At 50.8% G+C, this 57,671-nt stretch carries 50 protein-coding genes (1 of these 50 running past the window's edge); 23 read left to right on the top strand and 27 right to left on the bottom strand.

What is annotated here, in order from left to right; genetic code table 11:
• Positions 1–186: 186 nt before the first annotated feature.
• The gene (gene pruA / locus J2I47_RS24480) at positions 187–1,818 is read right to left on the bottom strand and encodes an L-glutamate gamma-semialdehyde dehydrogenase (RefSeq protein WP_207367258.1); all 1,632 of its coding nucleotides are present in this window, start codon (positions 1,816–1,818) and stop codon (positions 187–189) included.
• A gap of 143 nt (positions 1,819–1,961) precedes the next feature.
• Here pruA and thrC point away from each other — a divergent pair, with 143 nt between their 5' ends.
• On the top strand, positions 1,962–3,266 hold the full coding sequence (thrC, locus tag J2I47_RS24485) for a threonine synthase (protein WP_207367259.1): 1,305 nt from the start codon (positions 1,962–1,964) through the stop codon (positions 3,264–3,266).
• A gap of 86 nt (positions 3,267–3,352) precedes the next feature.
• On the opposite strand, the gene J2I47_RS24490 is transcribed toward thrC, so the two are convergent.
• From J2I47_RS24490 to J2I47_RS24515, 6 genes are all read right to left on the bottom strand, one after another.
• Entirely contained in the window at positions 3,353–5,179 is a 1,827-nt protein-coding gene (locus J2I47_RS24490) for a tetratricopeptide repeat protein (RefSeq protein ID WP_207367260.1), read from the bottom strand.
• A 605-nt stretch (positions 5,180–5,784) separates the two neighbouring features.
• Complete coding sequence (locus tag J2I47_RS24495; RefSeq protein WP_207367261.1) at positions 5,785–7,419, bottom strand: Ig-like domain-containing protein; 1,635 nt, start codon at positions 7,417–7,419, stop codon at positions 5,785–5,787.
• Complete coding sequence (locus tag J2I47_RS24500) at positions 7,416–8,300, bottom strand: class I SAM-dependent methyltransferase (protein ID WP_207367262.1); 885 nt, start codon at positions 8,298–8,300, stop codon at positions 7,416–7,418. The genes J2I47_RS24495 and J2I47_RS24500 overlap by 4 nt, the downstream gene beginning before the upstream one ends.
• 1 nt (position 8,301) lies before the next feature.
• Complete coding sequence (gene mnmG / locus J2I47_RS24505; RefSeq protein ID WP_207367263.1) at positions 8,302–10,176, bottom strand: tRNA uridine-5-carboxymethylaminomethyl(34) synthesis enzyme MnmG; 1,875 nt, start codon at positions 10,174–10,176, stop codon at positions 8,302–8,304.
• 62 nt (positions 10,177–10,238) lie between these two features.
• On the bottom strand, positions 10,239–13,574 hold the full coding sequence (locus J2I47_RS24510; RefSeq protein WP_207367264.1) for a DUF4175 family protein: 3,336 nt from the start codon (positions 13,572–13,574) through the stop codon (positions 10,239–10,241).
• Positions 13,575–13,579: 5 nt separating this feature from the next.
• Complete coding sequence (locus tag J2I47_RS24515; RefSeq protein WP_207367265.1) at positions 13,580–13,930, bottom strand: hypothetical protein; 351 nt, start codon at positions 13,928–13,930, stop codon at positions 13,580–13,582.
• A 290-nt stretch (positions 13,931–14,220) separates the two neighbouring features.
• Here J2I47_RS24515 and J2I47_RS24520 point away from each other — a divergent pair, with 290 nt between their 5' ends.
• Entirely contained in the window at positions 14,221–14,685 is a 465-nt protein-coding gene (locus J2I47_RS24520; RefSeq protein ID WP_229374925.1) for a ComF family protein, read from the top strand.
• 37 nt (positions 14,686–14,722) lie between these two features.
• Here J2I47_RS24520 and J2I47_RS24525 read toward each other — a convergent pair whose 3' ends face one another.
• The 7 genes from J2I47_RS24525 to J2I47_RS24555 all read right to left on the bottom strand — a co-directional run bounded on the left by J2I47_RS24525 (position 14,723) and on the right by J2I47_RS24555 (position 22,613).
• Positions 14,723–15,991, bottom strand: a complete 1,269-nt coding sequence (locus tag J2I47_RS24525; RefSeq protein ID WP_207367267.1) for an SUMF1/EgtB/PvdO family nonheme iron enzyme — start codon at positions 15,989–15,991, stop codon at positions 14,723–14,725.
• An 11-nt stretch (positions 15,992–16,002) separates the two neighbouring features.
• Positions 16,003–19,431 carry a transcription-repair coupling factor gene (gene mfd / locus J2I47_RS24530; protein ID WP_207367268.1) on the bottom strand — a complete coding sequence of 1,143 codons (3,429 nt, stop codon included), beginning with the start codon at positions 19,429–19,431 and terminating at the stop codon, positions 16,003–16,005.
• Between the two features lie 186 nt (positions 19,432–19,617).
• Positions 19,618–20,058 carry a barstar family protein gene (locus J2I47_RS24535; RefSeq protein ID WP_207367269.1) on the bottom strand — a complete coding sequence of 147 codons (441 nt, stop codon included), beginning with the start codon at positions 20,056–20,058 and terminating at the stop codon, positions 19,618–19,620.
• A gap of 106 nt (positions 20,059–20,164) precedes the next feature.
• Positions 20,165–20,665 carry a guanyl-specific ribonuclease gene (locus J2I47_RS24540; protein WP_207367270.1) on the bottom strand — a complete coding sequence of 167 codons (501 nt, stop codon included), beginning with the start codon at positions 20,663–20,665 and terminating at the stop codon, positions 20,165–20,167.
• A 26-nt stretch (positions 20,666–20,691) separates the two neighbouring features.
• Positions 20,692–20,985 carry a muconolactone Delta-isomerase family protein gene (locus tag J2I47_RS24545; RefSeq protein WP_207367271.1) on the bottom strand — a complete coding sequence of 98 codons (294 nt, stop codon included), beginning with the start codon at positions 20,983–20,985 and terminating at the stop codon, positions 20,692–20,694.
• Positions 20,986–21,012: 27 nt separating this feature from the next.
• On the bottom strand, positions 21,013–21,639 hold the full coding sequence (locus tag J2I47_RS24550; protein ID WP_207367272.1) for an alpha/beta hydrolase: 627 nt from the start codon (positions 21,637–21,639) through the stop codon (positions 21,013–21,015).
• Positions 21,640–21,674: 35 nt separating this feature from the next.
• Positions 21,675–22,613 carry a ring-cleaving dioxygenase gene (locus J2I47_RS24555; protein ID WP_207367273.1) on the bottom strand — a complete coding sequence of 313 codons (939 nt, stop codon included), beginning with the start codon at positions 22,611–22,613 and terminating at the stop codon, positions 21,675–21,677.
• Positions 22,614–22,808: 195 nt separating this feature from the next.
• Between J2I47_RS24555 and J2I47_RS24560 the strand changes: the two genes are divergently transcribed.
• The 5 genes from J2I47_RS24560 (at position 22,809) to J2I47_RS24580 (ending at position 27,923) form a co-directional block, all read left to right on the top strand.
• The gene (locus J2I47_RS24560; protein WP_229374926.1) at positions 22,809–23,609 is read left to right on the top strand and encodes an MlaE family ABC transporter permease; all 801 of its coding nucleotides are present in this window, start codon (positions 22,809–22,811) and stop codon (positions 23,607–23,609) included.
• An 11-nt stretch (positions 23,610–23,620) separates the two neighbouring features.
• Positions 23,621–24,397 carry an ABC transporter ATP-binding protein gene (locus tag J2I47_RS24565; RefSeq protein WP_207367274.1) on the top strand — a complete coding sequence of 259 codons (777 nt, stop codon included), beginning with the start codon at positions 23,621–23,623 and terminating at the stop codon, positions 24,395–24,397.
• Between the two features lie 100 nt (positions 24,398–24,497).
• Positions 24,498–25,517 (top strand): MlaD family protein, encoded by a 1,020-nt coding sequence (locus tag J2I47_RS24570; protein ID WP_207367275.1) that lies wholly within the window; start codon positions 24,498–24,500, stop codon positions 25,515–25,517.
• Positions 25,518–25,659: 142 nt separating this feature from the next.
• On the top strand, positions 25,660–26,682 hold the full coding sequence (locus tag J2I47_RS24575) for a zinc metalloprotease (RefSeq protein WP_207367276.1): 1,023 nt from the start codon (positions 25,660–25,662) through the stop codon (positions 26,680–26,682).
• Between the two features lie 218 nt (positions 26,683–26,900).
• Positions 26,901–27,923 (top strand): zinc metalloprotease, encoded by a 1,023-nt coding sequence (locus J2I47_RS24580; RefSeq protein WP_207367277.1) that lies wholly within the window; start codon positions 26,901–26,903, stop codon positions 27,921–27,923.
• 90 nt (positions 27,924–28,013) lie between these two features.
• On the opposite strand, the gene J2I47_RS24585 is transcribed toward J2I47_RS24580, so the two are convergent.
• Positions 28,014–29,555 carry a YifB family Mg chelatase-like AAA ATPase gene (locus J2I47_RS24585; RefSeq protein WP_207367278.1) on the bottom strand — a complete coding sequence of 514 codons (1,542 nt, stop codon included), beginning with the start codon at positions 29,553–29,555 and terminating at the stop codon, positions 28,014–28,016.
• 273 nt (positions 29,556–29,828) lie between these two features.
• Here J2I47_RS24585 and J2I47_RS24590 point away from each other — a divergent pair, with 273 nt between their 5' ends.
• Positions 29,829–30,779 (top strand): DUF8428 domain-containing protein, encoded by a 951-nt coding sequence (locus tag J2I47_RS24590; protein ID WP_207367279.1) that lies wholly within the window; start codon positions 29,829–29,831, stop codon positions 30,777–30,779.
• Positions 30,780–30,923: 144 nt separating this feature from the next.
• On the opposite strand, the gene J2I47_RS24595 is transcribed toward J2I47_RS24590, so the two are convergent.
• From J2I47_RS24595 to J2I47_RS24610, 4 genes are all read right to left on the bottom strand, one after another.
• Entirely contained in the window at positions 30,924–31,355 is a 432-nt protein-coding gene (locus J2I47_RS24595; RefSeq protein ID WP_207367280.1) for a hypothetical protein, read from the bottom strand.
• A 116-nt stretch (positions 31,356–31,471) separates the two neighbouring features.
• A complete protein-coding gene (locus tag J2I47_RS24600; protein WP_207367281.1) occupies positions 31,472–31,960 on the bottom strand; it encodes a hypothetical protein in 489 nt (162 codons plus the stop codon).
• An 88-nt stretch (positions 31,961–32,048) separates the two neighbouring features.
• Entirely contained in the window at positions 32,049–32,576 is a 528-nt protein-coding gene (locus J2I47_RS24605; protein ID WP_207367282.1) for a YdeI/OmpD-associated family protein, read from the bottom strand.
• Positions 32,573–33,613 carry a helix-turn-helix transcriptional regulator gene (locus tag J2I47_RS24610; RefSeq protein WP_207367283.1) on the bottom strand — a complete coding sequence of 347 codons (1,041 nt, stop codon included), beginning with the start codon at positions 33,611–33,613 and terminating at the stop codon, positions 32,573–32,575. Before J2I47_RS24610 ends, J2I47_RS24605 begins: the two co-directional genes overlap by 4 nt.
• Before the next feature lie 263 nt (positions 33,614–33,876).
• Here J2I47_RS24610 and J2I47_RS24615 point away from each other — a divergent pair, with 263 nt between their 5' ends.
• The 3 genes from J2I47_RS24615 to J2I47_RS24625 all read left to right on the top strand — a co-directional run bounded on the left by J2I47_RS24615 (position 33,877) and on the right by J2I47_RS24625 (position 35,199).
• The gene (locus J2I47_RS24615; protein WP_207367284.1) at positions 33,877–34,296 is read left to right on the top strand and encodes a pPIWI_RE_Z domain-containing protein; all 420 of its coding nucleotides are present in this window, start codon (positions 33,877–33,879) and stop codon (positions 34,294–34,296) included.
• Between the two features lie 34 nt (positions 34,297–34,330).
• Positions 34,331–34,792 (top strand): pPIWI_RE_Z domain-containing protein, encoded by a 462-nt coding sequence (locus J2I47_RS24620; protein WP_207367285.1) that lies wholly within the window; start codon positions 34,331–34,333, stop codon positions 34,790–34,792.
• A gap of 116 nt (positions 34,793–34,908) precedes the next feature.
• Complete coding sequence (locus tag J2I47_RS24625; protein WP_207367286.1) at positions 34,909–35,199, top strand: hypothetical protein; 291 nt, start codon at positions 34,909–34,911, stop codon at positions 35,197–35,199.
• A 66-nt stretch (positions 35,200–35,265) separates the two neighbouring features.
• Here the strand turns inward: J2I47_RS24625 and J2I47_RS24630 are convergent, their stop codons facing one another.
• From J2I47_RS24630 to J2I47_RS24640, 3 genes are all read right to left on the bottom strand, one after another.
• On the bottom strand, positions 35,266–37,092 hold the full coding sequence (locus J2I47_RS24630) for an SLC5 family protein (protein WP_207367287.1): 1,827 nt from the start codon (positions 37,090–37,092) through the stop codon (positions 35,266–35,268).
• The gene (locus tag J2I47_RS24635; protein WP_207367288.1) at positions 37,067–38,395 is read right to left on the bottom strand and encodes a glycosyltransferase family 87 protein; all 1,329 of its coding nucleotides are present in this window, start codon (positions 38,393–38,395) and stop codon (positions 37,067–37,069) included. Before J2I47_RS24635 ends, J2I47_RS24630 begins: the two co-directional genes overlap by 26 nt.
• 155 nt (positions 38,396–38,550) lie before the next feature.
• Complete coding sequence (locus J2I47_RS24640) at positions 38,551–39,555, bottom strand: formylglycine-generating enzyme family protein (RefSeq protein WP_207367289.1); 1,005 nt, start codon at positions 39,553–39,555, stop codon at positions 38,551–38,553.
• A gap of 171 nt (positions 39,556–39,726) precedes the next feature.
• On the opposite strand from J2I47_RS24640, the gene J2I47_RS24645 reads away from it, so the two are divergent.
• Positions 39,727–40,242, top strand: coding sequence for a D-glycero-alpha-D-manno-heptose-1,7-bisphosphate 7-phosphatase (locus J2I47_RS24645; protein ID WP_207367290.1), 516 nt, complete (start codon positions 39,727–39,729; stop codon positions 40,240–40,242).
• Between the two features lie 29 nt (positions 40,243–40,271).
• On the opposite strand, the gene J2I47_RS24650 is transcribed toward J2I47_RS24645, so the two are convergent.
• Positions 40,272–41,531: a peroxiredoxin family protein gene (locus J2I47_RS24650; RefSeq protein WP_207367291.1), complete on the bottom strand. Its 1,260-nt coding sequence runs from the start codon at positions 41,529–41,531 to the stop codon at positions 40,272–40,274.
• 148 nt (positions 41,532–41,679) lie between these two features.
• Between J2I47_RS24650 and J2I47_RS24655 the strand changes: the two genes are divergently transcribed.
• From J2I47_RS24655 to J2I47_RS24665, 3 genes are all read left to right on the top strand, one after another.
• A complete protein-coding gene (locus tag J2I47_RS24655) occupies positions 41,680–42,786 on the top strand; it encodes a bile acid:sodium symporter family protein (RefSeq protein WP_207367292.1) in 1,107 nt (368 codons plus the stop codon).
• Between the two features lie 17 nt (positions 42,787–42,803).
• On the top strand, positions 42,804–44,348 hold the full coding sequence (locus J2I47_RS24660) for a sulfatase family protein (RefSeq protein WP_207367293.1): 1,545 nt from the start codon (positions 42,804–42,806) through the stop codon (positions 44,346–44,348).
• 89 nt (positions 44,349–44,437) lie between these two features.
• Positions 44,438–45,001, top strand: coding sequence for a DUF308 domain-containing protein (locus J2I47_RS24665; RefSeq protein ID WP_207367294.1), 564 nt, complete (start codon positions 44,438–44,440; stop codon positions 44,999–45,001).
• On the opposite strand, the gene J2I47_RS24670 is transcribed toward J2I47_RS24665, so the two are convergent.
• A complete protein-coding gene (locus J2I47_RS24670) occupies positions 44,949–46,481 on the bottom strand; it encodes a TonB-dependent receptor (protein ID WP_229374927.1) in 1,533 nt (510 codons plus the stop codon). The two genes, J2I47_RS24665 and J2I47_RS24670, sit on opposite strands and share 53 nt — an antisense overlap.
• Before the next feature lie 271 nt (positions 46,482–46,752).
• On the opposite strand from J2I47_RS24670, the gene J2I47_RS24675 reads away from it, so the two are divergent.
• Positions 46,753–48,534, top strand: a complete 1,782-nt coding sequence (locus tag J2I47_RS24675) for a M3 family oligoendopeptidase (RefSeq protein ID WP_207367295.1) — start codon at positions 46,753–46,755, stop codon at positions 48,532–48,534.
• A gap of 199 nt (positions 48,535–48,733) precedes the next feature.
• On the opposite strand, the gene J2I47_RS24680 is transcribed toward J2I47_RS24675, so the two are convergent.
• The 3 genes from J2I47_RS24680 to J2I47_RS24690 all read right to left on the bottom strand — a co-directional run bounded on the left by J2I47_RS24680 (position 48,734) and on the right by J2I47_RS24690 (position 51,589).
• Positions 48,734–49,849, bottom strand: a complete 1,116-nt coding sequence (locus J2I47_RS24680; RefSeq protein WP_207367296.1) for a hypothetical protein — start codon at positions 49,847–49,849, stop codon at positions 48,734–48,736.
• Complete coding sequence (locus J2I47_RS24685; RefSeq protein WP_207367297.1) at positions 49,846–50,478, bottom strand: ABC transporter ATP-binding protein; 633 nt, start codon at positions 50,476–50,478, stop codon at positions 49,846–49,848. Before J2I47_RS24685 ends, J2I47_RS24680 begins: the two co-directional genes overlap by 4 nt.
• A 118-nt stretch (positions 50,479–50,596) precedes the next feature.
• The gene (locus J2I47_RS24690; RefSeq protein WP_310587743.1) at positions 50,597–51,589 is read right to left on the bottom strand and encodes an FAD:protein FMN transferase; all 993 of its coding nucleotides are present in this window, start codon (positions 51,587–51,589) and stop codon (positions 50,597–50,599) included.
• Positions 51,590–51,753: 164 nt separating this feature from the next.
• On the opposite strand from J2I47_RS24690, the gene J2I47_RS24695 reads away from it, so the two are divergent.
• From J2I47_RS24695 to J2I47_RS24720, 7 genes are all read left to right on the top strand, one after another.
• Positions 51,754–53,262, top strand: a complete 1,509-nt coding sequence (locus tag J2I47_RS24695) for a type III PLP-dependent enzyme domain-containing protein (RefSeq protein WP_207367298.1) — start codon at positions 51,754–51,756, stop codon at positions 53,260–53,262.
• 12 nt (positions 53,263–53,274) lie between these two features.
• Entirely contained in the window at positions 53,275–53,403 is a 129-nt protein-coding gene (locus tag J2I47_RS26825) for a hypothetical protein (RefSeq protein WP_262899047.1), read from the top strand.
• A gap of 217 nt (positions 53,404–53,620) precedes the next feature.
• The gene (locus J2I47_RS24700) at positions 53,621–54,091 is read left to right on the top strand and encodes a MarR family winged helix-turn-helix transcriptional regulator (protein WP_207367299.1); all 471 of its coding nucleotides are present in this window, start codon (positions 53,621–53,623) and stop codon (positions 54,089–54,091) included.
• A 139-nt stretch (positions 54,092–54,230) separates the two neighbouring features.
• Positions 54,231–54,815, top strand: coding sequence for a hypothetical protein (locus tag J2I47_RS24705; protein ID WP_207367300.1), 585 nt, complete (start codon positions 54,231–54,233; stop codon positions 54,813–54,815).
• Positions 54,816–54,935: 120 nt separating this feature from the next.
• A complete protein-coding gene (locus tag J2I47_RS24710) occupies positions 54,936–57,371 on the top strand; it encodes a 3-hydroxyacyl-CoA dehydrogenase/enoyl-CoA hydratase family protein (RefSeq protein WP_207367301.1) in 2,436 nt (811 codons plus the stop codon).
• A 15-nt stretch (positions 57,372–57,386) separates the two neighbouring features.
• A complete protein-coding gene (locus J2I47_RS24715) occupies positions 57,387–57,638 on the top strand; it encodes a hypothetical protein (RefSeq protein ID WP_207367361.1) in 252 nt (83 codons plus the stop codon).
• Positions 57,638–57,671 carry the beginning of a type II toxin-antitoxin system VapC family toxin gene (locus J2I47_RS24720; protein WP_207367302.1) on the top strand. It continues 428 nt past the right edge of the window, so the window shows 34 of its 462 coding nt (coding positions 1–34); its start codon is at positions 57,638–57,640; its stop codon lies off the right edge, out of view. Before J2I47_RS24715 ends, J2I47_RS24720 begins: the two co-directional genes overlap by 1 nt.

Here is a 57,671-nt window from a genome sequence, read left to right on the forward strand (position 1 = left end):
AATTGTGTAATCGATAAATCGACTACTGTGTTTTAGCACGAATTGTGCTTACTTTTTCTGCCAATACGCCAAAGAACTGATCCCTCTTCGAAAACTTTTGAACCGTTGTTCGTCTGTTTCTCTCGATTTGGGACTGCAAAGGTAAGGCGACTTTTAGGGCAGCGCAAGCCCTTGCTTGAAAAAAGTTTAAAAATCTTTTTCCATGAACGGGTAACTCACTGATTTTGGCGATGATAAAGTTTCTTTGATTGTCCGCATAGAAACCCAGCGCAGCAAATTCAACGACGAACCAGCCTTATCATTGGTTCCTGAGGCTCTTGCACCCCCAAACGGTTGCTGACCAACCACAGCCCCTGTCGGCTTGTCGTTGATATAAAAGTTACCTGCACTGTTTACCAGTCGTTTAGTTAAATAGTCAATAGTAGCCCTGTCTTTTGCCAGAATAGCGCCCGTCAATGCATAGGGTGATGTTTGATCTAGTATGGTTAACGTATCTTCTAATTGGTCGTCTTCGTATACGTATACTGTCAGTACAGGACCAAACAGTTCGTCACACATAGTTCGGTATTTAGGGTCGGCTACTTGTATGACAGTAGGTTCAATGAAATAGCCTGTCTCTTTGCTGTAGTTACCACCCGCTATGATGGTAGCCCCATCTTTAGTGGCCTGATCGATGTATCCCGTGATCTTATTAAAGGCGCGTTCGTCAATGACAGCGTTGAATAAACATTCGAACTCTTCTACACGGCCCATCTTCTGACTTTTGAGCGTTTCTTGTACACCAGCCCGAATGGCGGCCCATAAGCTGGTAGGAATGTAGGCTCGTGAGGCAGCCGAGCATTTTTGTCCCTGATACTCAAATGCTCCCCGCACCATAGCTACTACCGCTTCGTCTACATTAGCTGTGTTATGCACGAAAATGAAGTCCTTCCCTCCGGTCTCGCCTACAATCCTCGGATACGATTTGTATTTCGCAATGTTTTGGCCAATTGTTTGCCAAATAGTCTGAAACACACTTGTGCTGCCTGTAAAGTGAATGCCAGCAAAATCGGGATGGTTAAAAATAACCTCTCCTGCTTCAGGACCATCTACATAGATCAGGTTGATTACGCCATCGGGCAGGCCACTCTCCTGCAAGACCTCTACGATTACCTGTGCCGAGTAGGCTTGTGTATAAGCTGGTTTCCAAACAACTGTATTGCCCATTAACGCTGCTGATGTTGGCAGGTTGCCGGCAATAGCAGTAAAGTTGAATGGGGTCAAAGCAAAAACGAATCCTTCCAGTGGTCTGTATTCTACCCGATTCCATACTCCCGTTGGCGAGTAGGGTTGCTGTTTATATATTTCTGTTGCGTAATGAACATTAAAGCGCAGAAAATCAATGAGTTCACAAGCAGAATCAATTTCAGCCTGATACACATTTTTCGACTGCCCCAGCATAGTGGCTGCGTTGATTTTTGCCCGGTATGGTCCTGCTAATAGTTCAGCGGCTTTTAAGAAAATGCTCGCCCGGTGTTCCCAGGACATGGCTCCCCAAGCTGCTCTGGCACTCAGTGCAGCGTCAATTGCCTGCTGCACGTGCTCTTTGTCTCCTTCGTTAATGTACCCTAGTACATGAGCGTGCTCGTGAGGTGGGGTTACTTTTAACTTATTTTTTGTGAAGACTGATTGACCGTTTATCCACATGGGAAGCTCGCGGGTTTCAGCTTTGGCCGCCTGTAGGGCATTCCGTAGAGCGGTCCTTTCAACAGAGCCGACACGGTACTCTTTCACTGGCTCATTTGCAGGCTGAGGTACGCTCAGTAATCCATTGTTCATTGTGAAGTTTTTCTTTCAAAGTTAACGGTTTGCCTGTGTATGTTCGGCGTGACCTATTTGTGTAGTCTGTGGGCCTGAGTTTTGTCGTTCTGTTCCAGTGGGTTTACGTAACTTGCGAACTAGTTTTTCGCTCTTTTTTGCCCATGAAATTTTACAGCACGAACTCACCAAATCAGCTTGTTTCGTCACAGGAGGCACTTTTTCAAAGCCTTCCTGCCGATGGTGGTCTGTATATGCCCGAATCTATTCCCGTATTGCCCACCTCGTTTCTGAGTGATTTGTCGGGGCGGTCGTTGCCAGAGATAGCTTCTGTCCTGACTTCACTTTGGCTGGGCGATGAACTGACTGCATCTGATATTGATACGCTTGTTACACGTGCCTTTCCGTTTGATACACCTTTGGTTGAACTTGAAGCAGATCGACTCTATGCGCTTGAACTGTTTCATGGCCCTTCATTAGCTTTTAAAGACATAGGTGCCCGTTTTATGGCGGGTTTGATGTCACATTATGCTGACAGACTCTCGCGTGAGATACATATTCTGGTGGCTACTTCAGGAGACACTGGCGGAGCCGTTGCGATGGGCTTTCACAATGTTTCTGGCGTTCGGGTCTCTATTCTCTACCCAAAAGGGCGAGTGAGTTTGCTGCAAGAAAAACAATTGACTACCCTGGGGGGAAACATACAAGCGTATGAAGTAGACGGTTCGTTTGATGATTGCCAGACTATAGTCAAACGGGCTTTTCTAGATCCGGAGCTATCACAAGCTTATTCACTTTCCTCGGCTAACTCTATCAACATTTTCCGGCTTATTCCTCAAAGTTTCTATTACCTGAGGGCTATAGCTCAGTTAGCTAAAAATCATCTGCCAGTGGCTTTCTCTGTTCCTAGCGGCAACTTTGGTAATCTTAGCGCAGGAGTTTTGGCCTGGCGAATGGGCATGCCTGCACAGGCATTCATTGCATCGACTAACGTAAATAAAGTGGTGCCCAGTTACTTGCAGACAGGACAGTATGTTCCAATGGCTTCACTGGCTACGCTATCAAATGCGATGGATGTGGGAAACCCCAGCAACTTTGTCCGGCTCCAGCACCTTTTCAGCAATAACACTAGTGCGCTTTCTTCACAAGTGAAGGGGTATTTTTTCACTGATGATGAGACAGTTAGCGAAATGCTTCTATTACGTGATCGCTACAATTACCTGGCTTGTCCACACACGGCGGTGGGCTTGTTAGGCTTACAGAGTTATCAACAAAACAGTGTGGATAACTGCGGAATTGCGTTGGTAACTGCCCATCCTGCCAAGTTTAGCCCTGCTGTTGATGAAATATTGGGTCAGACAGTGGAGGTGCCGGATCGGCTGGCTATTCTCAGTGAACGCCAGAAGCAGGTAACGACTATACCTGCCACATTTGAGGCTTTCAAAGAAGTTTTGCTCCAAGTTGTCTAGCCTGATACAGCCACTTATCCACAACAAAGCCCCGGACCTGTTGGTAACCGGGGCTTTGTTTTACGGAAAATCTTTCCCCTGAACAATCAGTTCACAACGTCGCCGCGAAGTTGCCGAATGCGTTTACGCGACTCGGCGGCAAAAATGCTGCCTGGGTAACTAGTGAGCAGTTGCTCATATAACTTCAATGCGGTGGCACTGTCCTTTTTTCGTTCATCGACAATTTTAGCTTCTTCGTAGAGCGCGTCATCAGCCAGGATATCCATCGGATATTTCTCTACAATGGTTTTCAGGTTGAGCAAGGCTTCATCCACTTTGTTTTGCTTCAACTGCACTTTCGCCTGAAGCCACCGCAATTCATCAGCTAGTGTATGTTGCTCGTATTTCTTTAGCATCACATCAACTTGCGCGGATGCTTCATCCAGTTTGTTTTGAAATAGCAGTAGGTCAATCGCTGCGTAGTCTCGCATTGCGTTTTCGGTACTGTCCAGGCCTGTATTATCCAGAATCAGCATACTCAGTTGCTCAGCGTCATTGGCAATTTCGCGGGTAGTAGCCATTTTCAACACATCCAAAACAGATTTGGCTAATGTGAAATCACCTTTATAATAGTGGAGTTTAGCATTACGTAATTTGGCTTCGTAGCCTAGTAAATCGTCTTTCTGCGACTTTTCCACTTGTGAATATAGCAACGTTGATTCCCAAGGTTCGTTCTTCAACAGGTATACATCGCCTTTATCTAACTTGCACTTATCCACAAATTGCTGGTCACTCTTCCCCATCGTGATAGCCTGATCAAGCATGACGATAGCCGAGTCTTTTTCGTCAAGGTAGTTGGCATACAGGTTCGCCGAACTGCGAAGGGCGTCGAGTGTTTTAGGTGTCACACCCACTTCGGTCAACACACGCTGATAGGCTCGTATGAGTTGCCTTATCTCTGTCTTTTCGACGGGGTATGTGTTTTTCACCTGCTCTTCGCGTGCATTCACCAGCATACGTCGGGCATAGGGATAAAAGGCTCCCTGTGGATGATTAGCAATAATGTACTCGTAGGCATCTACAGCCGTCTTATATTCTTTGTTGGTCATGGCCAGGCCCGCCAATTCAAACACTTTCGCACCAGCCAGTTTCATCCGCTTGTCCATGGCCTTTTCCTGAAGCAGTGCCCGGCTAAACTTCTGCTTTTGGAGATAGTACCATGTAAGCATATCGTTCATAGCCATCGACTCAGGCGACTTCTGAACTTCAGCATAGAGTACTTTTTCCAACAGTGGCTCATCTTTAGTGTTGATAACTGTCTGAAAAGCGCCCTGTACCCGTTCACGTTGATCATTGCGTTCAGCTAACGGTAGTAATGTCTCTATCCAAGCAGTAAGGTTGTTTTTAGAGCGATAGAGCGTCGCTAACTCTTCAGCCATAACCGAACGGTCGTTCGTAACAGTTTGCGCTCGTTGTAGTGCCTGTATAGCCTGATCAGTTGCTCCAACGTCTACAAGTAACTCTCCAAGGCGGGCTACACGCACGGGATCATTCTTGCTGTATTCATATGCCTGTTCATAGAGCTTGTTGCTGGCCGTGGTATCGCTGCTGGTCTCACGGATGCGACTTGCCAACAACACTAAAGCCTGCGCCCGTACAGGACCGTTTACTTTAGCCCATTTTTTCAACTGCTTATCAGCCTCATCACTCCTTTTAGCTTTTGTCAAGCTAGTGATGTATCTATTCATCAACGGCCAGGCTATGCTTATTTCTTCATCTGCCCGGCGCATTCGTTTGCTGTATTCGGCAGCGGCCTTTTCAAACTCGCCCTTTTGAAAATACTCATCGGCCAATGCCTCTTCAGATTGGGCCTGCACCAACTTGGTCAGAAGCAGCAACCCAGCCAACACTAATCCACAAGCCCTATTTTTCATTTTATAAGAAGGTTTATTAAAACAAACTATTAGAGTTATTAGCGCTGTGCATAAGTGAACAACTCAGTTATCCACTTTGTACTGAAAACACTGTGAACAACTTTTGCTGGTTATCCACTGTATTAGTCAGGTTATTAACACTAAAACAGCCTATAAACAGCGATTTAGGCAGTTTTCCACATTTATCTAGACAAGCTGATGTGTATTTGTCGAAAACTTTTCTCAACAAAATTGTCCGATGATAAGCCATTGTGAACCTGTCTAAAACACGGCTGTTTTGCACACGTCCACCTGTTGATAACGTTGAATTGTGAAGAACTCAGTCTTAATCCACAAAATTCATGCTACCATCTTGACGATTTCCACAAGTTATGAACACTTATCCACGCCGTTTTGCACATGAAATCGGCGAAAAATATAGTTTAAATTGACCTTTTTTAAGATTGACCCGCTTCAACGGAGTAAGACCATTAGTGGCTGCGTTATCTATCCTTTGATCCTATTCTAGCTAACTCTGTAAGAGTTTTATAAAACCATCAATTGAAAATGGCCTGCCAAAACCCATATAGGTCTTAGCAGGCCGTTCAATACGTTCGACTATTCGCTTAGTATGTTATGTCGATATCGTCCAGTTCAAAATTCTGCTTGATAAGCAATTTGTCGGATAGGTAAATGATTGGTTCGGCGGGGATACGAAATTCATACCGGCCTGTGTCCCACTTATTATTATTGTTTGTGTCAATAATAAGCCGAAGTCGATACCGGCCTGGTTTGAGGTTTCGGAACGTGTACGTTGGTGTGTCCCGTAAGCGCCGAGCCACTGTTTTTTGCTCATCAATCAATTCCAGAATATAATGTGGTTCTTTCGTAATGACCTGTCCGCGTACCAGACCAAAGTTCTCTGGGTCAGCAATAGGGTAGGTAATTGTAGTGGTTGTGATGGTATCGCCCAGTACAGAGGTGAATGCATCCTTGCTGATTTTGAAACGAACGAACTTGCGGGCTTTTGTCGCGAACTGATTTGTTAATTCAGTCAAGGTTGTGTTGAATGTGCTCGACTTTGCCAATGTTAAATCACCTTTGGTTAGGCTATCAACGGATATCTGTATTCGCTTTGGGTCAACGTTTTTAACTGGCTTAGAGAATTTCAACACCCAATCAAAATCGGGCTCAACGGGCTCATTTGGCGCTGGAACAGGTTTAAAGCTAAACTCTTCAGGCTTTTCCCGTTTTGATTTTGGCCTAAAACTGATTGTGTGCCTCAAATTGGTTTCAGTGCCTAAAGAATCACGCACAGCAATACGCACACCAACGGTATCGGCCGTCTGAACCGTTCTGAAGAACTTAATCTGATTGGCCGAAAGCAACATTGACGCCATACTGTCGGCTGGATTTCTGAAGGCAACTGAGTAGGATTCAATGCCTTTACTCAGGTTGACAACGTAGCTGTCTGACCTTGATTCGTTTCTGCTAATACGTGGCGTGGTATTGTTTTGATTAAAGAGATAAACCTGGACATCAGAAATGTTTTGGTTTAGCTTGATCCGCTTCGACGCGAATCCAACAGTTTCTGACTGAGCGTTGAAAACAAAATTGTTATTCTGGTCTGTGAAAGCGATCACATCATACTCTCCACCCCGGATATTCTCAATCTGAAATCGACCCGACGTATCTGTTTTGCTGTAGTAAATTGGTTTATTCTTCACCGCATCGAGTGTATCGCGGGGGGCATACAAGCCTACCAGTGTGCCTGCCGGAGTAGTAGTACCGCTGACAATATCACTTACCTGGCCACTAATAGAGAGTGAATCCAGCAGGTTTCCTGTACTAAAAACCAGTTTCATATTCGTAGCTGGGTTCCGTTCTGTGGCGTCTTTAATAGCATCAGTAAAACTGATGGTGTAGGTGGTGCTGTCTTTCAGCGGTTCATTAAACGTCAGTACTACGCTTGTGGGTTTAACCTTGTAGTCGAACGTAATGCCACTACCGGGTGTAATGATTACTTTTTGTGGCAGGTTTTCAGCAGTGATGTACTCATTAAAAAAAAGTTCTACCTGCTTAGGCTTTACGTTTCGCGCCCTCATTTTTGGGTAGCTGTCGATCAGTTTTGGTGCCAGTGTGTCTTTTTTACCTCCTGGTGGCTGAGCAACCTGAGCGCAGTTACTGGCCACGTAAAGCACAATTGATAATAGTAGAACGCTCAGTAAAGATGGCGTTCGTATTGGTGGACGGTGGGTCATTTTACTTTCCTGAACAGATAAGTCAAACTCGAATAATTGCCGGTTTCGGCTGCTTCATGATTAGATGCCAACCCTGCTTTTAAACTATCCAGATACCGAATCCGACCATCGCGTGCCTTAGTGCTCATAAGTGAAATGTAATAGGCATCAAATTTCATTGGTACTTGTCTTTCGAGGACGAAGCCTTCACTTTCAACTAATCGCTTCATCACCTCGGGCATAAAATGATATAGGTGCCGTGGCACATCATATGCCGCCCAGTGTTCCTTAAACCGTCTGGCATCGTATGAGGCAGGATTTGGTACGGCTATAATCAAGCTCCCTCCTACCCTCAACGATTGGTTAAACAGTCTGGTCGTTGTTTTCAGATCTGCTACATGTTCTAATACGTGCCATAATGTAATAACGTCGAAAGGGCCGGAAGACTGGATAGTTTTAACATCGTTTATGATTGCCTTTCCTATTCTGTTAGTAGCTAGTTTTCGGGCGTCGGGATCAGGTTCGTAACCCTGTACAGTCCATCCTTTCTTCTGACAAGTTTCCAGAAACGCACCAGTTCCGCAACCATAGTCGAGCACACGTCCTATCTGTCTGATAGATTCACGAATCATTTTTTCCTTCTGCTGCAATGTGAACGACCGAACTGTACGGTAGGCAAAGTCCATTAAGCCATCACGTGTGTCATCGTGCGAAATGTATGCATCGGACTGGTAATAGTGGCCAATGGTTGTGGCGTCTGGTCGGGGGTTGGTTAGCAGCAAATTGCAGTTGATGCACTGCTGAATACAAAAGACACGCTGGCTAACCAGCGTGTCGGTGCATTTGATATACGGTATAAACTGGTTTCCGCCACAAAGCGGACATTCGGTGATTTCTTCCACGTTAACGACCCATATAAACCAACAAGATTGAAATGTCTGACGGGCTAACGCCACTAATGCGGGTTGCCTGCCCGATTGTTCTGGGACGCAGTTTTTTAAGCTTTTCCCGTCCTTCGAATGATAAAGCTTTCACATTATCGAAGTCAAAAATAGGAGCAATTTCCAGCGATTCCCAACGCGACAGCTTCTCAGCATTCTGTCGTTCACGGCTAAGATAGTCGTCATATTTCAGTTCGATTACTGCCTGCTCAACTGTTTCCTTCGCGTACGACTGCAGTTCATTTTCAGCTGCCGTACTCGCCATTTCCAGCAACGTTAGGGCATCTGCCGTCTCAATCTCTGGTCGTTTTAACAGACTATAAACAGTCGACTTTTCGCGTAGCGGTGCCGATTCTCGGTTCACGAGCCAATCGTTCACTTCCTCTGGACGCAATTTTGTTTCACGGAAAAGTTGCGTCAGTCGATCTATGCTTACCTGTTTTGCTTTTGTGTTCGCCCATCGCTCATCGCTGGCAAGGCCTAGTTTGTGGCCCATTTCCGTGAGGCGTAAGTCAGCATTATCCTGGCGCAGCAGTGTTCTGAACTCAGCCCGCGAGGTAAACATTCGATACGGCTCTTCGGTCCCTTTAGTGATCAGATCATCAATCAGTACACCAACATACCCCTCTGACCGCTTGACGGTAAAGGGTTCTTTCTCATGCACATTCTGATGCGCATTAATGCCTGCTATAAGTCCTTGGCACGCCGCCTCTTCATATCCTGTAGTGCCGTTTATCTGCCCTGCGAAGAATAGATTAGCCACTTTAATTGTCTCTAGCGTAGGTTTTAGCTGTGTTGGCGGAAAGAAATCATATTCCACAGCATAGCCTGGACGAAACATTTTTGCCTTTTCAAAGCCGGCAATCTTTTGCAAAGCCCGGTGTTGGACCTCTTCAGGAAGTGAAGTTGAAAATCCATTTACGTACACTTCCACTGTGTTCCACCCCTCTGGTTCAACAAAAATCTGATGCCTGTCTTTGTCGGCAAAACGGTTGATTTTGTCTTCAATGGATGGACAGTAGCGGGGGCCTAACCCCTTGATCCTACCGGTAAACATGGGTGATTTCTCAAACCCTTCTTTCAATACATTATGTACTGATTCATCCGTGTAAGTGATCCAACAAGATCGTTGCTTGGTCAAGGCAGCCGTGTCTGAGTAAGAAAATTTACCTGGATTTTCATCACCCATTTGTTCTTCCATTCGTGAAAAGTTGAGGCTCCGGCCATCTACGCGAGGTGGTGTTCCTGTCTTCATCCGGCCTGTTTCAAAGCCTAACGATACTAGCTGTTCTGTCAAGCCTGTTGCGGAACGTTCGCCAGTACGACCACCGCCAAACGTCTTCTCGCCGATAAACATCTGCCCGTTCAGGAATGTGCCGTTTGTGAGCACTACGCTCTTGCCTGAAATCGTAACCCCAAGACTAGTTTTCACACCCCGCACACGGTCGTCTTTCACAATAATCTCTGAAACCGTATCCTGCCAAAAGTCTACGTTCATTGTGCGTTCCAACGTATCCCGCCACTCCTGCGCAAACATAACGCGGTCACTCTGACACCTAGGACTCCACATTGCGGGGCCTTTCGACCGGTTCAGCATCCGAAACTGGATCATCGTCTTATCGCTTATGATCCCCGACTGACCACCCAAAGCGTCTATTTCACGTACAATTTGCCCTTTTGCAACGCCACCCATTGCTGGATTGCACGACATCTGTGCAATAGTGTGCATGTTCATTGTAATTAGTAATACGCTTGAGCCCATTGTTGCTGCTGCGGTTGCGGCTTCACAACCAGCATGGCCTGCTCCTACTACAATTACATCGTATGTACTATGCATCGGTATTTAAAATTGAAAAATGTTCCACGTGGAAACTTTTGATAACTCTGTGAAAATCGGCGCTACTTTGTCAATTTCTGTAGATACCGATTAGACTCACGCTTATAGTATAAGTTATAAGCGGGTGAAACGGTTCGTAGCACTTCTACCTGACGAGTGGTTGCCTGAGGAATTGTTGGAAGATATGTTGGCTGACTCTGTTTAAGTTGTTTGGCAGTTTCAGCCTTACGTTTGGGATCTTCTTCCTGCTGTTGAAGAGCCTTCTCCGATTCAAGCAGGCGTGTGAGAATATCTTTTTGCCGGTTGTTGACAGCTGGATTGACACGCTTATTAACTAAATCAGTTTCCGTTTCCTCCATTTTCTTTAACAAATCGTTCACTTGATCAGCTTGTTGCTTACCAACTTCTGTACCCTTGGCTTTATCCTGCATTTCTTTTAGCATATCGCGTAGAACAGCTTGTTCCGCTGCCAGGCGCGACAATTCTTCTGATAGCGCCCGACCTGACTGGCCGCCCTGCGACAGTTTCTGAATACGCTCATTCAATTTCTGTTGTTTGTCGCCCATGCCAGGAGACGGTTGTTCACCTTTACTTTTTCCCTTACTGTTCCCAGAACCTGGCATTGCCATAGCCTGCATGGCCGCCTGCATCTGCTTAAAAGCATCATTCAACATGAGCGACAAATTGTTGATTGTCGTCATAGCGAACTGCTGTTTAGAAGAGGCCATGTTCAGTTTACGCTCTTTTAAATAGCGTGAACTCTCGTCCATGTAGTACCGCATATTCGTTAGTTCACGCGTGACAAATGGCTGTATTTGTGGCTCACGTGACGCTAAAGAATTTAGGCTATCCTCAATCACTTTGGCATTGTCCTGAAGCCGAATTTGCTCTTGTGAGAGCTTCACAACGCGTGGATCCTGTAGATTCATGCTGCGGAAATCGCGCATAAGCCGTTCCTGTGAGAAAGACAATGTAATGAGGTTATCAAGCAAATTACGCAGGTCATCAAGATTCTCTGACATGCTTTTCATATCCATACCCTCCATCGATTCCTCCATCGATTTGGCCATGTTACGCATCGACTTAGACGTCTTTCTCTGTGATTCTGATGCCTTCTTTTTCTCTTTCTTGTCGAGCGAGCTTTTCGACTGTTCCATTTGTTTCTGGATCTCCTGTTGCTCTTTCTCCTGTGGGTCAGGTGCCGACATCTTTTCTTTTTCGGCCTCCTTCTGAAGTTTATCTAACAGCTCCTGCAGTTTTTTGAAGTCTTCCTCGGACTTTTTCTGTTCTTCTTTCTGTTTCTCAGTTTCGGCTTCCTCCTTCTTCGAATCTTTCTGCTCCTCCTTAGTCTTTTCCGCTAGTTCATCCTGCTTATCAGCCTGTTTTTTCAGATCGTCAATAGCGTTCTGAAATTTCTGGTTCTGCTGCATCTGCTTAAACATCTTCAACGCACGGTCAAGCTCTTTTTCCAGATTTCGCTCTTTACGATTCAACTGGTTGAGCAGTTCGGAAGCCTTTTCATCCTGCTTCTTTTCCATCATCTGCTTCAACTCATCGTACATCTTCTTCGACTCAGGATCCTGCATCTGATCAAAAAGCTTCTTCAACTGGTCCATCTTCTGCTTCAACGAATCCTGTTGTTGCTGACTCATTCGTTGCTGAGTTTCGTTCGTTTTATTGAACTGCTCCTGAAGTTTCTGAATCTCGTTCATCAATTCTTCACGCTTCTGAAGAATATCCTGCAACTGCTTTTTATCCTGGAAATCGGACGTCTTCTTGGTGCGCATGCGCTCCTCCAACGTAGAAAGCTCCTTTTTAAGCGCTTGAGCCTCTTTCAGAGCCTGATCTAACTGTTGCTCCGTTTTCTCTGCCGACTGTTCAACCTGCTTCTGTAATTGCTCCGTAGAAGGCACCGTAAACGTAATCAAGGACGAACGGGTAGCTTTTGGACCATGTACGCCGTCATTGTCAGCTACCTGCATATAATACTCAATTTTATCGCTAGGCTTAAGTTTCAGGCTATCTAGTGACCAGTTGTAAGCGTAGTTCTGCGATATGGTAGCTGTGTTGATTGGGATAGATTTCGAGAATGATTCTTTTTTAGGTGAGTTAGCCCGCACAACTGAACCAACTAGCTTGAGCGAGGAAAAACCGTAGTCATCCGTTACCTGACCATAAAGTCCAATGAAATTATAGGTGACTGAATCCCTCGTTTCCTGCAGACTAATCTGAGGGAAACGGTCAGGAATAACCTGTATGCTGTAAGTCAGATCAGCAGCGTTGTGCGCGTGCTGGTTGCGCAATTGCAATGAATATGTAGCTGATTGAGTTGCGCGTGTGGAGAGACTGAACGCATTATCTTCAATAGCTTCAGCCGATAAACGTCCCCCAGGCGTGAACCGAACAGCCAGTGAATCGGTATGGTCGGCCAAAAATTTCCAATTAATGCGCGTTCCCTCCGGTACAAGCAGATTACCCACATTGGCAAGTTGTTCAGCAGGTTTGTTAAGATAAGCGGGGTACGTCAAGGCCACATCGAAGGACAAAACGGCAGGCCGGTCCAGCAGATGGAGCGTATAAAGTGTGGAGGCAAACCCCGCTGCTTCTACTTGAAAATTAACGTCTCGCTGTACATTGTCAAACGTATAGGCATAAGCGTTCGGTCCGGTTTGTTCCAGTTTAAAGCGTGTATCATTCGATACCAGATACACTGTTTGTGGAATCGCCCGGCCTTCCAGATGAAGTTGAAACGTAAAATCTTCATTCCGAAACGTCTCCAGTCGTTTCGAATCAACCACAAACTTGAAAGGAGCTTCCTCGACAAACTGTTTGTCATACTGCACAATACGTGACGAACTGTTAGTGAAAAAGGCCGGATAAAATACTAGAACGCCCGCAATAATGGCGGCAGGCAAGGCGGCGTACTTCACAAAACGACGGTTTTTATGCAATTGGATTGCCGACGAGAAACGGGTGATTAGCAATTGCTTTGACCGCTGTTCCAAACTAGCCTTAAGTAGTTCGCTGTCACTTGCCGTTAACGACCGCAATTGCAATGTATTCAGCAGCTTATCGCCGATGTTCGGAAAAAATTGCCCAATCTGACGAGCCGCTTCTTCATCTGAGATAGGCTTTCTAAGACCATACAGACCCATAGCCGGTTTGATGAGGTAGAGGTATGCTCCGGTCAAAAACAGAGCTACGAAACTAAATAACATAGCGGCCCGGACACCTGAACTAAAATGGCCGAGGTATTCCAATGTATTCAGCAACAAGTAAGCCGCCAGCAAAAGGCCTAAAAACAGCAATGAGCCTTTAATAAGCTGGTTCTGGAAATACCGTCGTTTGTACTCGTCGATTTGGCTAAGCAGATCAGCGAATGAAGAAGTGGCTTGCATAAGAGCTATTCGGTTAAAAGCGCGGCGAAATAGTTGAGTGTATGCTTTTTTAATAAATCTTCCTGAGCAAAAACGTCGCCGAAAGGCAATGGCTTCAGTAAGGTAAACAAGGGCCAGTTATCTTTGTCGACCCCTGCCCGTTCATAATAGCCTGGTTCTACCAGCACGGTGCATACACCGACATGCAACAAATCCTGCTTCTGTTCCTTAGAAAACCGCTTCGGACCACGACCAAGCTCCTGCATCCCAATCAGGAAAAGCACCCCATTGAGGTCGGCGGGGCGCTTACCAACAAGCTCGGTAAGACGATCTAAAAGATCATCCCAGGTCTGTAACGTTGAAGAATTTTCTTGCATTAGGATACTGATTATGAATGACTAAAATTACACTATAGAAACGACCATTGCCGATGATTCCGTTCATGCGTTCTGTATTCGAAAATTTCGTCTACCTGTTTTTCCCTGTTCTTTGTAGCGGTTGCTATCGTATGATGTACGATGAGGAAAAAGGATTGTGCAGTACATGCCGGATACACTTGCCAATTATCACTACAGACGAAGAACAAGAGTTACTACGCCAGAAATTCAGTGGCCGTGTACTAGTCGATTACGTCTACTCATACGCTTATTTTACGAAGAAAAGCCGAATGCAACGGATCATACATCAGTTGAAATACCGGCATAAACCAGAACTAGGCTATCGACTCGGCTTGTGGCATGGCCAGGAATTACTGAACGCCTCAGCGAAACCACTTTGGGCCGATCTACTAGTACCGGTTCCGATTCACCCTACACGGCGGCGGCAACGGGGCTATAATCAAAGCGAATTAATTGCCCGGGGGTTATCTGAAGCGCTGCAATTAAACTACCGGGAAGACATAATGGAGCGTACTAAGTTTATGGCATCTCAGACGCGCAAAAACCGATTCGATCGGTGGCGAAACGTGGCCTTGGCGTTTCGTGTGAAAGACTCCGCTGCCGTTCGTGGCAAGCATGTGGCACTGGTTGATGACGTGTTGACTACAGGGGCCACCCTAGAAGCCTGTGTGGTGGCTCTGCGCGAAGCTGGCTGCCAAACCGTAGGCATACTAACAATTGCGGCCACCCGATAAGTCGAGTGGCCGCAGGGCACTATGTATGTGTGAATCTCTAGTGATTCCGTCCTACCCCGATCATAGCACAACGGAAGCCAATGGTAGCCGTAGCAGAATCCTGATCCAGGAACCGGCGTGTGCCCGGTGCTAGCCAGTAGGCAACGTCGCTCCACGAACCACCTTTATACACGCGAAGCTTGTCATCAATAATTGAATTGTTATTCTTCTTATCGTAGTTTTTAGCTTCGTCCAGATAACCATTCCGACGAATAGGGTTCAGGTCATTTTCAACCTGAAACGACAGCGGACGGTATACGTCATATACCCACTCGTTTACGTTGCCAGCCATGTTATAGAGGCCGAAATCGTTGGCAGGATAAGCATAAATCTGTTCGGTGATAATAGCTCCATCGTTCGACCGGCCAGCAATACCGGCGTAATCACCGCGGCCACGCTTGAAGTTCGAAAGCATCTGACCCTGTTTGCGGCCTTTCTTGGGGTTCCGCACTGAAGAACCATCCCACGGGTAGATCCGCTGATTCGATTGATTCTCGTCTACGTATTGAGTGCCAATCAAAGCTTTGGCGGCATACTCCCACTCTGCTTCTGTTGGCAGGCGATAGTCGGGCAACACCAGGCCACTTTCCAGGCTAGGCTTAGCTGCAGCAGCAGATGGAGTTTCAGCCGCAGCAACCGTTTCGGCGGCGGCTTGCTTTGATTTTTTCTTCAGCGAGAAACCACCTTTCTTTTTACCACTCGAATTGCCTTTAGCATACAGGTCAGCGTTTACTGCGCCAGTCCGCCAAGAAGCGTAGTCGTTGGCCTGTACCCACGATACACCCACCACCGGATAATACCGGAATGAAGGATAACGCAGGTACTGCGTCACGTAAGAGTCATTGAATGAAAGTGGGTTGGCCCACACGCTTGTATCAGGCAGCGCGCGGGTATACACCTCCTCTGAGGAGTCGCGGCGGATGGCGTCGAGGTATTCGAGGTAGTGAATATTAGCAATCTCCGTTTCATCCATATAGAACGATTGGATAGAGACTGTCCGCTCACGGTTATCGCGCGAATTCATCACGTCTTCTTCCAAGGCACCAAGCGTAAACCGTCCTCCTTCAATAAAGACAAGGTTTGGTCCCGCTTTGGCACCAGCAAATTTCTTTACCGCAAAGCCGTCCTTTTTGTTGTAGGCGATGCCTGTAGCCGTGCTTTCTTTGCCCGGCTTTACACTTGTTGGGTGTTTGGGCTTGCAGGCAGCCAGCGCGGCGGTGGCCAAAAGCACGTAAGCAGCGCGTTGCAGGTGATACTTCTGAATCATTTTGTGTGTACTTATTCAGTTAATTCGGCTAAAATACGGTTCAACTGGTCGACGCCATTCACGTGTTCATGCGTGAAAATGAGCCTGTTCTTGACCTCTTTCAACGAACACAGCTTAGGGTGTTTTTTGATGTAGTCAATTACCTTGCCAAAGCGGTCAGACGTGAAGAACGAGTCAGACTGACTGTCTTTCTCGGAAGAAACGAAGGTTCCTTTCACTATCGTATTTTTCAGCGTCAGTTTTTCAAGGTGTAACTGCTCTGCTTTCCAGCGAACGGCCACCAGTTTAAACAAATTCTCGACCCCCGCCGGAATGGGCCCGAACCGATCAGAGACTTCTTTCTTAAACAGTTGAAGTTCAGTAGGGTTCTGAATACTATCTAAACGGGTGTACAAAGATAGGCGTTCGGAGATGTTGGTTACGTAACTCTCCGGAATCAGTACCTCCAAATCAGTCTCAATCACTGTGTCGGGTAGCAATGGACGAAACACATCGGGGGTATCCATGAAGAGATTCTTAAACTCAGTTTCACGAAGTTCCTGCACAGCCTCATCCAGAATCTGATGATACATTTCGTAGCCCAGATCATTGACGAAACCACTCTGTTCAGCACCTAGCAAATTGCCCGCTCCCCGAATGTCGAGGTCGCGCATGGCAATCTTGAAACCTTCGCCCAAATCGGAAAAGTCTTCCAGGGTTTGCAGCCGTTTCCGCGAGTCTGACGAGAGCACAGCCGCCGGGGGCGTGAGCAGATAGCAAAACGCCTTCTTGTTCGACCGGCCCACCCTACCCCGCATCTGATGAAGATCAGACAACCCAAAGTTGTGCGCCTGATTAATAATAATCGTGTTAGCATTGGTGATGTCCAAACCCGACTCGATGATGTTAGTCGACACCAGCACGTCGGTTTCACCTTCAATAAACCGAGTCATAACTTTCTCAAGCCGGTCACCCTCCATCTGCCCGTGAGCCACGCCAATGCGGGCATCGGGTACGAGGCGCTTGATCATATTGCCAATAGATTCAATATCGCCAACACGGTTGTGCACAAAGAAAACCTGGCCACCCCGGCGCAATTCATAGCTCACGGCATCACGCACCACGGTGTCGCTGAAGACGTGAATCTCGGTCGTGATGGGCTGCCGGTTGGGTGGCGGAGTAGCAATTACCGACAAGTCACGTGCCCCCATGAGTGAGAAGTGTAGGGTACGTGGTATAGGTGTGGCCGTCAGTGTGAGTACATCAACCTCTACCCGCATTTCTTTGAGCCGGTCTTTGGTCTTGACCCCAAATTTTTGTTCTTCGTCAATAATCAGCAGGCCGAGGTCTTTGAACTTGATGTCTTTGTTTACGATCCGGTGCGTGCCAATCAAAATACCTAGCTCACCCGACGCGGCCTGCTTCAATGTCTCCTTTATCTGTGCCGCCGACTTGAACCGGTTAATGTAGCTGATCTTGACGGGGAAGTTGGCAAGTCGCTCTTTAAAGGTGTTGTAATGCTGCATAGCCAAAATCGTAGTGGGCACCAGCATAGCTACCTGCTTGTTATCTGACACTGCTTTGAACGCCGCCCGGATGGCTACCTCCGTTTTGCCAAAACCCACGTCGCCACAAACGAGCCGATCCATAGGGTGCGGCTTTTCCATATCGTTCTTAACATCGTTGGTTGCTTTGGCCTGATCGGGGGTGTCTTCATAAATAAACGATGATTCCAATTCGGCCTGTAGAAAAGTATCGTGCGAATAGGCGTAGCCAGGCGCAGTTCGCCTTTTTGCATATAAAGCGATTAATTCACGGGCAATATCCTTGACCTGCTTGCGCACTTTTGATTTGCGCAAGTCCCACTCCTGCGTACCCAACTTGCTCATAGTAGGTGGGCCTCCCTCCTTCCCGCTATACTTCGCGATCTTGTGAAGTGAGTGGATACTTACCAGCAGTATGTCATTATCCCGATAGATCAACCGGATTGCTTCCTGGTCGTTGCCGTTCATGTCGACCCGCTCCATACCGGCAAACCGCCCAATGCCATAATCAACGTGGGTCACGTAGTCGCCGGGTTGCAGAGTCTTAAGCTCGCGCAGGGTCAGTGCCTTCGACTTGCTGAACTTGTCGCGGACACGGTATTTAAAATAGCGGTCGAAAATCTGATGGTCGGTGAAACAGGCTACCTTCAGGGTATCGTCGGTAAAGCCCTCGCGGATGCCGACCTGCATGGTCTGAAACTTCAACAGCGGATCAATCTCATCGAAGATAGTGCGGAGCCGTTCCAACTGCTTGAATGACTCGGCTACAATGATGGTAGTGTAGCCCTTCGTGCGTAAATCGTTGAGCGCATCGGCTACTCGCTTGAACTCTTTGTTGAATGAGGGCTGCGGCTTAGACGGGTACGACAGTTTGGAATCTGTTTTGAAATAAAACTTACGGCCAAACTCAATCGTGGTTAAGGCTTTTACCTGATTCAGAAACGCCCGCCGGGTTTCAAACAGTGTTTCGGGGTTTTCTACAACCTGAATATCACCGGTACCAACCACCCGCGACAAGCTTAGCTCAGCCTGCTCAAAGCTTTTCTCTACAATCTCCAGCGCATACTCGATGTCTTTGAACCAGAGGCAAGTGTCTTTGGGTAAAAAATCCAGAAACGATTCACGGACTTCCTGGGTCAGGCGGGTCTGTACGTTAGGAATGATGCTGATTTGCTCTAACCGGTCGCGGTCCGGCGTTCCGGTGGAGAGTTGCGTTTCGGGATTGAAGTGCCTAAGGCTCTCTACTTCGTCACCGAAAAGTTCGATACGATACGGAAACTCGGAGGCAAACGAAAAAACGTCGATGATGCCCCCCCGCACCGAAAACTGCCCCGCCTCGTAGACGAAATCCGTCTTTTCAAAGTCATACGTTTGCAACATGTCCGACACAAAGCTTGTATCGAGCTTGTCGCCTACCCGTACAGCCATTGTGTTCTCACGCAGAGACCGTTTGTTAATTACCTTTTCCGATAAAGCTTCTGGATAAGTTACAATTAAGCTTCCTGCCGCCGAACCGGCCTGCGATGGTCCAAGGCTAATTCGGTTTAGGACCTCAGCCCGCATTAATACGTTGGCGTTCTCTACCTCCTCATACTGGTATGGCTTTTTATAAGACATCGGAAAAAGCAACACGTTGTTCGACGAGTCGACGGAGCCAGCTGGACGGTCAGTAAATCCGAGCAGATTCTGAATGTCGTTAAAGAAGTAAGAGGCCTCTTCGCGGTCGGTGAGCACAAAGAGATGGGTACCGGGCACTTGTTTCGTTAGCGTGGCCGCAATGACAGCGTCAAGGCTGCCCGTAATGCCTTTTATCTGCACCCTCGATGGTTCCGCAGCGTTGCGTTCCAGCAGTGGCTGGGCCAGGATTTTCAAGAAAGGGTCCTCAGCGTATAAGGACAGAAATTCGGTAGTTGTCAAAGCTAAAAAGTAGTCTAACAGTCAATCGCCAAAACCAGACGGTAGGAACACGAAAAGCCGCCAGGCGATCAACCCGGCGGCATAAATACAAACCTGAACACTCGTCAAATGTTCCGTTCTTACATACAATGGGGCAATTTGCTCCGGTTTTTATTACAGACAGAAGAGACAGTGCTAATTGCTACGTTAAACAGTTTCAAAGGCAATACCTTCCTGCTCCATTACCTGTTCTATGCGGGCACTCTTCTCAAAAACGACCGACAACTCTTTCTTGTCGGCAAGGTCGGTTTCGTCGTCGGCCATCCATTTCCAGTCTTCAACGGTGGCTTCAAGAATGGCTAGAATAGAGGCCAGTTTCTTCGGATCACGCTCCTGGCTAATAAACTGATCTGTATTTGTGAAATAGAGTACAATCTTCTCATCCTCAAGCCATTGCAGGTCGTTTAACGCATCATTGAGTGCGTCGAGGTTATTACCGAAATGCGGAAACTCAAGTGCGTCCGAGATCTGATCGTAAAACTGCCGGAGTGTTTTGGCTTTGTTGCCGTCGATATGTGCGACGAAATGATCGGGAAACCGGTCGGCTAGTGCCGCTTCGGACGAGGAAAGTATAAAGTTGGCAGCCATAAGGATAAAGAGTCTACTGTCTGAGGTTCAACAGCTAAAGCAACCGCAGTGGTCCGATTAAACGCGGCGATTGCTTTAGCTGTTGATCCTTAGACGGCAGACTCGTTCATTTTATTTCCGTGAAGGTATTATAATGGTCGTTGGTGTACCAGGCGCTGCCATCAGCGCCGGTAATAAGGCGTTCGGTACCCCTGTTTTTGCCCGGCACTTTTGGATTCACATCCCATTCCTGGTAATCAATTGGTTTACCGTCGGGGCTGGAACGGGGTAAATGGTTTTCAAAATTACCAAACCGCCTGCCACCAACATACCCATCCATGGCCCGGCCATTGGCCCGAACATAAGCCAGAACGTCATACACTTTTTTGGGAATTTGCGTCGCCTGCCTGCGGGCGTTATTAGCTCTGGTCGACTGTCTATCTTGGTGATAATCAGTAACTGACGTACTGCTATCACCTTGCTGAAACTGCCGGTGCTGCTGCTGTCGGTGATGTTTCTTACGCGACGACTGTCCCTGCTCTGTCCTGGCAGCTTCCTTCGTTTTCGACTGACAATGAGTCAGTAACGAAAAACCAAAAAAGAAAAACAGCAATAGAAAAGAACGCATAGGGAGATGGGTTCTTAGACTTGCGTTCAATTCAGCGAAAACATGGGTACCCGGAGTGATACTACGTTATTGAACATCAGTTCACTAATGTCGGGCGTCATGTAGTTGATGAGGGGGAACTCAGAGATTGTTTCCAGTACTTCCAGCTCCGAATCACCATTGACGATGCACCATAACTTGGCTCGATCAGCCGAAAGCGAATAGGATAAAATGCGCCCCTGTTCCATCATTTCGTTGATCTTGGCCCGCTGTGATGGAATTTTAGCCATAAAGGCATCATCCATTTCAGCCAGCGTAAACTCGACCATAAATTGGCTCATAGCACTTGTTTGTTAACGGACGTCCATTCAATTAGACAATACCGTATTAACCAAAGATAACTCATCTTCGTTGATTGTGTGGCCGCCATTGGGGTAAAGTTTGGTTTGTACAATGGCCCCCATTCGCTCGTATACAGCCGCTGTTTCCAGTACGCGTGCCTTCGGAATATGCGAATCCACGTCGCTACAGGCCAGCACTGCAGGTGTACCGGTCAGGGCGCCTTCGTAAGTACGTGGAGTGCCGTCGGGGCCAATAAGCCCGCCGCTAAGACCAAAAATACCCCCGTATACTGCCGGATTCCGAGCGGCGAATTCGAGCGTCAAACAGGCTCCCTGTGAGAACCCCAACCAGTACATCTGTGGCGTTTTCAGGTTGAAATCGGCCTGTAATCGTGCTCTGAGCATGGCTAGCACCATCAGCCCCGATGATAGCCCCGGCTCGTTGCGTTCCGTCGGCTGCAGAAACGAGTAAGGATACCAGGTACCATCGGTTGCCTGCGGGGCTATAAAGGCCATGTCGGGGGCATCCAGGTGCGGTACCAGCGACAGTATGTCTTGCGCTGAGCTACCGCGCCCATGCACCAGTACCATTACGCGGTTGGCTTTGTCGAGGGGTACACCCGCTGTGAGGTAATTAGTTGGGTCGTGAATCATAATCAGGATCAACAAAGGGAGTTGGCAATAACTCCTTAGGACAGCACGATTTTGGGTAAGGCAGCTTCCAGTTTAGCACGACGGGCTTCATATTGTGGGGGTAGCATTAGTGCCGTACCCAAGCTGTTAGGAGCCTCGTCGATGGCAAATCCGGGCGGGTTAGTAGCCACTTCAAATAATACCCCGCCTGGTTCGCGGAAGTAGATGCTATGAAAATAATTGCGGTCCTGCACAGGCGTGGGCACATAGCCCGCGTCGGCAAGGTGCTGGCTAATGAGCAATTGCGTTTCGTCGGAATCAGTTGAAAAAGCCACATGGTGTACAGACCCCGCCCCCTGCAACGCCCGCACACCGTTGGGATCTACCAGCACATCAACGTAGTTGCCCGGTCCGCCAAGGCCCGCCTCAAACCGAAAGTGGTTAGCTTCTTCTGCCACCAGACGGTGTTGCATTACGTTGGTCAGCAGCTCGACAGTGCGGGTGGGATTGAGCTGATCAAGCGTAACGGTATGAAATCCCCGAATCGAAAATTCGAGCGGAATCTGACCGTTGCTGTAGCCCGGCCGGTTGTCTATATCATTGAAAACCAGTTCGATACCCATGCCATCGTAGTCTTCAAAACGAATAAACGTTTCGGCAAAGCGTTTGGCGGGTGTAGAATAGGCGATCTGGAACTGGTGCAACCGATCTAGCCAGAACTGCATCCCTGCAACGGGAACAGAAAAAGCGGTGTACGTAAGTTGACCCACCCCTTTGCGTCCACGGGGAATATTGCCGTATGGGAAAAAAGTCAGAATACTACCCGGAGAGCCCATTGCGTCGCCGTAATAAAGATGGTAAACGTCGGGAGCATCAAAATTGACTGTTTTCTTCACCAGCCTCAGGCCGAGCACATGCGTGTAGAAATCAACATTACGTTGCGTATCGCCAGCTAAAGCTGTAACATGATGGAGGCCATTTATCAGGGTTGCCATAGATCAGTTGGTTAATAACAAATGTATTTAATGTATATACATGAAAAAGTATGATTTTGTTCAAACTAGTTTGGTAAAACTGAGGGTAACTGCTGGCGGGCCGCTGCATAGTGTATATAAACCACTGGCAATCTCATGAGTTAATCACGTTACCCATTCATTGCATGATGTTAATTGCCCCAACACCAGTTATTTATGATTCCCCCCTCCCCTAGTACGCCGCGCCCCTTTATAACTGCCCGCATCGACAAGATGCTTATTGCGCTTTACGAGGTAGCCCGGTTTGTAGGCCGTTTTTTTCGCGAAGTGCTGTTACCTCCCTACGAAGGCCGCGAGGTGATTCGGCAATGTTACGAAGTTGGGGTCCGTTCACTGCCACTTATTTCGCTCACGGGATTCATTACGGGCATTGTCTTCACCAATCAGTCGCGGCCATCACTGGCACAGTTTGGGGCCACGTCGTGGTTGCCTTCGCTGGTATCTATTGCCCTGGTGCGGGCCATTGGCCCTTTGGTGACGGCCTTGATTGCCGCCGGACGCGTAGGGTCAAATATCGGGGCAGAGTTAAGCTCAATGCGTGTAACCGAGCAAATCGACGCGATGGAAGTATCAGCAACCAAGCCGTTTAAATTTCTGGTTTCTACGCGTGTGCTGGCTACCACATTTATGATTCCGGTGCTGACACTATACGCAATTTCGGTGGGGTTGCTGGGTGCCTTTTTGAACGTAAACAGTAACGAAGCCACCAGTTTCCGCAGCTTCATTACCGAAGTGTTCGGCACAATTACGTTTCTAGACGTTTTTTCGTCATTGGCTAAATCAATCGTTTTTGGTTTTACCATCGGTATGGTAGGTTGCTACCAGGGTTACAACTCCTCGAAAGGCACTGAGGGTGTTGGAAAAGCCGCTAACGCAGCGGTAGTGACGTCTATGTTTCTGGTGTTTATAGAGGAGTTATTCTCGCTACAGATCGTTAATGCCATTCGTAGCTTTTAACCCTTCGCACCATGAACAACAAATCGAAAAAGCCTGCTCAGTCTGCTGAGACAGTCATTGAAATAGAAAACCTGCACGTGGCCTTTGGCGACAATGAGGTGCTTAAAGGAGTTGACTTAAGCCTGCAGCGGGGTGAAAATCTGGTTGTGCTGGGCCGGTCAGGAACGGGTAAATCCGTGTTAATCAAAGTAATTGTGGGTTTGCTTAAGCCAGACTCAGGTCGGGTGGTTGTGCTGGGGCAGGATGTTGTTGACAGCAACACCACTGAACTGGATCAACTGCGGCTGAAAGTAGGCTTTTCGTTCCAGAACAGTGCCCTTTACGACAGCATGACCGTACGTGAAAACCTCGAGTTTCCGCTCGTGCGCAATGTGCGGAATCTGTCACGGGCTGAGATTGATCGGGCAGTGGAAGAAGCCCTGGACGACGTAGGGTTGAAACAGGCCATCAACCAAATGCCATCCGAATTGTCGGGTGGGCAGCGGAAGCGCATTGGCATTGCCAGAACGCTGATGCTGAAGCCCGAGATTATGCTTTACGATGAACCTACTGCCGGTTTGGATCCCATCACCTGCACCGACATCAATAACCTGATCAACGACGTACAGGAACGGCGTGGTGCTTCATCTATCATTATTACCCACGACCTCACCTGTGCCAAAGAAGTGGGCGACCGCGTGGCTATGCTTTTCGATGGGCAGTTTCAGCGGCAGGGTACGTTCGACGAAGTTTTTGCTACCGACGACAAACGTGTTCAACAGTTTTATCACTACAACTTCACTGAATAATGGAACGCGGGTTGTTATGATTCGTAAGATGAATCATGATAAAATCATCTCTGAACCAGACGAATCATAACAACCCGCGTTCTATTGTTCCTCAACACCTATGAAATCAAATCGACGTGCCGTTACAGTTGGCTTATTTGTGTTAATCGGGCTGTCATTGCTGGCAGCGGGCATCCTGTTTTTGGGAGGTCAGCAAAAACGTTTTGTGTCAACCATTCAGATTAAGGCCGTTTTTAACGACGTGGCCGGTTTGAAGACAGGTAATAACGTCTGGTTTTCGGGCGTGAAAATTGGCACTGTCAAACGGATTAGTTTTGTGGGTTCGTCGCAGGTAGAGGTCGACATGAACATTGAAGAAAGTGCGTCTGCTTATGTTCGTAAAGATGCACTGGCCACGCTTGGCTCAGACGGCCTGATTGGCAACAAACTGATCGTAATTGTAGGCGGAACACAAAGACATCCGCCCGTTGAAGAGGGTGACCGATTGCGGGCGCGGGAAGCCCTAAGTCCCGAATCCATTATTGACACGCTACAGGTAACAAACCGTAACCTGCTGAAAATTACCACCGACGTGGGCAGCATTGTGACAAGAGTACGTAACGGACGGGGCTTGGCTGGCGCTCTGCTCTATGACTCAACGATTGTGCGCAATTTCCAGTCGTCGATGGCCGGTTTGCAACGAGCGTCGGCTAATGCAGCCACAATGACCAATTCGTTAACCACGTTTACGGCCAAACTGAACCGCCCTGGTACCCTGGCCAATGACCTCATCACAGATACCACGGTCATGCGCGATATCCGTACCTCAACAGCGCGGCTAAAGCAAGTGACTGCATCGGCCAATGATGTGGTGGCTGATGTAAAACAGGCTACACAAAAGCTCAATAATGGTAATAGCGCCATTGGTGTTCTCACCAGCGATTTATCTGTAGGGCGCGACATCCGGAGTACAATCAGAAATCTGAGCACTAGCACTCAGAAACTGGACCAGAACATGGAAGCGCTGAAAAGCAACTTCCTGTTCCGGGGTTATTTCAGAAAGCAGGAGAAACAGAAAGCAAAAGAAGCTAAAGAGGCTGAAAAGAATGGGCAGCCCATTCCTGCTGACACCACTCGTTAACGATTCTGTTGCTACAAGTTGTTAACTAAGTATTAATACATAGCAACAACCTGTATATTGGTGTGCATTTTTTTGGTGAATGCGGCTTGTGCGTTAAGCTAATAGGCGTACTTTGTTGGTTAACTAAACCAACCGCATTCTCATGAAGAAATTTACTGTCTATGCCCTGACGGCTGGGTTAATCTATTCAGCCTCGGCTTGTCTAGATTCCAGCGTCAATGAACCCACCGCCAGTTCGTCACTCAATGGCGCACGTGAAGAAGTACCTACCCGGCAATGCGGTTCTATGGACGTGCTGGCTCAGCAGCTTAAAAATAATCCCGGCCTGCAACGGAAACTGGACGACATTGAGGCACATACCTCACGATTTGCGCTAACGCTGAAAACAGATCCGTCGGTGCTCTCAACAGGCCCCCTAGTGGGCGTATTGACCATTCCGGTAGCGGTTCACGTTATCTACAATTCGTCTATACCTCAGGAAAACATCAGCGACGCCCAAATTCAGTCGCAGATTACGGTGCTGAACCGTGATTATAGTAAGACGAACACCGACATTACGAAGGTGCCTAGTGCTTTTGCTTCAGTGGCCTCGAACATGCAGTTTCAGTTTCGCCTCGCCAGCATCGACCGCAAAGCATCAGCTATGACGTCGTGGGGAACATCTGACGCCATGAAGAAGACGAGCTATGGTGGTGTGGCCCCTATTTCGCCCACTACGACGCTTAATATCTGGATCTGCAATATTGGCGGTGGTGTTCTGGGTTATGCCCAGTTTCCGGGCGGCGCTGCCGCTACCGACGGTGTGGTTATTGGCCCGAAATATTTCGGTAGCAGCAGCATCGCCTCCGGCTACTACGGCGCTCCATTTGACAAAGGCCGCACGGCTACGCATGAGATTGGCCACTGGCTCAACCTGCGTCACATTTGGGGCGACGCTTCCTGTGGTAATGACCTAGTGGCCGATACGCCAACGCAGTCTACCAGCAACTTTGGTTGCCCTGCCTTTCCCCGGAAAACATGCGGTAATACTACCAGCGGTGACATGTTCATGAACTATATGGACTACACCGACGACCTGTGCATGTTTATGTTCTCGGAAGGCCAAAAAACCCGCAGCCGAGCCATCTTCTCCCCTGGTGGTCCCCGCGCTAGTTTTGCGCCTTAATTGGTTTATAACTAGTGGTTTATAAAAATAAAAGCTCGTCAATTCACCAACATATCTGGTGAATTGACGAGCTTTTATTTTTGCGTTTTATAACGATTTCATCAACTAAGTATTGCTTGTAATTCAGGCTGATTACTTATAAATATTTTTTTAAGATGGCTATTCATATTATACAAAAACGAGTACCTTGTTTTTCTAAACAAATTAATCGCCTACACATGAAGAAGATTACCGTTTACACGTTTATGGCCGGCCTGCTCTTCACGGTTTCGGCCTGTCTGGATTCCAGCGTCAATGACCCAACGGCCGGTTCGTCGCTCAACGGTGCCCGTCAGGAAACACCAGTGCGGCAATGTGCGTCAATGGAGGTGCTGTCTCAACAACTGAAAGATGATCCAAGCCTCCAGCAGCGTATGGACGACATTGAGAAGCACGCTAACAAATTTGCAAACCTCCGTAAAACAGATCCTTCTGTGCTCGCTACGGGGCCATTGAGTGGCACACTGGTGATCCCGGTAGCGATTCACGTGGTCTATAACACGGCGGTTCCGCAGGAGAACATCAGCGATGCCCAAATTCAGTCGCAGATTACGGTTATGAACCGCGATTTCAGCAAGAGTAACGCAGATATTTCAAGCGTTCCCAGTGCGTTTGCTCCTTTGGCTGCAAACATGCAGTTTCAGTTTCGCATTGCCAGCATCGACCGCAAAGGCTCAACCAAGTCATCGTGGGGTACCAATGATGTTGTCAAAAACCCCAAAAGAGGCGGTGTGGCTCCCATTTCGCCTACCACGACGCTTAATATCTGGATCTGCAACATCGGTGGTGGCATCCTGGGTTATGCGCAGTTTCCGGGCGGCAGCTCAGCAACAGACGGCGTAGTGATTGGGCCACAGTACTTTGGTAGCAGCAGCCTGGCAGCTGGTTATTATGGTGCTCCCTACGATAAAGGCCGCACAGTGACGCACGAAGTGGGTCACTGGCTCAACCTGCGCCATATCTGGGGCGACGCCTCATGTGGCAATGATCAGGTGGCCGATACCCCAACGCAGCAAACCAGCAACTTCGGTTGCCCGTCGTTCCCCCACGTGACCTGCTCAAACGGTCCTAACGGCGACATGTTCATGAACTACATGGACTACACCGACGACCTGTGCATGTTTATGTTCTCGGAAGGCCAGAAGACCCGCAGCCGCGCCATTTTTGCCCCCGGCGGCGCTCGGGCCAGCTTTGCACCCTAATAGCTGATTGGCAATCCTATTAAACGAAGCCCGAACGGATGGTCCGTTCGGGCTTCGTTCGTAATGCGGCATGTGAAGTGCTCCCCTCTCCTACCCCGCCCAGTTTTCGCGGTCGAGGCTGCGGTACTGGATAGCTTCGGCGAGGTGTTCGATCTTGATCTCCTCTGAGCCAGCCAGATCGGCGATGGTGCGCGATACTTTTAGAATGCGGTCGTAGGCACGGGCCGAAAGACCGAGGCGTTCCATCGCTGTTTTGAGCAGAATGCGCCCGGCGGCGTTGATCTCGCAAATCTCTTTTACCATCTGTGAAGGCATCATGGCGTTGGAATAGATACCCTCCTGCCCTTCGAATCGTTTTGTCTGGCGCTCACGGGCAGCCACCACGCGCGCCCGAATGGCCTCTGAGGTCTCGGCGGGGCGGTTGCCGGTCATTTGATCAAACGAGACGGGTGTGACCTCCACGTGCAGGTCGATACGGTCGAGCAATGGCCCACTGACTTTATTGAGGTACTTCTGCACTACACCGGGTCCGCAAACGCACTCTTTATCGGGGTGGTTGTAGTAACCGCAGGGGCAGGGGTTCATGCTGGAAATGAGCATAAAATTGGCTGGAAACTCCACTGCCCATTTGGCCCGCGAAATGCTTACGCAACGCTCTTCCAGCGGTTGCCGCATCACTTCCAGTGCCGACCGTTTGAATTCGGGCAGTTCGTCGAGAAACAAGACGCCGTTGTGTGCCAACGATATTTCGCCCGGCTGCGGAAAGCCGCCTCCGCCCACCAGTGCGGCGTCGGAGATGGTATGGTGCGGAGCGCGATAAGGTCGTTGGGCTACCAGCGTAGCCTTCTTGCCCAACTTGCCCGCCACCGAGTGAATCTTGGTCGTTTCCAGTGCCTCCTGCAACGTCATGGGCGGCAGAATAGTGGGCAATCGTTTGGCAAGCATGGTTTTACCCGCCCCAGGTGGCCCAATCATAATGACGTTGTGCCCGCCGGCAGCGGCAATTTCTAGTGCCCGCTTGATGTTTTCTTGCCCCTGCACGTGCGCAAAATCGGCGTCATAACTGTTTTGGCTGCTGAAAAACAGGTCACGGGTATCAATTATGAGTGGGTCAATAGCCTGTTTTCCCTCAAAAAAAGCCACGGCGTCCATCATGGTTTGCACCGGAATGATATCGAGGTTATTGACAATGGCGGCTTCGTGGGCGTTTTCAACGGGCAACACAAATCCTTTAAAACCCTGCTTGCGGGCTTCAATAGCGATGGGTAGTACCCCTTTGATGGGCCGCAGCGTACCGTCGAGGGCTAATTCGCCCATGATCACATAGTCTTCAAGGTTCTTTTCCAGCGTGACCTGTTCAGAGGCCTGCAACACGCAAAGGGCAATGGGCAGGTCATAGGCGGAGCCTTCCTTGCGAATGTCGGCAGGAGCAAGGTTGACCACTACCTTCTGCCGGGGCATTTTAAACCCTGAAAATTTGAGCGAAGCTTCAACGCGTTGTTCACTTTCTTTTACGGCGCTGTCGGGCAGACCCACCATAAAGAATTTCATGCCTTGTCCGGCGTTTACTTCAACGGTAATAATAGTGGCGTTGACACCATAAACGGCGGCTCCGTATGTTTTTGCCAGCATGGCGGGAAGAATCAGTTGCGGTGGAAAAATGGCAAATGCCAGTGGTCAAAGCTACTCAATCAGCCGCATTTGTGCGTATCCGATGGGCCACTGAGGAACTATTTACGGCTGCGATTTTTTGATTTAGTCCATAGACCTTTAGCTAAAAGTGGGCAATAAGCCCCGAAGACAGTCCGTTGTTTTCGTATATGTGTATCTCAAAACCACCATGTTATCGCGCAACTCTACGTTTACCCTTCAAATGTGACCAATTAATCTAACCATCTGTTTATTATGGAGCAACGAGAGCAACAACCCCGATCATCCACAAGCACGGCCCTGGTAGCCGCTTTGGTGCTCATGACTGGCGTAGCCGGTGTTATGGGCTACAAGTACTACGACAAAGCTGAGGTGGCAAGTACGCAGGAAGTAGCCATCGCCGAGCGCGTAGAAGAACTGGCCAATACCCGCGTGAAACTGGATTCGATCTCGAATTCGCTTGATGCCAAGATTGCTGAGGTGAAAAAGTTAGGCGGGGATGTAACTGAACTGGAGAAAGTACGCGCCGACCTCGAAAAAGATAAAAAGGCATTGGCGCGTGGTGCTAAACTGTCGCGGGCTACAATTGCCAAATACGAAAGTAAGATTCAGGAATACGTAGCCTTCCTGGCCGAAAAAGATACCCTGATTGCCCAAATTCAGCGTGAAAAAGAAGTGTTGGTCGTTGATAACCAATCGCTCAATACAGAGAACGTAACGCTGAAGACACGCCGGAAACAACTGGAAGATACAGTGGCTATCGTGGCCTCGCAGAAAGAAGAACTGGCAACTAAAGTGACCCGTGCGGCGGCGTTGAAAGCACAAAACGTGAAGATCTACGCCGTAAACAGCCGGGGTAAAGTGAAAGAAGACGACGCCTACAAAGCCAAGCGTATCGATAAGCTCAAGCTGACTTACTCCCTGCTCGATAACCCGCTGACGGCAGAAGAGCCTAAAGACGTGTTTGTGCGCGTACTGGACCCGGACGGGGCCGTGGTGTCAGACATGGCTAATGGCTCTGGCACTTTCAAGGCCAATGGCGACGAGATGGTATATACGGCCAAACAGACCGTTGATTATGATAAAAACGGTAAGCAGGTCGAGTTTCTGTACACCCGTGGTACACAATACCGTCCCGGCAAATATACAGTCGAACTATACAGCGAAGGCTTCAAGATCGGCGCTGGTGAGTTTGCCGTTCGCTAGAGACTAGACAGTTGGGCGGCCCGGTTTAGAGCGACGCCGTTTTAACGATTAAAGGCCAGGGTCGCTTCGCGCTGAATCTAATCTGCGAAGCGACCCTGGCCTTTAATCGTTAAAACGGCGTCGCTCTAAACCGGGCCGTCTGGTTTATTCTTTTGAGCCTGTGAAACTAACCCTGGTTCCCGCAGAAACAGCCTGTATACGTAGTACCAACCCCTGACGTTCCATACCATTGTTACTAAAAACCCGGTCGGTACTGACAGTACCAACCACGCTCCCGCCGCTGCTTAGCTGAATACTGTTGTCGGCCTGCCGCTTTAGTGCAATGTTGGGTATCACGTGCGTCTGCTCGGTTGGGTACACCTGCTGATAGGTAAGCGTGACTACAGCGTCGGACTGTATGTTAATGGTGGCTGTAGGCATCTTGTTGGCCGGTAGGGCCACGCAGAGGACGTCCAGAAAACCATTGGTCTGATAGCGACCGGTTACCTCGCTTGCCATGGTGGGGGCAATGTCGGTGTCACGTCCACAAGACATTGTGGTAAACACGAGAGTACCCAGCAGTAAAATCCGAATCATAATCGTCATTGATTGAGCACGTTACCCCGTTGATAAGTGATGTTATATAGAATAGACACAAACTGTCTATAAAACGTTGGAACCGGAGTGTCAGTATTTTATCAAGCTGCTGATGGCTACGGCTGTTTGGTACCCCGGAACTCTGTTTTAAACACCTCACCTGTCTGTGGATTTTTCGCTTCCAACTGCATTATGAAGGTGTCGTTGTCGTACCGCGCTACTTTTTGGCTCTGGTTATACAAGTCGTAGCCGCCGCCGTTGTCGCGGATTTCCATTGGTTGCACCACGTTCGTAAGGTCTTTCGGATTGAGCCTGATCTGATCGGCGAGAGTTTGATCTATTGTCAACGACATCGCTACGTCGACTGTACTTTCTGTTTTCCGAGTGATGCTGATCGTAGCAGATAACAGTTCTTTACCGTTCATTTGCAGTGGCAGGGCCGTAGACACAGCGGGTTGGCTACCGTTTTGCACCGACATGTAGTTGAGCAGATACGTACCTGACATCCGCCGGGCGCGGTCAGGTTGGGGGGCTATGTTGTCGCCTGACGTTGAGCAACCAGACAGCAGAGTAAGCAGCAGTATAAAAGGCAGAATTAATTTCATGGGAAGGTGTTTGCATCGTTCCTGTAAGTAACGCACAATCAGCCTATTAAATCTACTAAAAGTGCGTTTTATACTGTGCGGTCGGTGGCTAGTCCGCTGCTGTTTTGTTAGCCCGCATCATCTCACCATAACTCAGGTTCAGCGTCATGGCTGTAAGGGTCCGGGCAATGCGTTTGGCTTTGGTTTCCGGGGTTTTAGCACTTTCGATCCACTTAAAATAATAGTTGCGATGGCTGGGCGGCAACCTGTTGAAAGTAGCCAGTGCGTCAGGTTCGTCTTCCAGGCAAAGCAACAGATCGTCAGACTGTGGCAGTGGGTCGGTGTCGAGGGCCAGTGTAGTACGCACAGATGCCCCGGCTTCTTTCCCGATGCCCCGCCGCATAGCCGCGTTGACAGGAATAATGAACGAGGCGTCTTCGTCCCCACCATGATCGCCCATGGGGATCAGGGCAACTAGCTTGATCGGAAAATCGTCCAGCGAGCCCTTCACCCGAAACGACACCTTCTGACCGGGATTTAACAAATCGGTTATAGCATTGGGTACATAAACATAGGTCCAGCCTGTTTTCTCGCCGTTTTGGCCCATCCGGCGCAGCATGGCGGTGAATGTAGTCATGGCGTAACAGATGTGGCTTCATACTGCCCCAGCGTGGCCTGGAGCGACTTTCTCATCTCATCAACCAGCGTTTGTGGCTGCAAAACAGTCAGATGTTCACCGTAAGAGCGAAGGTGCATGAGCAGGTCGCGGTTGGGTGCCAGACGAAGGCGTACCACGCAGGCTGCATCCGTGTCGCTGAGCACCTCCTGGGTCTGATGAATGGGCTTGGCTTTCACATACCGACCAAACAGCGGACTGAACGACAACACGATTTCTTCTACCGGCCCGCTGCTGTCGGTGATGCCATAAATGTGCTCAAATAACTCGCTGACGTTGTTTAACACCTCTTTGGGTACGTCGCAGGGGTCATCGAGCAAACTTAGGTCGCTCATGCGGTCCAGGGCAAAGGTGCGCTCTTTGTTGGTGCGCTCGTCATAGCCAATCACGTACCAGCTATCCCACACTTCGCGAAGCAAAATGGGGTGCAGCGTACGCAGCAACGGCACGGTATCCTGTGCGCCGGCGTCATGCTTGGTGTAGCGAAACATAATTTGCCGGTTCTGATTGATGGCCCGAATCAGCATGGGCACATACTGACGATTACCGCCCAGAATTTTCTCTTCTACATAGACCACGCGCCGGGCCAGTTCAGACGTACCCTCGCCGGGTTTCACCTCCCGAATGATGTCCAGGCTCTGGCGGACCTTCTGGAGAGCATTGCTCAGCTCGTCGGCCACAGATGCTCCCTGCGTGGCGGCCAGCACCTGCCGGGCGTAGTCCAGCGCCTCCATGTCGTCGGGGGTGAGCATGAGGCGCAGGAGCCGGAACTGCGGATTGGTGTAGTAATAACCGTCGCTGCGCTTGTCGTAGGCAATGGGTGCGTCGTGGTCTTCGCGAAGCCGCTGAATGTCTTTTTCCAGCGATGACAGCGACCGGATGCCACACTGATCGCGGCAAAGTTCGAATAGTCGTTGCTTGGAATACTGGCGCGGATAGCGGCTAATCGTCTCATCGATAAGGCGGTAGCGTTGAAAAGCAGAGCGGGTGATGGGCATAAGAGAGAAGGGAGGGGAGAAAGGAAACGCAGGAAATAAGCGAGGATTCAGGGCTAAAACACGGAGTTACACCGAGGACCACTGAGCTGCACAAAGCGTCTATCCAGCTACGAAAAAACCTTCGTGTAGCTCAGTGGTCCTCGGTGTAACTCCGTGTTTTAGCTCTAAACCTCCTCCAAAAATATTTGAAAAAAATAGAACACCGTAAAAAGATTACGTGCAGGGGAGTAAATCTTTGTATAGGACATTCACATAAGCAACTCATGATCACAACACAGCGTCCTCAGCAAACCACTTTATTCGGCCCTGGTACGGCCCCCTTCAGCCATCGGTCGGCCGTACGCCTTTCGAACCGCCAATTATTCAACATCGAGCTGGGTCTCTATTTGTTGACCGAACTCCAACCCACGGCCCCGCCCGGTAGCCTACCCACACTGCTAAACAGCGACCTGTCTGCCCGCAATACATGGACGGCTCGTCAACGGCGCTGCCTCGACCGGGGTCGCATGCTGCTTGGTGCCCTCTGCCAGTGCAGCCGCTGGACTGAATTACTGGACCGCTACGCCCGGTTAGCCTCACCATCGCAGGCCTTCGACATTAGCCACGACCGCAGCCAGTTCAACGCCAAAACGGTCGGTTTTTTCCGTAATCGTGCCTTTACGTTCCGCCAAATGCTGGCGTAACACCCCCTCCTCGCACAGCGAACAACAACAAACCATGAACTCGTCTTTTGTTTCATCTCTGTCCGTTGCCACGGTCCTGTCGCCTGCCCGATTTGGGTGGCAGGAGCCCCTGGCTACGCGCATACGGCATCAGCACCGATTAGCCGGACAGTCGGCTAATCGGTTGTTAAACATTGAGTTAGGTTTATTCCTGCTCACGGAACTGCTGCCAATGGCCCCACCCGAAGCCCTGCCCGATTTGCTGAATGGTCACGGTCCGGCCTACGATGGACGTCCTGTGTGGTCGCCCAAACAGCACCGTCTCCTAAGCCGGGCGCGGGCGTTGCTCCTCCCCTATCAGCATCGTTCGGTCTGGTTTAGTGCCCTCCAGAAATACGACGCCTGGCCCGCCGACGCCCGGCTCTTTGCCCTCGGCCAGAGCGGCGCGATCACCTATGTAGCCCCCAACCACATCCAACGCGAACGCCTGACCCTGTTCTGGCGGGCAGTCGTTTAGAATGTAGAAAAAAGAGCTGAAAAGTAAGAGACAAGAATTACGAAAAGGGGTTTCGGTCTCCTTAGCCTACAGCCGTCAAATCTCGTTTCCTGCTTTTTAGCTCTTGCCTCTCTCCTATGAAACCAAAAAAACTAAACAGGCAGGTGGTGCGCTCGGCGGCTACGATGCTGATGTTGATTGACGGAAATACTACCGCGTCAATCGTGAAAGACTACCTCCGTGACCGGGGTTACCGGGCGGGACAATCAGAAGTAGCGTGCTGGCTGCTGCGCATTGCCCAACGCGAAGGCTGGATTGTAAATGATAAGGGCACCTGCCGCGTGTACCAGTTCCCCGCGTTTATGAACAAATCTGTTTCAGGCGTATCAGCCCGCCCTACGATCTGGATGCCATTGAGGACGAGTTAAAACGGCTCCATAGTCTATACACCATTGATGCCATCGCCTGGAGCGATGGCATCAATGGTGTATAGACTATGCGAAATAATACAGCACCCCCACACTGATTGCCGTGAGCAAACCTGCCCAAAGCGAATCACTATTGAAGCCGAAACCTGCGCGAAGAACGGAAACAGGTTGAGGGTCTTCAACCGCACGTTTTGGCAATAGAAACAGGCCCAGCGTAGCCAGTGCGGCCCAGGGGGCGATCATTTTGGGCGAAAAATGACCCAGGAAAACCAAGCTCACGAAAACGGCCTGTACCAGCAGGAATAACCCCACCGCGCGGGCTAGTTGCGGCCCGTCGACCGAGACGCGGAGGCGCTCGAAACCCGTTATGTTTTGATTGGGGTAGGCCGTGCGGCTGAGCATAACCAGGGTTGAAAAACTGAGCACAAACGTCAGGAAAACGCGGTGCATGAAATTGAGTTTCAGGCCAAACAAATCAGAAACGGCTGGGATAGTAGCCAGGCCGTAGTTATAAATCAATTCCACCACGACGCCATACACGGGGGCCAGCGCCATGGCCCAAACAGCCGCCCGTGCTGAGGCACCGCGCCAGAGAATACCCACAAAAAAGGCTACCATAATACCGGGGGTGAAATAAGACAGTTGCGCCGACACTTTCAGCATAAAATTATTCGTCCGGTCGGGTGTATACGTCCACAGCGCAAGGCCGATGCTGGCGGCGACCATCACCACAATCATCTGCCGTCCAAACCGCACAATCTGCCGGTCATTGGCCTTTGGGTTCACGTATTTTTGGTACACATCTACTGTAAGCAGCGTTGTCGCCGCGTTCATCATCGAATCGACGGATGAGAACGTAGCGGCAACCAGCCCGGCCAGAATCATGCCTACCAAGCCTACATTACGTGGAATAACCGTTTCCACCAGCTTCAAGAAGGCGTTGTCTGAGTTGAAATCGAGACCCGGAAACCGTTTCTCGAACAAATAATAGGCCGCCACGCCCGCCGCAATGCTAAAGAAGGGAATGGTCAGTTTTAGGAATCCGCTGGCGATAATGCCCCGCCGTGCGTCCTGGTCGCTGCTGGCCGCCAGCACACGCTGCACCAGAAACTGATTGGTGGTGAAGTTGAAACAGTGCTGAAGCAGCAAGCCTGTAAAAACACCCGTCCACGGCAGGTTGGGGTGGTTGCTGGGTAGGTACAGGTGCATTTTCTGGATGGCACGGGGCTGGGCCGCATCCAGATTGAGCAGGCCAGTAAACCCGCCAATTTCAGGTTGGCCGAGGGTAAAATAAGCCACCGCAAAGCCCGCTGCCAGCATCATCACGGTCTGAATGGTGTCGGTAATGACAATGCTTTCCATGCCGCCCCAGATGGTGTAGGAGCAGGTAATCAGGCCAATCAGCAGCAGCCCCTGCCAGTAGCTAAGGGCGAAACTGGTGCCTCCCAGCAGCCATTGCAACGTGATGCTGCCCACGTAAAACGACCCTACCAGCTGCACTAAAATAATGAGAATCAGCAGGATCGTGTAGAGCAGCCGGGCGTGTTCGTTATAACGCACTTCCAGGTATTGCGAGAGGGTAAAAACCTCCAGCCGCCGGTAAGACGCCAGAAATACAAAGCAGAGCAGCAATATGGCCGGAAACACGATCTCATAATGTGCCTGCACAAAGCCGATGGAGTACCCAATGCCAAGCATTCCGATCAGGTGGAACGACGAAATATTCGTGCCAAACACCGACCCCGCCACCGTCCACCAGCGGATGTTGCGCCCGGCCAGAAAATAGTCGGCAGCGTTTTTTTTGCGCAGAGCCACGATAATACCCGCTGTGGGCATAATCAGCAGCATGACAAGTAGTACGACGAGGTCAATGAGAGAAAGTTGTGCCAGCATAGGCAGTAAAAATACGGCTTCGTCCAGCGAAAGCCACAGCCATCGTCAGGCCAAACAAGCAAAGGTCCATAACCGTGATGAGGCTAAAGCCCTGTAAGTAATTGTAGAGCGTTGAACCCGCCACGTCGCTGATGAGCAGGGCTACCAGCCCCGTCCCGATCATTAACGCCAGCCGGACGCGAAGCCAGCCAAGCTGGGTAAGACGAACAAACAGGATGGGCAGCATCAGTGCCAGCGTTACATGGTGACCTTCCCAGGCCACGCCTGCCACCAGGATCATGCTCAGCAACACCAGCACCCAGGTAGTGGGCCGGGGTTGGGCGGCCCTGCGATCTTGCCAAACCTGCCAGAACGTAAGGCTCACGACCAGCAGTTGCAGCGCGGTACTGATGCGACGAACTACCGCCACCGGCCAATCAGTGATGTGATAACGAACACCCATCACGTCGGGATGGGCGGTAAGCAGCTTAAACAGAGCCGAGGGAATACTGAAACTGATCCAGTCGGTGTAGACTTTGCCCGCGAGAAAAGGGGTAAGCGTAATCTGCCAGAAATCGGCGAAGTCCTGTAGGCCCTGACCAGGACCCCGTTCCAGCAAAATAACGCCAACAAACGCGGCACTGATAGCCAGTGATTTAGCCAAAACCGGACCCGGACGGCGAAAAAACAAAACACCTACCAGCAGCACGGGCATCACTTTCAGCCAGGTAGCGGCCATTAGCAGGACCAAAGCCCAGTTTTCGTATTTACGCAGGTAGAGCAGAATGCCGCCCAGACACAGCAGGCAAACCAACTCGTTGATGTTGACCCAGAGAATGTTGTGGTAGATGTATCGCCACGAGGCCAGGCCCGCAAACAGCATGGCCGCCCGCAGGGGTATGCGGGGAAAATAGTGCCGCAGGAGTTGGCGAACCAGCAACAGAATACCAATCCAGGATAGCCCGTTAAACACGGTAAACACGCCCACAGCCCACCGAAAAGGCAGCCACGCCAGTGCCTGAAAGACAAAGGGTGCAAACGGCGGATACAGAAACTCCTCCGCCCCACCAATTTGACTGTATAGTGCGTTGCCCTGCCAGAAATTAACCCCCGCCGACCAGAATATGTAAAAATCACCGTGGGTAGTTTCGGTCAACATTTCGCGAATGGCTAGCGCTGCAATCACGATTGTTATCAGTGCCGCCCAACCCCGCATGGCCCATGTCCAGTTCGGGCTAAGAAACGGACGAACAGACGGCGATAGCGGTAGTCGGAGCAGGGGCGTACCTGCGGCCGGTAGGGGCGGATGCGAAGACGTAGCCAAATCAGAATATTGCGTAGTTGAACAAGCAAGCAGACTTCGTGTGCGAAACCCTGCTTTGTCTGCATACGCTATAGACTGACTCAATGTTGCCAACGGTTGGAAACGTCAGCAATCATTTATAAACGATCTTAGTAAACGGCAATTTCCGGGCGGTTTCAATAGCCGTAATCCTTGATTGGCTTAATATCATAATAGGCCCGAATCTCCTCAACAGGGGGGACCTTAACGGGGCGCACAATACGAAAGCCACAAAAAGACGCCGAGGTCATCCACCAGTCTGATTTGGGGCTTTGGGGGTCAATTACCTTCCAGGCGGGGTTGGAGGGGGTACGGGCTGCCGAACGGAGAACAGCAGGTTCGTCGTCCCAGGATCCGCCGCGCACGCTGTTGGGATACAGCGTTTTGGTGGGGGCGTAAGGCTCCTTTACAGTACCGCTGGCTACGGCTGCATAGTAGGTTGGGATATACTGGTCCTGTGTCCACTCCATCACGTTGCCGTGCATGTCGTGCAGGCCCCAAGGGTTGGGTTTTTTTGTGCCGATTTTCTTATAGCCCCCGCCACTATTGTCCTTGTAGACAGCATACTGAGGCAATAATTTCAGATCACTACCAAATGAATAGGGTGTAGTGGTACCAGCCCGGCAGGCATATTCCCACTCCGCTTCGGTGGGGAGGCGATAGAAAAGGCCGGTCTTGTCATATAGCCAGGCGCAGAACTTGATGGCGGCATACTGCGTCATGTTGATAGCCGGGTAGCCCGACCGGCCCATACCAAACGACATGTCTACATAGGCCGGACTAGGGCGGGTAGTAGCGTCGGTTTTGGTCAGGTCGGCACCCTGTGGATAACGGGCAGCCATTTCCTTCTCAATATTTTTGGTCGTAAACAGATCGTAGATGTCCCAGGTTACTTCAAACTTGCCCATCCAGAAGGGTTCGATCACGATAGCATGCACAGGACCCTCGTCGGGTTTATGTCCTTTTTCGGTGGCTGGACTACCCATCTTGTAGGTCCCACCGGTTACAGCTACCATTGGATAAACCTGATTGCTACCCGAAATCACCTGCGTGTAGGAAGCAAAAGGGGTTGACTGGGCAGCACTCAGCAGGGGTAGAAGCAATAGAGCGTTGGTAAGAAAACGCCTGAAAAGTTGGTTCATAAGAAAGCAATATAAAAGCCGGTCTTTGGTAGAAATAGAAAGCACTCACCAACGGTGTATACCTACACCATTCGCTAAAAAGATTGTTTTTACTAATTATATTACAATTTATTAATAGAATAATTTTATAAGTTGTGTATCTTGCGCCCTCGTTCAAACCAGTATAGAGCCATGACAAAATGCGTATTCCTAGACCGAGACGGCGTTCTCAACGAAGACCGAACCGACTACGTGTATCGCGTTGAAGACTTCATCATCCCCGACGGTGTAATAGAAGGCCTTCGTCAGTTGAAGGAGGCTGGTTATCTGCTCATTGTGATTACCAACCAGGCGGGTATTGCCAAGGGTCTCTACACCCGCGAGGACGTAATGCGGTGTCATCAGTACCTTCAGGAGCAATGCGGCAACCTGATTGATGACATCTACTTTAGTCCTCACCACCCCGATTTCGACACGCGCTCGCTCACCCGTAAGCCTGATTCGCTGTTACTGGAAAAGGCTATTGCCAAATACAACATCGATGTCAAACGTTCATGGATGATTGGCGACGCCCCCCGCGATATGCACGCGGGTAAACGCGTTGGCGTAAAAACCGTGCAGGTGCGCCACACTAAATCCCAGCCCACTACCGGTGATTGGGAAGCGCACAATTTGCTGGAAGCGTCGGAACGAGTCATAAGCGTATAGTGGTAAGCTTAGCACCTACCACTATACGCTTATTGCTGTTCTGCTAACAGCTTATCAATCAGTGCGTTGAATTCACTAACGTAGCGGTCGTAATAAACGCCTGTACCGGGTCCGGAAAAGCCCGTATGGATGTGGCGCACCATGCCCTTTTTGTCCAGGAAAATAGTAGTTGGAAAGGCCGCCACCCGGTTTAGAGCGGGTAATGCCTTGGCGGCTTCAGCCTTGTCATTCGTTCCCGCCAGCAAAACGGGATATTGAATCTGGAAACGATCAACCATGCGCTGCAGTTTCGGTCCTGATTCGGCCAGAGAGGCCGTTTTTTCAAAAGCCAGGCCGGCTACTTCTACACCGCGTGCCTTATTGCGGGCGTACCACGGGGCCAGAAAACGGGTCTCATCCATGCAGTTGGGGCACCATGAACCCAAAATTTGTACTACGGTCACCTTGCCTTTGAACCGTGCATCGTTCAGTGAAACGGTTTTGCCCGTAGCGTCGGGAAAGGCAAACGTAAACGTCTGTCCGGGTTTCACAAGGGTCAGCTTGGCCGGGTCGGGGAGGGCCGCATTAGGGTTAAATTGAGCCGTCCACGTTTCGCGGTAGGTAGGGCCGGAATGAAACACACCCGTCAGGGTGCGGGCGGGAGAAGCACCTAGTTTGGCTTTGAACAAAAACGCGTGGCTACCATCGAAGCAGGAAAGCAGCAGACTGTCGCCCACCACATCGCCCGCGAGATACCGGTAGTCGCCGGTAGGGGTGAGGAAGGTGCCGGTAACGGTTTTGCCTTTTTGGTCAAAAACGCCCACCGCCAGGGTCGTATCGCCCGGTGTGCCGTCGGTGCGCTTTTCCCGAAACAGCGTTTGCCACTTGCCCGACACGTTGGCGGTAGGAGCGGGGCCATTCTCTTTAAACCGGAACGACTGTCCAAAACGCGCCGAAAACGGCACAATCTGGTACTGAGAGCCCGTCCGCCGTTTGCGCCAGACACCCGTAAGTTGATCACTGCCAACCTTGCCTACAAGTTCCGACTCAAACAGAGCCATAGGAATATGCAGGCTATCATTTTTAATATAGCCCTCGTCCATCGGCAGCCGCTCGGACCCGTTCAGCGCGAAGACCGTATAGCGGCCCGATTGCGCGGCAGGCTTGATGTCGAGGCCAAAGGGCAACTCGCCCCCGCTCGTTTGCAAAACCGCCCGCCACTGACCTGTTTTTACCGTTGGCGCGGTTTGGCACTGCCCCAGAAGAGGTATAAGAAGTAGAAAGCCGAAAAAAAAGGATTGTGATTTCATAGGTTGACATTGATTCGCGCAGGGACGCAACTCATCGTTTCGGCAACGCCAAAAACCACGCTGACCGTTCCAGACGCCACTACGTACAACGATCAAATGACGGGTAACTAGCATCTTTACAATACCTACGCTCTTCTCTATCAACACAATGTATAAAGCTGCATGGATTGTTGCTGCCCTTAGCCTACTGGTTGCACTAGGCATGGCGTTTACGGGTCACCTGGCCTCGGCCGGGCCACTCTTTATCCTTTTCTTCGCCGCCCTGGCGCTGGCGTTCCGCAGTCGCGAGGCGCTGAGGGGCTTCGCCTACACGATCATGATTTTTGCGGCGGTTACCACGGCCCTCTACTACCCCGCTTATTTTGTAGCTATAGGTGGCTTCAAATTCAGTAAGCTTATCACACCGCTGATTCAGCTGATTATGTTTGGCATGGGTACATCGATGAGCCTGGCCGATTTTGTGGGCGTGGTCAAAATGCCCAGGGGCGTAGTAATCGGCGTAGTGAGCCATTTCATTATCATGCCCCTGGTCGGCTTTGCCATTGCCAGCGTGAGCGGATTCCCTCCCGAAATTGCCGCCGGGATCATTCTCATTGGCTGTTCGCCCAACGGCATGGCCTCCAACGTGATCTCCTATCTGGCCAAGGCAAATCTGGCCCTGTCGATTACCATTACGGCCTTTTCAACCATGCTGGCTCCGTTTGTAACGCCCATGCTAATGAAATTTTATGCCGGTGCTCTCGTCGACATCAACGTGCTGGACATGACCTGGGACATTAGCCGGATGGTGATCCTGCCCATTGGAGCAGGGCTCCTGTTCAACAGATTCCTGAGTGGCAAGGCCAAATGGCTCGACGAAGCCATGCCCTATGTGTCGATGTTCGGTATTGGCTTCATCATTGTCATCATCACCGCCGCCGGCCGCGACAGCCTGCTCACGATTGGCCCGGCCTTGATCGGACTGGTATTACTGCACAACCTGTCGGGTTATTTCCTGGGCTACTGGTCGGGGCGGTTGTTTCGTATGAGTGAGCGCGACTGCCGGACCATTGCCATTGAAGTGGGCATGCAAAATGGTGGGCTGGCGTCGGGTATTGCCAAGGGGATGGGCAAGATCGCGACGGTGGGCCTGGCACCGGCGGTTTTTGGCCCTCTGATGAACGTTACCGGGTCTATCCTGGCCTCGTGGTGGCACCGTCGCCCAACCGAAGATGAAGCCATACACCGTGTTGAAGTGGACAATGCCAGGGTTTAAACCAACGCCTTACCGTTATGAAAATCAGCCTTATAGCTTTTCTACTGCTACCTGTTTTAACGGTGGCGCCCCCTGCTAAAAAGCCCGTCGCGAGCAAGCAGAAGAATATTATTTTCATTCTGAGCGATGACCACCGCTACGACGCGATGGGGTTCATGAATAAGTTTGCCGGGTTGCAAACGCCTAATCTCGACCGGCTGGCCCGCAACGGAGCACACGTGCAAAATGCCTTCGTGTCAACGGCCCTGTGTTCGCCCAGCCGGGCCAGTATTTTGTCGGGCCAATATGCCCATACGCATAAGGTGGTCGACAATTTTGCGCCGCTGCCGAAGAACCTCAAATTCTTTCCCCAGTACCTGCAGGAGGCGGGGTATCAAACCGCTTTCCTGGGTAAATGGCACATGGGCAACACCGGCGATGACCCACAGCCGGGCTTTAACTACTGGCTGAGTTTCAAAGGGCAGGGCGTCTACGTTAACCCGACATTCAATATCAACGGCAAGCAGGTAAGCTACACCGATAGCAGTCACATTACCGATTTGCTAACCGACTATGCGATCAAGTGGCTCGACGGGCGCGAAGGTGGGCGCGACACCAGGAAGCCATTTATGATGTACCTGTCGCACAAGGCCGTTCATGCCAATTTTATTCCGGCCAAACGCCACCAGGGCAGGTATGCCAACATGCCAATCAATTATCCGCCAACCATGTACCTAACCGCTACCGATTCGAGCAAGGTGTTTGGCCCCAGCGCGGATTCGCCCAAACGGACCGAACCGGCAGACCAGCCCAAGCTGAAGGTGAACAGGGCGGGGATTCCCAATTGGGTGAAAAACCAGCGCTACAGCTGGCATGGCGTAGATTACATGTATCACGGCGACATCCAGTTCAATGATTTTTACCACCAGTACGCCGAAACACTGCTGGGCGTAGACGACAGCGTGGGCCGGGTGCTCAAGTGGCTGGAAGACAACGGACAGCTTGACAACACGCTGGTTGTATACATGGGCGACAACGGGTTCAGCTTCGGTGAACACGGCCTGATCGACAAGCGGCACATGTATGAAGAGTCGATGCGGGTGCCTATGCTGGTACATTGCCCCGGTACGGTGAAGGCAGGCACGAAAATCACGCAGGTGATCCAGAATATAGACGTAGCACCCACGCTGATGGCCTACGCGGGGTTGAGCAAGCCCGCTCAGATGCAGGGTAACTCGTTTTTGCCCATCCTGGCCGGGCAGCCAATTGCCTGGAAGGACCGGGCCTTTTATGAGTACTACTGGGAAATTGACTTTCCGCAGACGCCCACCATGTTTGGCGTGCGCAACGACCAGTATAAATACATTTTCAACTACGGCGTTTGGGACACCAACGAGCTCTATGACCTGAAGGCTGACCCTAACGAAGCCAACAACCTCATCAAGAGCCCACAACACCAGGAAATAGCCAGAACGCTACGTGATCAGGTGTTCGACTGGCTCGAAGGCACGGGCGGGATGCAGATTCCGCTTAACCGTGTACGACAGAAGCGATTTGACCACATCAACAAAGGAGGCTATTGAGTGGCTGTTTGAAGCCGTGCCTAGCATCAGGCTGAAAAACAAAGTAGGCAGCAAGCGGTTTCTTTACCACAACTCAACGCAATAAACGAATGAATAACCAACCACAACCGCGCTTTCCGTGGCTGTTACTGGCCCGCGGTACTTTCTATATTCTGCTGGGCGCTGCCATGTTTGTCTACGCCAATACGTTCGCTCCCGGTACCGGTCGTGTGCTGGGCGTGATTACCCTGCTGGCGGGCAGCGCGGGCCTAAGCTACGGACTGCTTAACCGTCAGCAAGATTCCAACAACATCTGGAGCATCCTGCACGGCCTGTCTGACATTGCCTTTGGCATCACGTTTATGGTTGTAGCCAGCAATGGGCTCAAGAGTTTTCTCGACATGCTTGGTTTCTGGGCTGTTATGTATGCCTTTCTGCAATCGGTGCAGGCCATGTACGTTGCCCTCATGTCGGGTGGCTCATCGCTGGTGACCAAGGCTATCCACTTTCTCAACGTAGCCCTGGCCGGTTACCTGGCTTTTGATATTTTGCTCCGCCCCAACGGTCTGATTGATTCGATGGGTCTTATGGGTTTCTTCCCAATTGGACTGGGCATACTCGTTATTGTGCTGGCGCGGCGGTCTGCGCAGAAGCCGGTATCGGTAGCCCGTTGAGCACATTCCCCCCGTCGTCCATAGTACCCTGAGCCACCGCCTGTTTGATCTGCTGACTAAGTGGGGTGTATTCTATCTCGCAAGGGTAGCCAAACAGGCAGTTGTCTTTAATCTGCTTCACCACCGGTGCGGGTACCATGCTTTCCCAGCCGTCTTCGCCCGCCTGAATCATTTCCAGCACGCGGTCAGTTGAAATGTGCAGGTTTTGCTCGTTATAGTCGGTGATGTCTTCCAGCTTGTCATTGCGAATCAGATACTGAAACAGGGGTTCCAGCGTGGGTGGCAGTTCGAGCTGATCGCAGGTATGAATATGCCCATTGCGAAGCGTGGGGTAAATAAACAGCTTCACCTTGCGGCTAAACAGAGCCGCAAAGGATTCCAGAATACCACCCGCCAGGTAGTGATAATGGGCCTCGTCGAAGATGTATTCCAGGTTGGGAATACCCATGATGAGGCCAATTTTCAGGCGGGTTAGCCGCGAGAGGTACGCCACCAGCCGGTAATACTCGTGGTAATTGGAAATCATTACCGTCTGTCCCAGCCCGCACAGAATATCGACCCGGTCCAGAAAGTCTTTCTCATCGATACCCTGTTCATTGGCTTTCAGGTTGTGCAAGGTCAGTTCCGAGAGCAACAGCACACGGTTCGGGTCAACGTCGGGCTCTTCGCGAAACTGCTTTAGCCCGTTATCAATCATGTCGAGCTGCACATTAGTGACAGGGCGCAGACGTCCCCGCATAACCACGATGTTTTTCTTATAAAGGGCCTCCTGAGGCTGTAGAACGCGCCCGTCGGGACCGAAAAGGGCCGCATCGGTAAAACCGTTTTTAACTAGGTACAGACTCATCAGCCGGTTGTCGACGCCCTCAAACGCAGGGCCCTCACAACGCAGGGTGTCAATCTGAATTCGCTCCGGCGAAAGGTCGTCCATGAGCGACAGTACCAGCGTTTCGGGTGATTTGGCATAATAGAAACAGCCGTAGATCAGGTTCACGCCAATGACGCCCAGTGTTTGTTGCTGCAGGACGTTCTCGTTGTCCAGCAACCGTACGTGAATGACCACGTCGTTGGGCGGGCTGAGAGGTTCACTCTGAAACCGACATCCCAGCCAGCCGTGGCCCTCATTGGTTTTCTGGTAATTGAGCGCAACAACCGTATTGGCAAAGGCAAAGAAGGTAGTATCGGCCCCACGCTTCTCAGATAGGCGTTTTTCGAGCAGGCTGTACTCCTTGTTCAGCATTTTCATCAGCCGGGACTCGACCACGTAGCGGCCACTTTCTTCGGTGCCGTAGATGGCGTCGCTAAAGGTCATGTCATAGGCCGACATGGTTTTGGCTACCGTGCCCGACGACCCGCCAGCTTTGAAAAAAACGGCGGCGGTTTCCTGCCCTGCCCCGATTTCGGCAAACGACCCGTAAATCCGACGGTCGAGGTTGAGCCGCAGGGCTTTCTGTTTAGTGCCTATATTTTTCTCGTACATGTGTTGATGGAAGTTCCCTACCAAAGTTACAACGTATGGGTAAAGAATGCAGTTACACTGGCCCGAAACGCGGTTGCCAGTTAGCAAACCCTAACCTTCAAACCATAAAAATCAGGCCATTCTCTCCGTTCTCTAAACGTAAAACCTCATGCTTCTTGTTTCTTGACTCTCTGCTCTTACCGTTCACTTGCTGCCTTGTACTCTATAAACAAAACCGCCGCCTATTTGTACATTAGGCAGTGACTTCGCTTTCCGAAAAACGATCCCTTTCATGCAACCCGAACTGATTTTGACGCGCCCGGCGCGGCATTTTTTACCCGAAACATATACCCTTACAACCTGGGATGAAGTGCGGCCCTTTTACGACGACCTCCTTAACCGACCCATCAATAGTGCCGATGACCTTCGGCGGTGGTTCGCAAACCGCAGCGAACTGGAATCGTATTTATCGGAAAATTTTGCCTGGCGCTACATCCGCATGACCTGCGACACGGCTGATGCAAAGCTGACGGAGCAACTCAATTTTTTCATTGAACACATCCAGCCTCAGATGAGTGAACTGGGTGATGAACTAGACAAAAAAGCGCTTCAGAGTCCGTTTTTGGCCGAATTGACGGCTCCCGAATACGCTGTCATGGTTCGTGGTATGCGGCAGGCAAATGCCATTTTCCGGCCCGAAAACATCCCGCTTCAGACCGAATTGCAGACCGAAGAGCGGCAATACGCCGCTACGGTAGGTGCCATGACGGTGATGATAGACACCGACGGCATGCGTGAAGAAGTGACCCTGCAAAAGGCCTCGGACCGGCTCCAGTCGACCAACCGGGCTGTGCGGGAAGAGGCCTGGTTTCTGATCCAAAATCGCCGTTTTGCTGACCATGAAACCCTCGACGCGCTCTTTACCCGGCTGGTGACACTACGGCATCAGGTAGCCCTAAACGCCGGCTTCGCCAATTACCGTGACTACGCCTTTGCTGCTCTCGGCCGGTTCGATTACACCCCCGCCGACTGTTTCACCTTCCATGCTGCCGTGGCCGAAACCGTGGTGCCGCTGATGAACCGACAAATGGCCGACCGACAACGAAAATTGGTCCAGAACGACCCGTCTATTGCGACGTTGCGCCCCTGGGATCACAAAGTTGACCCCGACGGGCAACCGCCATTGGTACCGTTTAAAACGGGCAAGGAACTGATCGAAAAGACAATACATTGCTTCGACCGGCTCGATACCAGCGGTGAACTGGGTGGCTACCTGCGCGTGATGCGTCGCATGGGCCACCTCGACCTGGAGTCGCGGAAGGGCAAGGCACCGGGGGGCTATAACTATCCGCTGGAGGAGATCGGCGTGCCGTTTATTTTTATGAACGCCACCTCCAGCCTGCGCGATCTGGTTACGATTGTGCATGAAGGGGGCCATGCCGTGCATTCCTTCCTGACGCGCGAACTGCCCCTGAAAGATTTCCGTAATCCGCCCATGGAAGTGGCCGAACTGGCATCGATGGCTATGGAATTGCTTTCTATGGACCACTGGGACGTTTTTTTTGAGGCCAACGAACACCGGACTCCCGAACAGGCCGCTGACGAACTACGCCGCGCCAAACAGCAACACCTCGAATCCATCATTGTGATGCTCCCGTGGGTAGCCACCGTCGACAAGTTTCAGCATTGGGTATATGAGCACCCGCGCCACACCCTTGCCGAACGCCGCGCCAACTGGGTTCGCATTTTTGACGAGTTCAGCGATACCGTAACGGACTGGAGCGGGCTGGACCATTTGAAGGAATACGTTTGGCAAAAGCAGTTGCACCTGTATGAAGTGCCGTTCTACTACATTGAATACGGCATTGCCCAATTAGGCGCTATTGGCGTGTGGCGCAACTACCGCGAAAACCCCGAAATGGGCCTTCAGGGCTACAAAGATGCGCTCAAGCTAGGCTACAAAGCGCCCATCCGCGATATCTACGCCGCCGCCCGTGTCCCATTCGATTTCTCGAAAGAATACATCGGCACGCTAATGACATTTGTGCAGGAGGAGATTGATAGGTTGGCATAGGGGCGTGTTGGCTTCGCGTGCGGCTCACCTCACCCCCGGCCCCTCTCCTTAAACATGGAGAGGGGAGCCTTACCGAAATGTAGCTGTTTGTAAGGCTGGTCTTCCAAGATATAGCTTCCCAACTCGTCTCCCCTCTCCTTAAACAAGGAGAGGGGCTGGGGGTGAGGTGAGCCGCACGCGAAGCCAACCAACAGAAAACTCACTCTTCCCAAACCGACCGCCAATAATACCGGCCAAACAACCACGCCGAAACCCCCAGCGTTGCCCCACCAATGAGCCAGACCGGCACCCGGAACATCACAAGCAGGAAGTAGACGATCAGCAATATATAGAGGTACGTCATGGTCTCTCTTATCGGGCGGTGCGCGCGCAGGAGCAGTCCATGTTGCAGGCAAAGCAGGCTGATGGCAAAAATCCAGACGCTTAACACGGCCCAAACCGGTTGGTCGACAGGCCATTCGCGCAGCATCAGCAGAAATTCGGGGAGGAGCAACAGCGCAAACTGACCAATGTATCTAAACCAGCGTTGCCGTGTCGAGATGGGCATGTTACGGTACAGCGACAGGTATTGGTGCTCAAACTGGTACTGTGCGTAGATGATGGAGGCATGGGTGAGGCCGACGATCAGTGCGGCTAGTCCCAGCAGGCGCACGTCGTAGTCAGGGGTACGGAGGAAGTTGATATGAGCATGGTCAGTAGCATACAGCCGGAATAGGGCGACCCATGCCAGGCAGGTGCCAAATTTGGTGCTTGCTGCCAGAAACGGTTGTTGCTGAAGCAGATAGCGTACAAAAAATAAGCTGTAGGGTGTAGTGAATTTCCGCCGAAGTGCACTGCCCCACCCCGCCAGCCAACCCACCGGATTTGGATGCCGCAATATATACTCGTAGGCAGGTAAAGGACTGACTAACAATAAAATAACGGCGAAAAAAATTGTGTATATAGCCCAGAATTGCCCTTCGTTGATTGCCGTTTTCACCACGAAAAGAGCGTAGCCTATTATCGGTAAAGCCAACGCTGCCTGCATCTGCACGAGCCCCCACCATCGTTTCGGGGCCGGAAACAGCCGGAGGTGTTGCAGCAGGTCGTATGTCCGAAAAACGCCGCAGGCATACCGCACTGCAAAGGCCGTATAGACTGCCCAGATGCCAACGTAGCCCAGCAGCATCACGCCCGAATGCACTGCGTAGGTGGCTAGGGCAATGTGCTCCTGTGCCCGCATGAAACTTCCAGCCATCACCGCCACCAACGTCAGCAATCCCGCATTGGCCCGGTAGTAGTGTATGATGACGGTTTTGGAGAGTATGGTTCTCATGCAGAAAGTGAACTCAGCCTACCCCCCCAAATCTCCCATACCGAATCAATAGGCAACTGCGCCGTTTCCATCGCCTGGTGAGACGACAACAGAAAGCTAACGCTTTGTCTATGAGTCGATTCGATGAGGCGCGCTACAGTTTGGGTGGCAGTTACATCAAGCGTAACGAGGGGCTCATCCAGCAAAATCAGGTCGGGCTTACCCAAAAACGCGACAATCAGCGATGTCTTCTTCAGCATCCCGCTCGAATACGTACTTACGGGCGTATGCATATACGAGGCAATGTCGAAAGTGGCAATAAGCTCATCGGCCTGACGGGCGGGAGCTTGTTTGGCATCGGCTACCCAGCGTATAATTTCATGGGCCGTTAGCAAGGGCGGAAACGTGGGTTCGGCCTCAGCGTAGTTGATTCGCAGCCGATAGGCCACCGCATCGCGCCGACTGTCGAGGCCGTTCAGCTGACTGGTTCCTTCGTGGGGTAGCAAACCCGCAATAGAGCGAAAGAGTGTGGTTTTCCCCGCGCCGTTTGGTCCTTTCAGCCAGTGAATTCCCGGCGGCAACTGCCAGTCTGGAATGGTTAGAATAGGCCGGTCGCCGTATGATTTCTGGAAACTGTGGAGGGTTAGCAACGCTTTATAGACCGCTGATTCGTATGGTTTTTATGATTTAAACGGATGTTCTCATAAAAGTCTGCATCCGTTTAAATCATAAAAATCATACGAATCAGCGGTCTATAAAAACCGTCCATCACTTTTCCACAATCCACACCCGCATCTGTGGAAAGCGGCGTTGTAATCGCTTTCTGTGAAACGGCTTGGCCACGCTAAACGCCTTCGTCAGCGCATCGGCGTAGGTGCCGGTGGGAGCCAGCACCGTGACCTGCACAAAATGCCGCAACCCCAGACCCGACCGTGGGTTCATAATGTGCGAGTATCGCTGCCCATTGATGTCGAGGTGCCGTTCCAGATCGCCGGAGGTGGTGATGGCGGCATTCTTAAGCCAGACAGCCGCCGTGTCTTTGTATGAAGTAACCTGGCTCTGCGCCCTACCAGAAGTCATACCGATCCGCCAGCCAGAGGCTTGATTCGGTGGTGAATCTCCCGCCAGAATGTCGCCGCCGAGGTCGAGCAGGAAGCTGCGGATACCCCGCTCGTGCAAAACCTTCTGCGCTTCGTCGATAGCGTAACCCTGCCCAATACCGCCCAAATCGAGCCGCATACCGGGTTTTTTTAGCAAAACAGCCTGAGTTGTGGAATCGAACTGTACATACTGCCACGACACTGCCCGCCGTGCCCTGCGCCGTTCGCGAGCCACTGGAAATTGCCGTTGCCGCACCGCCCGACGCCAGAGCTGCGCCAGCGGGCCAATGGTGGGGTCATAGCGGCCACCTGTTTGTCGGGCAATGGTAATGGCCTTCGCCAGTACATCAAACAGTGTCGGCGAGACGTGTACCCAGCGGTTTTGTCCCCCTGTTTCCGACAGCCGGTTGATCTCTGAGCCATCCAGGTAATCACTCATGGTCTGATTGAGCGTGTCCATCCGGGCCGAGACGGCGGCATAGGCGCGTTGGGCGGCTATCGAATCATCAGCGTAGAGAATTACGGTAAACTGGGTACCCATTAGCCCCCGCCGGAACGTATAGCGGCTTAGCGAATCAGCAGACAGTCGGCATGATTCGTGTGGCCTGAAAGCCGGCGAGTTGGCTTTTGCAGAAAGAAGCACAAATAGCCACAGAGCCACAGAACACCATTTTTTCAAAAAACCGCCCCGCAAAGAATCAAAGCCCCCCCGATTTCGTTGTCTATCGTGCGAGTGGGCTGAACCTGATTGACACCACAGTTTAACCCGTTTTAGCGACCTATCTTGACTAACCACAACTCAATTTCTATGCGCTTTTAGCGAGGATGAAGACGTATTACGACCTTATTGACCAGACGTTTGAGTTTCCAACCCTGGAGTTCAACGTCGAGAACAACAACCTGTTGTTCAATAACGTCCCGCTAATGGACATCGTCCGGCAGTATGGCACCCCTCTCAAACTAACGTACCTGCCCAAAATTTCGGAGCACATCGTTCAGGCCAAGTCGCTGTTTAAGAACGCGATGAAGCGCTACAATTACAAAGGCAACTACACCTACTGCTACTGTACGAAGTCGTCGCACTTCCGGTTTGTGCTGGAAGAAGCCCTCAAGAATAACATCCACCTCGAAACGTCGTCGGCATTTGATATTCCCATTATCCGGGAATTGTACCGCACAGGCAAGGTGAGCAAGAGCACGTATCTGATCTGTAATGGCTACAAACGGCCGCTCTACACCCAGTATATCAGCGAGTTGATCAACGAGGGGTTCAACGTGGTTCCGGTGCTGGATAACCTCAAAGAAATTGAGGCCTACGAAGACCAGGTAACTGCCGACACCGTAAACCTTGGCATTCGGATTGCTACGGACGAAGAGCCGAATTTTGCCTTCTATACCTCCCGTCTGGGTATTCGCTACAGCGACATAAATGAGTTGTACCGGAGCAAAATTCAGCACAGCAGCAAGTTCAAGCTGAAAATGCTGCACTTTTTCATTAACACCGGCATCAAAGACAGCGCCTACTACTGGAGTGAGCTGAGCCGGTTTATGTACAAATACTGCGAACTGCAAAAGATCTGCCCCGACCTTGACAGCATCGATATTGGTGGCGGATTGCCTATTCAGACGTCGTTCCAGTTTTCGTATGATTACCAAGCCATGATTGACCAGATCGTGGAGTCGATTCAGTGGATCTGCAACAAGAGCAATGTGCCCGTGCCGCATATCTTCACCGAGTTCGGCTCGTATACGGTAGGGGAAAGTGGAGCCGTTATATACAAAGTGATTGACCAGAAGCTTCAGAACGACAAGGAGTTATGGTACATGATCGACGGTTCGTTCATTACGCAATTGCCCGATTCGTGGGGGCTGGGGCAGAAATACATCATGCTGTCGGTAAACAACTGGGACAATCCATACCAGAAAGTAAACCTCGGCGGCCTCACCTGCGACTCGCACGATTTTTATAATACCGAAGTACATTCAGCCGACCTGTACCTGCCTATTTTTGATCAGGAAGCTGAAGATCAGTACGTTGGCCTGTTCCACACGGGTGCTTATCAGGAATCACTGGGTGGGTATGGTGGCATTCAGCACTGCCTTATTCCGGCCCCGCAGCACGTGATTGTGGATAAGGACGAAGAAGGTAATTTGCGGACGCGGTTGTTTGCCCCCGAGCAGCACAGCGAAACGATGCTGAAGATCTTGGGTTATAACCCCGCCGATGGTCCGCAGCCTACCGAACTGGGCGCTGCCCAAGCCGCGGGTGAGGCCGAAGGAACAGAGGAGTCAGTATTACAGCCTGAAAGCGAGTTAGTTAAAGAAGAGATATAAGCTTACAACAACATGAAAAAACTCACGATTCTGGCTGGTGCGGCCCTGTTGCTCACCCTTGGTTCTTGTTCACGCAAGAGCATATGTCCCGCCTATGGCTCGGTTAAGCAGGCAAAACCAGCCGTGACCAGGGTAGCTTAATACCCGTCATGGTTTAGGCTGGTAAGTCCCGGAAGGGCATTTGATGACTAGTGGATCTACCTCATGATCCAGCTATTCATCAAATGCCCTTTTTTAGCGTAAACCTCAGACAGAGACGACTTGCCCACGCTGCAAATCAGTATGCATGCATACTATTTCTGAAAAAGGCGTATTTTTGCAATAAGCGCTGGCAGTGATTGTCAGTGTCCTATGGCCGATGAAGAAAGAGAAAACCGTCGATTTCCACATCAAATGGGGCTGGCACGCCATCTCCCGGATGTACAACGCCTACGCAGGCCGGTTTGATCTGACCATGGCGACTGGCTATGTGCTGCTCAACATCGATGCCGAACAGGGCACGCCCGCTACCAAGATTGGCCCATTGCTGGGTATGGAGCCGCGCAGCCTGGTCAGGATGCTGAAAACACTGGAAGAGCGGGGCCTGATTCGCCGCGAAACCGACGAAGCCGACAAACGGTTTGTGCGTATCTACCTCACCGACGAAGGCCGCGCCAAGCGCGAAATGGCCCGTGAAGGCGTCATTGAGTTCAACAAGATGATCCGCGAGCGTATACCCCTCGAAAAGCTGGTCGTCTTTTTCGACGTGATCAAGGAGATTAACCTCATCGTGGAAGACGAAAACGCCAAAATCAAAGCGACCAACTCGCCTGTTGAGGATGTACTTTAAAAGAATTACAAGTCTAAGGTTTAACGTCTAAACGGTCCGCCGTCGCGGTTGCTTCGCGCTCAACCGGGTAAAGCGCAAAGCAACCGCGACGGCGGACCGTTTAGACGTTAAACCTTAGACTTGTAACTTCCCCTAAACCATGCAACCTACCCCCGTTATTCCCGCCCAACCTATGCTCGACCGATTCGTGGGTCTGATGCAGGTGGCGGGTGCGTTTTACCGGGGGAACGCGGCCAACCCACCCAAAGCCATGGACATTTCGCAGGAGGACGTACAAACCCTGTTTCGGAGTTTAAACGCGCATGGTGTGCAGTACTTGCTGGTAGGTGGCATGGCTAACATTGTTCACGGCTATATCCGCACTACCGAAGACCTTGATTTATGGATTCGGGTGGGTGATGAAAACAAAGCCCATTTAGTGCAGGCATTGGCCGAAAACGAGGTGGCTGGAGCTGAGTTGTTGTTGAATGTACCCTTACTCTTCGACTGGTCTACTGTATCGGTGGGCAAAGGAGGCTTTACGCTGGATATGGGACATTCGCTGAAAGCGTTCGCCGATGAGGCATTTGATGCCTGCTATGCCCGCGCCCGCCAGGCCATGTTTAACGATGTTCCCTTTAAAGTACTCAACCTGAACGATTTAATTACCGAAAAAAAGGCCGTTGGTCGCCCAAAAGACCTTGGCGATATTGATGAACTAACTAAATTAATTGAACGCGGATAAAGGATTCTGACAGGATTTCAGGATGAACAGGATTTCCCTTTCTCCACCCATTTGATCGGAAGCAAAAAGGAAACCCTGTCAATCTTGACATCCTGATAATCCTGTCAAAAAATTAATCTCATGGAAGCCACTCTCGAAAAACCCAAGACACAACTAAAGAACCGCAGCATCCGGCGCGTAGCCGTGCTGGGATCAGGCATTATGGGGTCGCGCATCGCGGCGCACTTTGCCAACATCGGCGTCGACGTATTGCTGCTGGACATGGTTCCGCGCGAACCAAATGCTGCCGAAGCGGCCAAAGGCCTCACGACCAATCACCCCGCTGTGCGCAACCGGATGGTGAACGATGCCTGGCAGACTATGCTTAAAGCGTCGCCAGCGTCCCTCTACAGCCCCAAATTTGCCGACCGCGTGAAGCTGGGCAACTTCGACGATAACCTCAAAGACATCGCCAGTTACGACTGGGTGATTGAAGTCATCGTGGAGCGGCTCGACATCAAACAGTCGCTGTATGAGCGTGTTGAGCAGTTCCGGAAGCCCGGCACCCTCATTACCAGCAACACGTCGGGCATTCCGATGCATTTGCTGGTGGAAGGCCGTAGCGACGATTTCCGCCGAAATTTTTGTGGGACTCACTTCTTCAATCCCCCCCGCTACCTGCGCCTGCTTGAGATCATTCCCGGTCCCGACACCGATCCTGCGATCATCGACTTCCTGATGCATTATGGCGATCTGTATTTGGGCAAAACCACCGTACTCTGCAAAGACACCCCCGGCTTCATTGCCAACCGCCTCGGCATCTTTGCTATGGTGCAGACCATCCGCGTGGCCGAAGAGATGGGCCTGACGGTAGAAGAAGTAGATAAGTTGACCGGCCCGGTGGTTGGTCGGCCAAAGTCAGGTACGTTCCGGCTGTCGGATGTAGTGGGTCTGGATACGACCGTTAATGTGGCAGGCAACCTGGTGAAGGTGGCACATGACGAGTCGCGGGCGGCGTTTGAACTGCCTTCGACCATGCAGAAACTGTATGATAACAAGTGGCTTGGCGATAAGACGGGGCAGGGTTTTTACAAAAAAACGAAAGATGAGAAGGGCAAAACGGCGATCCTGGCCCTGAACCTGAAAACGTTTGAGTACGAGCCGTCGCAGAAAGTAAAATTTGCCACGCTGGAAAGCACCAAGGCCATCGACAGCCTGCGCAAGCGGTTTTCGGTGCTGCTGGCTGGCACGGATAAGGCCGGTGAATTCTACCGCCGTACCTTCGCCGACGCTTTCCAGTACGCTACCAACCGCATTCCCGAAGTAGCCGACGAACTGTACAAAATCGACGAGGCGATCAAAGCAGGCTTTGGCTGGCAGATGGGCCTGTTCGAAACCTGGGATGCCATTGGCGTGCCGCAGGGTATAGACATGATGGAAAAGCTGGACCGTAAACCTGCCCAGTGGGTTTACGACATGGCGGCCAGTGGAGCTACGAGCTTTTATAGAACCGAGAAAGGCAAAAAGCAGTATTACGACATCCCGTCGAAAACCTATAAGACTATTCCGGGCACCGAGTCGTTTATTATCCTCGAAAGCCTGAGCGACAACATCATCTGGAAAAATGCCGGTTCGGCTATCTACGACCTTGGCGACGGCATTATCAACCTCGAATTCCGGTCGAAGATGAACACCTTCGGCGCCGAAGTGATTGAGGGTGTGAATAAGGCTATCTCATTGGCTGAGAAGGACTTCCGTGGTTTGGTGATCGGTAACGATTCCACCGAGGCATTCTCGGCGGGGGCCAATTTGGCAACGTTGTTTATGTTTGCCCTGGAGCAGGAATATGACGAAATCAACCTGATGATTGCGCAATTCCAGCAAACCATGATGCGGACGCGTTATTCGTCGATACCCGTAGTGGGTGCACCGCACTCGCTGGCCTTGGGTGGTGGTTGCGAAATAAACCTTCACTGCGACCGCGTGGTAGCACATTCGGAGACGTACATGGGCTTGGTGGAAGTAGGCGTGGGCCTGATTCCCGCGGGTGGTGGCACCAAAGAAATGGCCGCCCGCTGCTCGGACCTCTACCAAACCGGTGATCCAGAGCTGAACATTCTGCAAAGCGCGTTTATGAACATCGCTACAGCGAAAGTGTCGACTTCGGCGCAGGAGGCCCGCGAGATGAACTACCTGCTGCCCTCGGCGCAGATTGTGCTAAACCGCAGCCGCCAAATCGCCGAAGCCAAGCAGGTGGCTATCGAACTGGCCGAAAATGGCTACACCCAACCCAAACCCCGCACCGACATTAAGGTGCAGGGCAAAACGGGCATTGCCTTGTTCAAAGCGGGTATCACAGCCATGAAAATGGGCCGCTTCATCTCCGACCACGACCTGAAAATCGCCGACAAGCTAGCCTACGTCATTTGCGGCGGCGACCTCAGCAGTCCACAAACCGTGACCGAAAAATACCTCCTCGACCTGGAGCGCGAAGCTTTCCTCTCCCTCACCGGCGAGAAGAAAACCCTGGAGCGCATCCAGAGTCTCTTGCAGGGCGGCAAGCCGTTACGGAATTAGAAAACCTACAAGATTTTGAAAAGAGACCTTCCCGCAACGGGAGGTCTCTTTTTCCTGGATAGATTTGTTGAGAGAACACAAGACGGTATAGCTGATCTATTTATGAAAACGACAAAACCACTAGCCACGCGTGAGTTGGATAAGTCAGATAAACGCAAAAAAAAGCGGAATCTAGATAACAGCTCGCTGAGGTCGCTTTTCGGTAAAAGTCCTGATAATATCTGGGATAAGGATATCCATACAGGAGAAGGAAATTTTAGCTTCTGATGGACGAAATTATCCTCGACACTATCGTATTCG

It is taken from the genome of Fibrella rubiginis (assembly GCF_017353185.1).
GTDB lineage: Bacteria > Bacteroidota > Bacteroidia > Cytophagales > Spirosomataceae > Fibrella > Fibrella rubiginis.

Coding starts and splice junctions, on each gene's coding strand:
- J2I47_RS24630 (WP_207367287.1), bottom strand. CDS start 37,092: ATGCTGGCACAACTTTCTCTCATTGACCTCGTCGTACTACTTGTCATG.
- J2I47_RS24665 (WP_207367294.1), top strand. CDS start 44,438: ATGAATAACCAACCACAACCGCGCTTTCCGTGGCTGTTACTGGCCCGC.
- J2I47_RS24680 (WP_207367296.1), bottom strand. CDS start 49,849: ATGAGAACCATACTCTCCAAAACCGTCATCATACACTACTACCGGGCC.
- J2I47_RS24620 (WP_207367285.1), top strand. CDS start 34,331: ATGAACTCGTCTTTTGTTTCATCTCTGTCCGTTGCCACGGTCCTGTCG.
- J2I47_RS24570 (WP_207367275.1), top strand. CDS start 24,498: ATGAAATCAAATCGACGTGCCGTTACAGTTGGCTTATTTGTGTTAATC.
- J2I47_RS24700 (WP_207367299.1), top strand. CDS start 53,621: ATGAAGAAAGAGAAAACCGTCGATTTCCACATCAAATGGGGCTGGCAC.
- J2I47_RS24695 (WP_207367298.1), top strand. CDS start 51,754: ATGAAGACGTATTACGACCTTATTGACCAGACGTTTGAGTTTCCAACC.
- J2I47_RS24625 (WP_207367286.1), top strand. CDS start 34,909: ATGAAACCAAAAAAACTAAACAGGCAGGTGGTGCGCTCGGCGGCTACG.
- J2I47_RS24550 (WP_207367272.1), bottom strand. CDS start 21,639: ATGATTCACGACCCAACTAATTACCTCACAGCGGGTGTACCCCTCGAC.
- J2I47_RS24645 (WP_207367290.1), top strand. CDS start 39,727: ATGACAAAATGCGTATTCCTAGACCGAGACGGCGTTCTCAACGAAGAC.
- J2I47_RS24610 (WP_207367283.1), bottom strand. CDS start 33,613: ATGCCCATCACCCGCTCTGCTTTTCAACGCTACCGCCTTATCGATGAG.
- J2I47_RS24515 (WP_207367265.1), bottom strand. CDS start 13,930: ATGCAAGAAAATTCTTCAACGTTACAGACCTGGGATGATCTTTTAGAT.
- J2I47_RS24575 (WP_207367276.1), top strand. CDS start 25,660: ATGAAGAAATTTACTGTCTATGCCCTGACGGCTGGGTTAATCTATTCA.
- J2I47_RS24640 (WP_207367289.1), bottom strand. CDS start 39,555: ATGAACCAACTTTTCAGGCGTTTTCTTACCAACGCTCTATTGCTTCTA.
- J2I47_RS24670 (WP_229374927.1), bottom strand. CDS start 46,481: ATGTACGAGAAAAATATAGGCACTAAACAGAAAGCCCTGCGGCTCAAC.
- J2I47_RS24535 (WP_207367269.1), bottom strand. CDS start 20,058: ATGGCTGCCAACTTTATACTTTCCTCGTCCGAAGCGGCACTAGCCGAC.
- J2I47_RS24660 (WP_207367293.1), top strand. CDS start 42,804: ATGAAAATCAGCCTTATAGCTTTTCTACTGCTACCTGTTTTAACGGTG.
- J2I47_RS26825 (WP_262899047.1), top strand. CDS start 53,275: ATGAAAAAACTCACGATTCTGGCTGGTGCGGCCCTGTTGCTCACCCTT.
- mnmG (WP_207367263.1), bottom strand. CDS start 10,176: ATGCATAGTACATACGATGTAATTGTAGTAGGAGCAGGCCATGCTGGT.
- J2I47_RS24495 (WP_207367261.1), bottom strand. CDS start 7,419: ATGACCCACCGTCCACCAATACGAACGCCATCTTTACTGAGCGTTCTA.
- J2I47_RS24650 (WP_207367291.1), bottom strand. CDS start 41,531: ATGAAATCACAATCCTTTTTTTTCGGCTTTCTACTTCTTATACCTCTT.
- J2I47_RS24705 (WP_207367300.1), top strand. CDS start 54,231: ATGCAACCTACCCCCGTTATTCCCGCCCAACCTATGCTCGACCGATTC.
- J2I47_RS24560 (WP_229374926.1), top strand. CDS start 22,809: ATGATTCCCCCCTCCCCTAGTACGCCGCGCCCCTTTATAACTGCCCGC.
- J2I47_RS24605 (WP_207367282.1), bottom strand. CDS start 32,576: ATGACTACATTCACCGCCATGCTGCGCCGGATGGGCCAAAACGGCGAG.
- J2I47_RS24580 (WP_207367277.1), top strand. CDS start 26,901: ATGAAGAAGATTACCGTTTACACGTTTATGGCCGGCCTGCTCTTCACG.
- J2I47_RS24710 (WP_207367301.1), top strand. CDS start 54,936: ATGGAAGCCACTCTCGAAAAACCCAAGACACAACTAAAGAACCGCAGC.
- J2I47_RS24655 (WP_207367292.1), top strand. CDS start 41,680: ATGTATAAAGCTGCATGGATTGTTGCTGCCCTTAGCCTACTGGTTGCA.
- J2I47_RS24565 (WP_207367274.1), top strand. CDS start 23,621: ATGAACAACAAATCGAAAAAGCCTGCTCAGTCTGCTGAGACAGTCATT.
- J2I47_RS24545 (WP_207367271.1), bottom strand. CDS start 20,985: ATGAGCCAATTTATGGTCGAGTTTACGCTGGCTGAAATGGATGATGCC.
- J2I47_RS24520 (WP_229374925.1), top strand. CDS start 14,221: ATGCAACGGATCATACATCAGTTGAAATACCGGCATAAACCAGAACTA.
- thrC (WP_207367259.1), top strand. CDS start 1,962: ATGAAATTTTACAGCACGAACTCACCAAATCAGCTTGTTTCGTCACAG.
- J2I47_RS24490 (WP_207367260.1), bottom strand. CDS start 5,179: ATGAAAAATAGGGCTTGTGGATTAGTGTTGGCTGGGTTGCTGCTTCTG.
- J2I47_RS24540 (WP_207367270.1), bottom strand. CDS start 20,665: ATGCGTTCTTTTCTATTGCTGTTTTTCTTTTTTGGTTTTTCGTTACTG.
- J2I47_RS24600 (WP_207367281.1), bottom strand. CDS start 31,960: ATGAAATTAATTCTGCCTTTTATACTGCTGCTTACTCTGCTGTCTGGT.
- J2I47_RS24590 (WP_207367279.1), top strand. CDS start 29,829: ATGGAGCAACGAGAGCAACAACCCCGATCATCCACAAGCACGGCCCTG.
- J2I47_RS24585 (WP_207367278.1), bottom strand. CDS start 29,555: ATGCTGGCAAAAACATACGGAGCCGCCGTTTATGGTGTCAACGCCACT.
- J2I47_RS24595 (WP_207367280.1), bottom strand. CDS start 31,355: ATGATTCGGATTTTACTGCTGGGTACTCTCGTGTTTACCACAATGTCT.
- J2I47_RS24675 (WP_207367295.1), top strand. CDS start 46,753: ATGCAACCCGAACTGATTTTGACGCGCCCGGCGCGGCATTTTTTACCC.
- J2I47_RS24615 (WP_207367284.1), top strand. CDS start 33,877: ATGATCACAACACAGCGTCCTCAGCAAACCACTTTATTCGGCCCTGGT.
- J2I47_RS24510 (WP_207367264.1), bottom strand. CDS start 13,574: ATGCAAGCCACTTCTTCATTCGCTGATCTGCTTAGCCAAATCGACGAG.
- pruA (WP_207367258.1), bottom strand. CDS start 1,818: ATGAACAATGGATTACTGAGCGTACCTCAGCCTGCAAATGAGCCAGTG.
- J2I47_RS24525 (WP_207367267.1), bottom strand. CDS start 15,991: ATGATTCAGAAGTATCACCTGCAACGCGCTGCTTACGTGCTTTTGGCC.
- J2I47_RS24555 (WP_207367273.1), bottom strand. CDS start 22,613: ATGGCAACCCTGATAAATGGCCTCCATCATGTTACAGCTTTAGCTGGC.